Source organism: Clavibacter sp. VKM Ac-2873 (assembly GCF_015351075.1).
Lineage (GTDB): Bacteria > Actinomycetota > Actinomycetes > Actinomycetales > Microbacteriaceae > Clavibacter.
Genome location: NZ_JADKRS010000001.1, coordinates 1,420,648 through 1,474,634 on the forward strand (window position 1 = coordinate 1,420,648; position 53,987 = coordinate 1,474,634).

Annotated in this window: 61 protein-coding genes and 1 tRNA gene (2 of these 62 only partly in view); 27 read left to right on the forward strand and 35 right to left on the reverse strand. The window is 74.3% G+C overall.

Annotation, left to right across the window (positions count from 1 at the left end; genetic code table 11):
• Both hemG and hemE read right to left on the reverse strand, forming a co-directional pair.
• Positions 1 to 123, reverse strand: the 5' end (the start) of a protein-coding gene (gene hemG, locus ITJ44_RS06585; RefSeq protein WP_194633907.1) for a protoporphyrinogen oxidase. The gene continues 1,317 nt to the left of window position 1, outside the view; 123 of the gene's 1,440 nt are visible here — the first part of the coding sequence; the start codon lies at positions 121 to 123; the stop codon falls past the left edge of the window.
• A complete protein-coding gene (hemE, locus tag ITJ44_RS06590; protein ID WP_194633908.1) occupies positions 116 to 1,243 on the reverse strand; it encodes a uroporphyrinogen decarboxylase in 1,128 nt (375 codons plus the stop codon). Before hemE ends, hemG begins: the two co-directional genes overlap by 8 nt.
• Before the next feature lie 104 nt (positions 1,244 to 1,347).
• Between hemE and ITJ44_RS06595 the strand changes: the two genes are divergently transcribed.
• Genes ITJ44_RS06595 through ITJ44_RS06610 form a run of 4 tightly spaced genes read left to right on the forward strand, consistent with a single transcriptional unit; the run spans position 1,348 to position 4,473 of the window.
• On the forward strand, positions 1,348 to 2,667 hold the full coding sequence (locus ITJ44_RS06595) for a glutamyl-tRNA reductase (protein WP_194633909.1): 1,320 nt from the start codon (positions 1,348 to 1,350) through the stop codon (positions 2,665 to 2,667).
• Complete coding sequence (locus ITJ44_RS06600) at positions 2,664 to 3,302, forward strand: GNAT family N-acetyltransferase (RefSeq protein ID WP_370551630.1); 639 nt, start codon at positions 2,664 to 2,666, stop codon at positions 3,300 to 3,302. Before ITJ44_RS06595 ends, ITJ44_RS06600 begins: the two co-directional genes overlap by 4 nt.
• Before the next feature lie 13 nt (positions 3,303 to 3,315).
• Complete coding sequence (locus tag ITJ44_RS06605; protein ID WP_194633910.1) at positions 3,316 to 3,921, forward strand: GNAT family N-acetyltransferase; 606 nt, start codon at positions 3,316 to 3,318, stop codon at positions 3,919 to 3,921.
• Between the two features lie 9 nt (positions 3,922 to 3,930).
• On the forward strand, positions 3,931 to 4,473 hold the full coding sequence (locus tag ITJ44_RS06610; RefSeq protein ID WP_194633911.1) for an NUDIX domain-containing protein: 543 nt from the start codon (positions 3,931 to 3,933) through the stop codon (positions 4,471 to 4,473).
• On the opposite strand, the gene ITJ44_RS06615 is transcribed toward ITJ44_RS06610, so the two are convergent.
• A complete protein-coding gene (locus ITJ44_RS06615; protein WP_194633912.1) occupies positions 4,463 to 4,759 on the reverse strand; it encodes a hypothetical protein in 297 nt (98 codons plus the stop codon). The genes ITJ44_RS06610 and ITJ44_RS06615 overlap by 11 nt on opposite strands.
• A gap of 132 nt (positions 4,760 to 4,891) precedes the next feature.
• Here ITJ44_RS06615 and ITJ44_RS06620 point away from each other — a divergent pair, with 132 nt between their 5' ends.
• Complete coding sequence (locus ITJ44_RS06620) at positions 4,892 to 5,065, forward strand: CsbD family protein (RefSeq protein ID WP_011931801.1); 174 nt, start codon at positions 4,892 to 4,894, stop codon at positions 5,063 to 5,065.
• 92 nt (positions 5,066 to 5,157) lie between these two features.
• Here ITJ44_RS06620 and ITJ44_RS06625 read toward each other — a convergent pair whose 3' ends face one another.
• Both ITJ44_RS06625 and ITJ44_RS06630 read right to left on the reverse strand, forming a co-directional pair.
• The gene (locus tag ITJ44_RS06625; protein WP_194633913.1) at positions 5,158 to 6,354 is read right to left on the reverse strand and encodes an AMP-binding protein; all 1,197 of its coding nucleotides are present in this window, start codon (positions 6,352 to 6,354) and stop codon (positions 5,158 to 5,160) included.
• A gap of 19 nt (positions 6,355 to 6,373) precedes the next feature.
• On the reverse strand, positions 6,374 to 7,285 hold the full coding sequence (locus ITJ44_RS06630) for a 1,4-dihydroxy-2-naphthoyl-CoA synthase (RefSeq protein WP_194633914.1): 912 nt from the start codon (positions 7,283 to 7,285) through the stop codon (positions 6,374 to 6,376).
• Positions 7,286 to 7,339: 54 nt separating this feature from the next.
• Here ITJ44_RS06630 and ITJ44_RS06635 point away from each other — a divergent pair, with 54 nt between their 5' ends.
• Positions 7,340 to 8,323 carry an o-succinylbenzoate synthase gene (locus ITJ44_RS06635; RefSeq protein WP_194633915.1) on the forward strand — a complete coding sequence of 328 codons (984 nt, stop codon included), beginning with the start codon at positions 7,340 to 7,342 and terminating at the stop codon, positions 8,321 to 8,323.
• 31 nt (positions 8,324 to 8,354) lie between these two features.
• On the opposite strand, the gene ccsB is transcribed toward ITJ44_RS06635, so the two are convergent.
• The 5 genes from ccsB to ITJ44_RS06660 are packed head-to-tail and all read right to left on the reverse strand — an operon-like array spanning position 8,355 to position 13,015.
• Positions 8,355 to 9,386, reverse strand: a complete 1,032-nt coding sequence (ccsB, locus tag ITJ44_RS06640; protein WP_370551631.1) for a c-type cytochrome biogenesis protein CcsB — start codon at positions 9,384 to 9,386, stop codon at positions 8,355 to 8,357.
• Positions 9,383 to 11,038, reverse strand: a complete 1,656-nt coding sequence (locus ITJ44_RS06645; protein WP_194633916.1) for a cytochrome c biogenesis protein ResB — start codon at positions 11,036 to 11,038, stop codon at positions 9,383 to 9,385. The genes ccsB and ITJ44_RS06645 overlap by 4 nt, the downstream gene beginning before the upstream one ends.
• Entirely contained in the window at positions 11,022 to 11,762 is a 741-nt protein-coding gene (locus ITJ44_RS06650) for a cytochrome c biogenesis protein CcdA (protein WP_194633917.1), read from the reverse strand. The genes ITJ44_RS06645 and ITJ44_RS06650 overlap by 17 nt, the downstream gene beginning before the upstream one ends.
• Positions 11,763 to 12,371: a TlpA disulfide reductase family protein gene (locus ITJ44_RS06655; protein WP_194633918.1), complete on the reverse strand. Its 609-nt coding sequence runs from the start codon at positions 12,369 to 12,371 to the stop codon at positions 11,763 to 11,765.
• Positions 12,371 to 13,015, reverse strand: a complete 645-nt coding sequence (locus tag ITJ44_RS06660) for a histidine phosphatase family protein (RefSeq protein ID WP_194633919.1) — start codon at positions 13,013 to 13,015, stop codon at positions 12,371 to 12,373. The genes ITJ44_RS06655 and ITJ44_RS06660 overlap by 1 nt, the downstream gene beginning before the upstream one ends.
• Positions 13,016 to 13,331: 316 nt before the next feature.
• Here ITJ44_RS06660 and ITJ44_RS06665 point away from each other — a divergent pair, with 316 nt between their 5' ends.
• From ITJ44_RS06665 to ITJ44_RS06680, 4 genes are all read left to right on the forward strand, one after another.
• The gene (locus tag ITJ44_RS06665; protein WP_194633920.1) at positions 13,332 to 14,375 is read left to right on the forward strand and encodes a sigma-70 family RNA polymerase sigma factor; all 1,044 of its coding nucleotides are present in this window, start codon (positions 13,332 to 13,334) and stop codon (positions 14,373 to 14,375) included.
• Between the two features lie 231 nt (positions 14,376 to 14,606).
• Positions 14,607 to 14,819: a hypothetical protein gene (locus ITJ44_RS06670; RefSeq protein ID WP_194633921.1), complete on the forward strand. Its 213-nt coding sequence runs from the start codon at positions 14,607 to 14,609 to the stop codon at positions 14,817 to 14,819.
• A gap of 114 nt (positions 14,820 to 14,933) precedes the next feature.
• A complete protein-coding gene (locus ITJ44_RS06675; RefSeq protein ID WP_194633922.1) occupies positions 14,934 to 17,423 on the forward strand; it encodes an excinuclease ABC subunit UvrA in 2,490 nt (829 codons plus the stop codon).
• Positions 17,424 to 17,543: 120 nt separating this feature from the next.
• A complete protein-coding gene (locus ITJ44_RS06680; RefSeq protein ID WP_194633923.1) occupies positions 17,544 to 18,386 on the forward strand; it encodes a DUF2510 domain-containing protein in 843 nt (280 codons plus the stop codon).
• 52 nt (positions 18,387 to 18,438) lie between these two features.
• Here ITJ44_RS06680 and ITJ44_RS06685 read toward each other — a convergent pair whose 3' ends face one another.
• Genes ITJ44_RS06685 through ITJ44_RS06695 form a run of 3 tightly spaced genes read right to left on the reverse strand, consistent with a single transcriptional unit; the run spans position 18,439 to position 20,782 of the window.
• Positions 18,439 to 19,356, reverse strand: coding sequence for a biotin-dependent carboxyltransferase family protein (locus tag ITJ44_RS06685; RefSeq protein WP_194633924.1), 918 nt, complete (start codon positions 19,354 to 19,356; stop codon positions 18,439 to 18,441).
• On the reverse strand, positions 19,353 to 19,973 hold the full coding sequence (locus ITJ44_RS06690; RefSeq protein WP_194633925.1) for an allophanate hydrolase subunit 1: 621 nt from the start codon (positions 19,971 to 19,973) through the stop codon (positions 19,353 to 19,355). The genes ITJ44_RS06685 and ITJ44_RS06690 overlap by 4 nt, the downstream gene beginning before the upstream one ends.
• Positions 19,970 to 20,782, reverse strand: a complete 813-nt coding sequence (locus ITJ44_RS06695; protein WP_194633926.1) for a LamB/YcsF family protein — start codon at positions 20,780 to 20,782, stop codon at positions 19,970 to 19,972. Before ITJ44_RS06695 ends, ITJ44_RS06690 begins: the two co-directional genes overlap by 4 nt.
• Positions 20,783 to 20,907: 125 nt before the next feature.
• Here ITJ44_RS06695 and aspS point away from each other — a divergent pair, with 125 nt between their 5' ends.
• From aspS to ITJ44_RS06715, 4 genes are all read left to right on the forward strand, one after another.
• A complete protein-coding gene (aspS, locus tag ITJ44_RS06700; protein ID WP_194633927.1) occupies positions 20,908 to 22,218 on the forward strand; it encodes an aspartate--tRNA(Asn) ligase in 1,311 nt (436 codons plus the stop codon).
• Positions 22,219 to 22,540: 322 nt separating this feature from the next.
• On the forward strand, positions 22,541 to 22,873 hold the full coding sequence (locus tag ITJ44_RS06705) for an ATP-dependent DNA ligase (RefSeq protein WP_194633928.1): 333 nt from the start codon (positions 22,541 to 22,543) through the stop codon (positions 22,871 to 22,873).
• Positions 22,874 to 22,946: 73 nt separating this feature from the next.
• Positions 22,947 to 23,162 carry a hypothetical protein gene (locus tag ITJ44_RS06710; protein WP_194633929.1) on the forward strand — a complete coding sequence of 72 codons (216 nt, stop codon included), beginning with the start codon at positions 22,947 to 22,949 and terminating at the stop codon, positions 23,160 to 23,162.
• Positions 23,163 to 23,242: 80 nt separating this feature from the next.
• On the forward strand, positions 23,243 to 23,890 hold the full coding sequence (locus ITJ44_RS06715; protein WP_194633930.1) for a DUF6518 family protein: 648 nt from the start codon (positions 23,243 to 23,245) through the stop codon (positions 23,888 to 23,890).
• Here ITJ44_RS06715 and ITJ44_RS06720 read toward each other — a convergent pair.
• The 8 genes from ITJ44_RS06720 to ITJ44_RS06755 form a co-directional block, all read right to left on the reverse strand.
• Positions 23,887 to 25,413, reverse strand: coding sequence for a hypothetical protein (locus tag ITJ44_RS06720; protein ID WP_194633931.1), 1,527 nt, complete (start codon positions 25,411 to 25,413; stop codon positions 23,887 to 23,889). The genes ITJ44_RS06715 and ITJ44_RS06720 overlap by 4 nt on opposite strands.
• A complete protein-coding gene (locus ITJ44_RS06725) occupies positions 25,410 to 26,051 on the reverse strand; it encodes an ATP-binding cassette domain-containing protein (protein ID WP_194633932.1) in 642 nt (213 codons plus the stop codon). The genes ITJ44_RS06720 and ITJ44_RS06725 overlap by 4 nt, the downstream gene beginning before the upstream one ends.
• A gap of 44 nt (positions 26,052 to 26,095) precedes the next feature.
• Positions 26,096 to 27,301 carry a GDSL-type esterase/lipase family protein gene (locus ITJ44_RS06730; RefSeq protein WP_194633933.1) on the reverse strand — a complete coding sequence of 402 codons (1,206 nt, stop codon included), beginning with the start codon at positions 27,299 to 27,301 and terminating at the stop codon, positions 26,096 to 26,098.
• Positions 27,298 to 28,128, reverse strand: a complete 831-nt coding sequence (locus tag ITJ44_RS06735) for an alpha/beta hydrolase family protein (protein WP_370551632.1) — start codon at positions 28,126 to 28,128, stop codon at positions 27,298 to 27,300. Before ITJ44_RS06735 ends, ITJ44_RS06730 begins: the two co-directional genes overlap by 4 nt.
• Positions 28,125 to 29,438 (reverse strand): MFS transporter, encoded by a 1,314-nt coding sequence (locus tag ITJ44_RS06740; RefSeq protein WP_194633934.1) that lies wholly within the window; start codon positions 29,436 to 29,438, stop codon positions 28,125 to 28,127. The genes ITJ44_RS06735 and ITJ44_RS06740 overlap by 4 nt, the downstream gene beginning before the upstream one ends.
• Before the next feature lie 110 nt (positions 29,439 to 29,548).
• Positions 29,549 to 30,580 (reverse strand): LacI family DNA-binding transcriptional regulator, encoded by a 1,032-nt coding sequence (locus ITJ44_RS06745; RefSeq protein WP_194633935.1) that lies wholly within the window; start codon positions 30,578 to 30,580, stop codon positions 29,549 to 29,551.
• A gap of 67 nt (positions 30,581 to 30,647) precedes the next feature.
• Positions 30,648 to 30,950 (reverse strand): Dabb family protein, encoded by a 303-nt coding sequence (locus ITJ44_RS06750; protein WP_194633936.1) that lies wholly within the window; start codon positions 30,948 to 30,950, stop codon positions 30,648 to 30,650.
• Positions 30,951 to 30,997: 47 nt separating this feature from the next.
• The gene (locus tag ITJ44_RS06755) at positions 30,998 to 31,261 is read right to left on the reverse strand and encodes a glutaredoxin family protein (RefSeq protein ID WP_194633937.1); all 264 of its coding nucleotides are present in this window, start codon (positions 31,259 to 31,261) and stop codon (positions 30,998 to 31,000) included.
• Between the two features lie 77 nt (positions 31,262 to 31,338).
• On the opposite strand from ITJ44_RS06755, the gene ITJ44_RS06760 reads away from it, so the two are divergent.
• Positions 31,339 to 32,091 carry an HAD family phosphatase gene (locus tag ITJ44_RS06760; RefSeq protein WP_194633938.1) on the forward strand — a complete coding sequence of 251 codons (753 nt, stop codon included), beginning with the start codon at positions 31,339 to 31,341 and terminating at the stop codon, positions 32,089 to 32,091.
• Positions 32,092 to 32,225: 134 nt separating this feature from the next.
• Here ITJ44_RS06760 and ITJ44_RS06765 read toward each other — a convergent pair whose 3' ends face one another.
• From ITJ44_RS06765 to ITJ44_RS06775, 3 genes are all read right to left on the reverse strand, one after another.
• Positions 32,226 to 32,324, reverse strand: a complete 99-nt coding sequence (locus ITJ44_RS06765; protein ID WP_003792170.1) for a 30S ribosomal protein bS22 — start codon at positions 32,322 to 32,324, stop codon at positions 32,226 to 32,228.
• 72 nt (positions 32,325 to 32,396) lie between these two features.
• Positions 32,397 to 32,636: a helix-turn-helix domain-containing protein gene (locus tag ITJ44_RS06770; protein WP_194633939.1), complete on the reverse strand. Its 240-nt coding sequence runs from the start codon at positions 32,634 to 32,636 to the stop codon at positions 32,397 to 32,399.
• 122 nt (positions 32,637 to 32,758) lie between these two features.
• Positions 32,759 to 33,304 (reverse strand): helix-turn-helix transcriptional regulator, encoded by a 546-nt coding sequence (locus tag ITJ44_RS06775; protein WP_194633940.1) that lies wholly within the window; start codon positions 33,302 to 33,304, stop codon positions 32,759 to 32,761.
• A 77-nt stretch (positions 33,305 to 33,381) separates the two neighbouring features.
• Here ITJ44_RS06775 and ITJ44_RS06780 point away from each other — a divergent pair, with 77 nt between their 5' ends.
• Together ITJ44_RS06780 and ITJ44_RS06785 are read left to right on the forward strand one after the other, a co-directional pair.
• Positions 33,382 to 34,806 (forward strand): TrkH family potassium uptake protein, encoded by a 1,425-nt coding sequence (locus tag ITJ44_RS06780; RefSeq protein ID WP_194633941.1) that lies wholly within the window; start codon positions 33,382 to 33,384, stop codon positions 34,804 to 34,806.
• A gap of 61 nt (positions 34,807 to 34,867) precedes the next feature.
• Positions 34,868 to 35,536, forward strand: coding sequence for a TrkA family potassium uptake protein (locus ITJ44_RS06785; RefSeq protein ID WP_043671599.1), 669 nt, complete (start codon positions 34,868 to 34,870; stop codon positions 35,534 to 35,536).
• A 28-nt stretch (positions 35,537 to 35,564) separates the two neighbouring features.
• On the opposite strand, the gene proC is transcribed toward ITJ44_RS06785, so the two are convergent.
• Positions 35,565 to 36,449, reverse strand: a complete 885-nt coding sequence (gene proC, locus ITJ44_RS06790) for a pyrroline-5-carboxylate reductase (RefSeq protein WP_194633942.1) — start codon at positions 36,447 to 36,449, stop codon at positions 35,565 to 35,567.
• A gap of 132 nt (positions 36,450 to 36,581) precedes the next feature.
• Between proC and ITJ44_RS06795 the strand changes: the two genes are divergently transcribed.
• Positions 36,582 to 37,499, forward strand: a complete 918-nt coding sequence (locus ITJ44_RS06795) for a cation diffusion facilitator family transporter (protein WP_194633943.1) — start codon at positions 36,582 to 36,584, stop codon at positions 37,497 to 37,499.
• A 36-nt stretch (positions 37,500 to 37,535) separates the two neighbouring features.
• Here ITJ44_RS06795 and tadA read toward each other — a convergent pair whose 3' ends face one another.
• Complete coding sequence (gene tadA, locus ITJ44_RS06800) at positions 37,536 to 37,976, reverse strand: tRNA adenosine(34) deaminase TadA (RefSeq protein ID WP_194634108.1); 441 nt, start codon at positions 37,974 to 37,976, stop codon at positions 37,536 to 37,538.
• Positions 37,977 to 38,044: 68 nt separating this feature from the next.
• On the opposite strand from tadA, the gene upp reads away from it, so the two are divergent.
• From upp to ITJ44_RS06815, 3 genes are all read left to right on the forward strand, one after another.
• On the forward strand, positions 38,045 to 38,683 hold the full coding sequence (upp, locus tag ITJ44_RS06805) for a uracil phosphoribosyltransferase (protein ID WP_041464689.1): 639 nt from the start codon (positions 38,045 to 38,047) through the stop codon (positions 38,681 to 38,683).
• A gap of 394 nt (positions 38,684 to 39,077) precedes the next feature.
• The gene (locus ITJ44_RS06810; protein ID WP_194633944.1) at positions 39,078 to 39,860 is read left to right on the forward strand and encodes a winged helix-turn-helix domain-containing protein; all 783 of its coding nucleotides are present in this window, start codon (positions 39,078 to 39,080) and stop codon (positions 39,858 to 39,860) included.
• Positions 39,861 to 40,156: 296 nt separating this feature from the next.
• Positions 40,157 to 40,624, forward strand: a complete 468-nt coding sequence (locus ITJ44_RS06815) for a MarR family winged helix-turn-helix transcriptional regulator (protein WP_194634110.1) — start codon at positions 40,157 to 40,159, stop codon at positions 40,622 to 40,624.
• Here ITJ44_RS06815 and ITJ44_RS06820 read toward each other — a convergent pair.
• Complete coding sequence (locus tag ITJ44_RS06820) at positions 40,621 to 42,006, reverse strand: glycosyltransferase family A protein (RefSeq protein ID WP_194633945.1); 1,386 nt, start codon at positions 42,004 to 42,006, stop codon at positions 40,621 to 40,623. The genes ITJ44_RS06815 and ITJ44_RS06820 overlap by 4 nt on opposite strands.
• Before the next feature lie 146 nt (positions 42,007 to 42,152).
• On the opposite strand from ITJ44_RS06820, the gene ITJ44_RS06825 reads away from it, so the two are divergent.
• On the forward strand, positions 42,153 to 43,679 hold the full coding sequence (locus tag ITJ44_RS06825) for a deoxyribodipyrimidine photo-lyase (protein WP_194633946.1): 1,527 nt from the start codon (positions 42,153 to 42,155) through the stop codon (positions 43,677 to 43,679).
• Between the two features lie 21 nt (positions 43,680 to 43,700).
• On the opposite strand, the gene ITJ44_RS06830 is transcribed toward ITJ44_RS06825, so the two are convergent.
• On the reverse strand, positions 43,701 to 44,786 hold the full coding sequence (locus ITJ44_RS06830) for a YihY/virulence factor BrkB family protein (RefSeq protein ID WP_194633947.1): 1,086 nt from the start codon (positions 44,784 to 44,786) through the stop codon (positions 43,701 to 43,703).
• A 265-nt stretch (positions 44,787 to 45,051) separates the two neighbouring features.
• Between ITJ44_RS06830 and panD the strand changes: the two genes are divergently transcribed.
• The gene (gene panD, locus ITJ44_RS06835; protein WP_194633948.1) at positions 45,052 to 45,477 is read left to right on the forward strand and encodes an aspartate 1-decarboxylase; all 426 of its coding nucleotides are present in this window, start codon (positions 45,052 to 45,054) and stop codon (positions 45,475 to 45,477) included.
• 301 nt (positions 45,478 to 45,778) lie between these two features.
• Here the strand turns inward: panD and ITJ44_RS06840 are convergent, their stop codons facing one another.
• The 4 genes from ITJ44_RS06840 to ITJ44_RS06855 all read right to left on the reverse strand — a co-directional run bounded on the left by ITJ44_RS06840 (position 45,779) and on the right by ITJ44_RS06855 (position 49,244).
• Positions 45,779 to 46,546 carry a 1-acyl-sn-glycerol-3-phosphate acyltransferase gene (locus ITJ44_RS06840; protein WP_194633949.1) on the reverse strand — a complete coding sequence of 256 codons (768 nt, stop codon included), beginning with the start codon at positions 46,544 to 46,546 and terminating at the stop codon, positions 45,779 to 45,781.
• Positions 46,547 to 46,628: 82 nt separating this feature from the next.
• On the reverse strand, positions 46,629 to 47,663 hold the full coding sequence (locus tag ITJ44_RS06845) for an aldo/keto reductase (RefSeq protein ID WP_194633950.1): 1,035 nt from the start codon (positions 47,661 to 47,663) through the stop codon (positions 46,629 to 46,631).
• Between the two features lie 17 nt (positions 47,664 to 47,680).
• A complete protein-coding gene (locus tag ITJ44_RS06850) occupies positions 47,681 to 48,211 on the reverse strand; it encodes a hydophilic protein (RefSeq protein WP_370551633.1) in 531 nt (176 codons plus the stop codon).
• Positions 48,212 to 48,335: 124 nt separating this feature from the next.
• Positions 48,336 to 49,244, reverse strand: a complete 909-nt coding sequence (locus tag ITJ44_RS06855; protein WP_194633952.1) for a metal-dependent hydrolase — start codon at positions 49,242 to 49,244, stop codon at positions 48,336 to 48,338.
• Positions 49,245 to 49,369: 125 nt separating this feature from the next.
• Between ITJ44_RS06855 and ITJ44_RS06860 the strand changes: the two genes are divergently transcribed.
• The 3 genes from ITJ44_RS06860 to ITJ44_RS15850 are packed head-to-tail and all read left to right on the forward strand — an operon-like array spanning position 49,370 to position 51,143.
• Positions 49,370 to 49,786 (forward strand): PadR family transcriptional regulator, encoded by a 417-nt coding sequence (locus tag ITJ44_RS06860; protein WP_194633953.1) that lies wholly within the window; start codon positions 49,370 to 49,372, stop codon positions 49,784 to 49,786.
• The gene (locus ITJ44_RS06865) at positions 49,783 to 50,868 is read left to right on the forward strand and encodes a hypothetical protein (protein WP_194633954.1); all 1,086 of its coding nucleotides are present in this window, start codon (positions 49,783 to 49,785) and stop codon (positions 50,866 to 50,868) included. Before ITJ44_RS06860 ends, ITJ44_RS06865 begins: the two co-directional genes overlap by 4 nt.
• Positions 50,865 to 51,143 (forward strand): LuxR C-terminal-related transcriptional regulator, encoded by a 279-nt coding sequence (locus tag ITJ44_RS15850; protein WP_370551634.1) that lies wholly within the window; start codon positions 50,865 to 50,867, stop codon positions 51,141 to 51,143. The genes ITJ44_RS06865 and ITJ44_RS15850 overlap by 4 nt, the downstream gene beginning before the upstream one ends.
• 101 nt (positions 51,144 to 51,244) lie before the next feature.
• On the opposite strand, the gene ITJ44_RS06875 is transcribed toward ITJ44_RS15850, so the two are convergent.
• A tRNA-Arg gene (locus ITJ44_RS06875) sits at positions 51,245 to 51,317 on the reverse strand.
• A gap of 190 nt (positions 51,318 to 51,507) precedes the next feature.
• Between ITJ44_RS06875 and ITJ44_RS06880 the strand changes: the two genes are divergently transcribed.
• Complete coding sequence (locus tag ITJ44_RS06880; protein ID WP_194633955.1) at positions 51,508 to 52,842, forward strand: alpha-amylase family protein; 1,335 nt, start codon at positions 51,508 to 51,510, stop codon at positions 52,840 to 52,842.
• A gap of 46 nt (positions 52,843 to 52,888) precedes the next feature.
• On the opposite strand, the gene ITJ44_RS06885 is transcribed toward ITJ44_RS06880, so the two are convergent.
• Both ITJ44_RS06885 and ITJ44_RS06890 read right to left on the reverse strand, forming a co-directional pair.
• Entirely contained in the window at positions 52,889 to 53,251 is a 363-nt protein-coding gene (locus ITJ44_RS06885) for a hypothetical protein (RefSeq protein ID WP_194633956.1), read from the reverse strand.
• A 91-nt stretch (positions 53,252 to 53,342) separates the two neighbouring features.
• Positions 53,343 to 53,987, reverse strand: the 3' portion of a protein-coding gene (locus tag ITJ44_RS06890; RefSeq protein ID WP_194634114.1) for a Gfo/Idh/MocA family protein. 432 nt of this gene lie beyond the right edge of the window; the window shows 645 of its 1,077 coding nt (coding positions 433-1,077); its start codon lies beyond the right edge, outside the window — the gene reads right to left on this strand; the stop codon is at positions 53,343 to 53,345.

Consider the following 53,987-nt stretch of genomic DNA (forward strand, 5'->3'; position numbering starts at 1 on the left):
GATCACCCGCTTGCCGGCGAGGGCGCACGCGCGGGCGGCGATGAGGCCGCCCACGCCGCCGCCGATCACGACGACGTCGGTCGGGTCGACCTCGCCGGCGGCCTGCCGCGGGTCGCTAGCCACGGACGAGGTCCACGATGCGCGTGAGGACGGTCGGGTCGGTCTCGGGCGGCACGCCGTGGCCGAGGTTGAGCACGTGGGCCGGCGCCGCCTTCCCGCGCTCGAGCACGTCGCGGACGTGGGCCTCGAGGATCGGCCACGGGGCCGCGAGGAGCGCCGGGTCGATGTTGCCCTGGACCGGCACCGATCCGCCGAGCCGGCGCGACGCCTCGTCGAGCGGGATGCGCCAGTCGACGCCCACCGCGTCGACGCCCACGTCGTGCATGGCGCCGAGCAGCTCGCCCGTGCCGACGCCGAAGTGGACGAGCGGCACCGTGCGGCCGTCCGCCGCGGTGATCGTGCGCACGTGGTCGAGCGCGAGCGCGGACGCGGGGGCGACGCGCTGGGTGTAGTCGGCGAGCGAGAGGCCGCCGGCCCACGAGTCGAAGAGCTGGGCGGCGGAGGCGCCGGCCATGACCTGCGCGTGCAGGAAGACGCCCGTGATCTCGGCGCACCAGCGCATGAGGGCGTCCCACGCGTCGGGATCCGCGTGCATGAGGCCGCGCGCCGCGATGTGGTCCTTGCTCGGCCCGCCCTCGACGAGGTAGGCGGCGAGCGTGAACGGCGCGCCCGCGAAGCCGATGAGCGGGGTGTCGCCGAGCTCGGCGACCGTGCGCGCGACCGCCTGGCGGATGGGCTCGAGCGCGGCCGGATCCAGCGACGGCAGCGCGGCCACGTCGGCCGCGGTCCGCACGGGCTTCTCGAGCACCGGGCCTCGGCCCGCGACGATGTCGACGCCGACGCCCGCGAGCTTCAGCGGGATGACGATGTCGCTGAAGAAGATGCCCGCGTCCACGTGGTGGCGGCGGACGGGCTGCAGCGTGATCTCGCTGGCCATCTCCGGGTCGAGGCACGCGTCGAGCATGCGCGTGCCCACGCGCAGCTCGCGGTACTCGGGCAGCGAGCGGCCGGCCTGGCGCATGAACCAGACGGGGGCCCGTCCTCCGCGATGGCCGCGGTACGCCTCGACGAGCAGCGACGACGCGGTGCGCGTGTTGAGCGGGTGCTCCGCGGGGAGCGGGACGACGGCGGACGAGGGCGCGGAGGAAGACGAGGAGCTGGGCGTGATCACGGAGGAGATCATCGCATCCCCCGCCTGCGCGGTCGCCGGGCTGGGGACGCCCGCCCGACCTAGCCAGGGTGCCCTCACCGACCCGGAGCACCCGGCCGGGAGGTTTACCATGGAGCGTGCTCATATGTCTGACGGCGAGTCATCACAACGCCAGCTTCGAGGTCCTCGAGAAGCTGTCCGTGGCCGCACCCTCCGTCGCCGGCACCCTCATGGCGCAGAACGACTTCATCGCGGGGGCCGTCGTCCTCGCCACCTGCAACCGCTTCGAGGCCTACCTCGACGTCGAGGAGCCCCTCACCGCGGCCCGCGCGCTCGCCGTCGAGGCCACGGTCGACGTGGTCAGCGGCGCCAGCGGCATCGCCCGGGACGACGTCCGCTGCAGCGTCGACGTCATGTGCGGCGATGCGGTCGCCGAGCACCTGTTCGCCGTTTCCTCCGGGCTCGAGTCCGTCGTCGTCGGCGAGGGCGAGATCGCGGGCCAGGTGCGCCGCGCGCTCGAGGGCGCGCGCACCGGCGGCACCACGAGCACCGGCCTCGAGCGCCTCTTCCAGACCGCCTCCAACACGTCGCGCGGCGTCAAGACCCGCACGGGCCTGCAGAGCGCCGGTCGGTCCATGGTCCGGCTCGCGCTCGACCTCGCCGAGAGCCGCATCGCCGACTGGTCGGCCACCCGGGTCCTCCTCGTCGGCACGGGCGCGTACGCGGGGGCGAGCCTCGCCGCCCTCCGCGACCGCGGCGTCGTCGACGTGCACGTCTACTCCCCCTCGGGCCGCGCGCGGAAGTTCGCGGGCCCGCACGGGATCCCCGCCGTCGAGGGCCCCGACCTCTTGAAGGCGCTCGCCGCGTCCGACATGGTCGTCACCTGCAGCACCGCACCCACCGCCGTGCTCGCCGCGCACCACATGCAAGGCGCGGCCGCGGTGTCGGGCGACGGCCGCCGCCGCCTCGTCATCGACCTCGGGCTCCCCCGCAACGTGGATCCGGACGTCGTCACCGTCGAGGGCGTCGAGCTGCTCGACCTCGAGACCATCAGCCTGCACGCGCCGCTGCGCGACCTCACCGCCACGGACGACGCCCGCGAGATCGTCAGCACGGCCGCCGCCGAGTTCCGCGCCGCGAGCGCCGAGGACGAGGTGGCCCCCGCCGTCGTCGCCCTCCGCACCCACATCTTCGACGTGCTCGAGGGCGAGCTGGAGCGGGTCCGCAAGCGCGGCGACTCCTCCGAGGCCACCGAGAAGGCGCTCCGGCACCTCGTCAGCGTCCTCGTCCACCAGCCCTCCGTCCGCGCCCGCGAGCTCGCGCGCCAGGGCGAGGGCGCTCGCGTGGTCGACGCCGTGCAGGCGCTGTTCGGCCTCGACGTGGAGCTGCCCGCCGCGGTGTCCTCCCCGGTCGCCGTCGCGCTGCCCCGCTCGGCCGAGGCGGGCCAGGCGTCGTGAGGCCCCGCATCCTCCGCGGCCCGCGCCTCGACGCGCCGCTCAGGATGACGGAGCCCGTGCGCACCGAGCGCCTGGTGATCCGGCCGTACACGGCAGACGACCTCGACGACTACGCCGACATCCAGCGCCGGCCCGACGTGGTCGAGTACATGTTCTGGCCCCTCCGCGACCGCGAGGCGTCGAAGCGCCACCTCGCGGCCCGGCGCCGGAAGACGCGGCTCGAGCAGTCGAACGACTTCCTCGGCCTCGCGGTCGAGCTGCCGGGCGAGCCGAGCCTGAACCCGCGCGCGGGATCCGGCCGCGTCGTCGGCGACGTGTCCCTCCTCCTCCGCAACGCGGCCTCGCGCCAGCTCGAGATCGGCTGGGTCATGAACCCGGACTTCGCCGGCCGCGGCTACGCCACCGAGGCCAGCCGCGCGATGCTCGACATCGCGTTCCAGCGCGCGGGCGCCCACCGCGTCCTCGCGCAGCTCGACGCCCGCAACACCTCGTCCGCGCGCATGGCCGAGCGCCTCGGCATGCGCCGCGAGGGGCGCTTCCGCGAGGAGCACCTCGTGAAGGGCGAGTGGGTCGACAGCCTCTACTACGCCGTGCTGGCCGACGAGTGGGCGGCGACCCCGCCCGCGACGACCTGACCCGCGGATCCCGATGGACGGCGACCTGCCCGCGCTCGACCCGGTCGAGGTGCGTGGTCCCGTCCGCACCGCACGGCTCGCCCTGCGGCCGTTCGCACCCGACGACGTGGTCGCGATCGAGGCGTACGCGGCGTCCCCCGGAGCACGGCCGCACCTCGCCGGATCCGCGGCCGACCCCGCCCGCATGCTCGCCGATCGCCTCGCCTGGACCCGGCTGGCCGACGTCGGCGACCGCCTCGCCCTCGCGATCGAGCTGCCCGCGCAGGGCCAGCGGTGGTCGCGCGTGGTCGGCGAGGTGCACCTGCTGCTGCGCGATCCGGGCGCACGGCAGGCCGAGCTCGGCGTGGTCCTGCACGAGGACGCGCGGGGCGCCGGCCTCGCGGCGGAGGCGGCCGACCGGATCCTCGAGCTCGCGTTCGCCGAGGCGGGCGTGCACCGCGTCGCGTGCCGGGTGGATGCCGCGGACACGGCGGCGCTCGGGCTGGCCGAGCGCCTCGGCATGCGGCGGGAGGCCCTCCTGGTGCACGATCGATGGGCCCGCGGGGCGTGGGCCGATACCGTGGTCGTCGCGCTGCTCGACGTGGAGTGGGCGGCTCGGAAGAGCCTCGACGGACTGTAGGAGGACCGCGTGACCTCGACCCCCGACCCCGCGGCGCCACCCGCCGTCCCGGTCCTCGACGACGATGACGACGACCTCGACGAGCTGGACGAGCTCGACGCCGATGGCCCCGGGGACGCCGCCCGTCGCCGCGGCCCCGACGAGCGCCCGCTCCGCGTCGCCGCGCTCGCCCTCATCCGCGACCGCCGCGTGCTGATGGTCCGCGTCGAGGGGCACGACGTGCTCTACCTCCCGGGCGGCAAGATCGAGCCCGGCGAGGGCACGCGGCAGGCGCTCGTGCGGGAGGCCGCCGAGGAGGTCGGGCTCGACATCGACCCCGCCACGATCGAGGACCTCTTCACCGTGCTGGCCGACGCGCACGGCGTGCACGCGGGCCGCCTCGTGAGCATGACCGTCTACCGCGCGGAACCCCGCGAGGGGACGCGGCAGGAGCCCGTCGCGTCGGGCGAGGTGGCCGAGGTGGAGCTCGTCGGATCCGCGGACGCCGACCGCTGCCCGCCGGCGGGCCAGGCGGCGCTGGAGCGCCTCGTGGCGCTCCGGCTCATCGACTGACGGCGTCGTCCCCGGGCATCGCGGCGTCGGCGTCCCCGCGGGATGCCGCCGCGAGCTCCGCCGTCCGCGTCGCGCGCACCTTGCGGCGCTGGTCGACGAACGCGAGCGCGGCCACCAGGGTGGCGACGCCGCCCGCCACGAGCGTCCACGTGACCTCGCCCACGCCGTCCGCCTCGACGGCGGCCACGAGGATCGCGACGGTGAAGGCGGCGATGACGACCCCGACGGCGAGGATCAGCCAGGAGAGGAGCCCCTTCGCGCGGGCGTCGGGGGTGCGGGTGGCCATGCGCCCATCCTCCCACGGGCGGCGCGGGATCCTCCGGGCGGCGACGGGCCGTCCGTCCGGCGGGAGGGGTGACGGGGGCGGCGGGCGGGCGTAGCGTCGGAGACGTCCCATCCACCGAACGAAGGAGCCCATATGAGTGCGGATGACAAGGCCCAGAACACCGGCGAGAAGCTCGCGGGGAAGGCCGAGGAGGCCTTCGGGAAGCTGACCGGCGACGACAGCAAGGTCGCCGAGGGCGAAGCGAAGCAGGCCGGGGCGAGCGCCAAGCAGGCCGGCGAGAACGTGAAGGACGTCTTCAGGAAGTAGGACTTCCTCGAGGGACGTCCGTCCCGAGAGGCGAGGGGCCGGGTGCCGGGCATCCGGCCCCTCGTCATGCCCGGGGCGGGAGGCGCGGCGGCTCAGGCGGCCGGATCCGCATCGGCCAGCGCCCGCAGCGCCCGGCGGTCGGGCTTGCCGGACGCCAGCGTCGGCAGGGCGTCGATGCCGCGGACGACGGCGGATCCCGCGACCCGGCCGAGGCGCGCGGCGAGCTCGCGCCGCACGCGCTCGGCGAGCTCGGGATCCACGCGGCCGGGCGCGAACACCACCGGCCGCTGCCCCCAGCCCGCGTGCTCGCCCGGCACCGCGACGGCCTCGCCGAGGCGCGGCTCCCACGCGGCGAGCGCGCGCACGGCCTCCTCCACCGCGGCCAGCCGCAGCTTCTCGCCCCCGGAGATCACGACGTCGTCGAGCCGCCCGGTGATGCGCAGTACGCCGTCCACGAGCTCGCCGCCGTCGCCCGTGCGGTACCAGCGGCGGCCGTCGTGCGCGCCGAACGCCGCGTCGGTCGCGCCCGGGTCGCCGAGGTAGCCCTCCGCGAGCATCGGCCCGGCGAGCTCGACCTGCCCGTCGACGATCGCGACGTCGGCGGTCGCGACGGGCACGCCGTCGTAGACGCAGCCGCCCGCGGTCTCGCTGGATCCGTAGGTGCGGACCACGCGCCACCCCAGCTCGGCCGCGCGGTCGACCAGGTGCGGCGGCGTCGCCTGGCCGCCCACGAGGATCGCGTCGAGACGGCGGACGGCGTCGCGGACGCGGCGCCCGTCGCCGCCTGCGTCACCGCCCTCCGCGCCCTCCGCGGCCTCCACCAGCCGGTGCAGCTGCGTCGGCACGAGCGACGTGTAGCGGGCCACGCGAGCGTCCATCGACGCCGCGAGCTCCGCGAACGCACGCGGGTCGAAGCTGCCGGCCGCGAGCACCGCCGGCGCCGTGCCCGCCGCGATCGAGCGCACGAGCACCTGGAGGCCGGCGATGTAGTGGGTGGGGAGCGCGAGGATCCACTGCCCCGGTGCCCCGAGGGCGGCCTGCGACGCGGCGGCGCTCGCCAGCAGCGCGTCCGACGAGAGCGCCACGCGCTTGGGCCGGGATGTGGTGCCGGACGTCTCGACGACGAGCGCGACGCGGCGCTCGACCTCGTCGGGCGCGGGCGGATCCCCGGCGGCCACGGGCGCGTCCACCGGCCGCGCGAGCAGCGCCGGGCCGTCGCCCGCGAGCGCCGCGCGGAGGAGCGGCAGCGCCTCGGCGCCGGACGCGGTCAGCCGCGCGAGCCGCCTCACGGCGCCAGGCCCGCCCGGATCAGAACTGCCACGGGAACGGCGACCAGTCGGGCGCGCGCTTCTCGAGGAAGGAGTCGCGGCCCTCGACGGCCTCGTCGGTGCCGTAGGCGAGGCGCGTGGCCTCCCCCGCGAACACCTGCTGGCCGACCATGCCGTCGTCGACCGCGTTGAACGCGAACTTGAGCATGCGGATCGCGGTGGGCGACTTCCCGAGGATCGTCTCGGCCCACCCGAGCGCGGTGGCCTCGAGCTCGGCGTGGGGCACGACGCGGTTCACGGCGCCCATCTCGTACATGCGCTGGGCGCTGTGCTCCTCGGCGAGGAAGAACACCTCGCGCGCGGACTTCTGGCCGACCTGGCGGGCGAAGTACGCGGATCCGTACCCGCCGTCGAACGAGCCGACGTCGGCGTCGGTCTGCTTGAAGCGCCCGTGCTCGGCCGAGGCGATCGTGAGGTCGCACACGACGTGCAGCGAGTGCCCGCCGCCGGCCGCCCAGCCGGGGACGACCGCGATGACGACCTTCGGCATGAAGCGGATGAGGCGCTGCACCTCGAGGATGTGCAGGCGTCCGGCGCGGGCCGGGTCGACGCCCTCGGCCGTCTCGCCCTCGCCGTACTTGTAGCCGTCACGGCCGCGGATCCGCTGGTCGCCGCCGCTGCAGAACGCCCAGCCGCCGTCCTTCGGGCTCGGGCCGTTGCCGGTGAGGAGCACGACGCCGATGCGCGGATCCTGGCGCGCGTCGTCGAGCGCCTGGTACAGCTCGTCGACCGTGCGCGGCCGGAAGGCGTTGCGCACCTCCGGCCGGTCGAACGCGATGCGCGCGATGCGGCCCGTGAGGTCGTGGTGGTAGGTGATGTCGCTGAAGGCCTCCGCGAGGGGGACGTCGCGCCAGCGGGTGGGATCGTGGATGTCGGAGACCTGCTTCACCATGCGTCCAGCCTAGGCGGCGCACCCGCGGGCGCCCGCGGGTGCGAGGCTGGATCCATGCTCCCCGCCCTGGACGACCTCCTCGCCACCGCCCGCGTCGTCGCCCTCCCGCTCCGCACGCGCTTCCGCGGCCTCGACGTGCGCGAGGCGGTGCTGATCGAGGGCCCGCTCGGCTGGACGGAGTTCTCGCCGTTCGTCGAGTACGACGACGCCGAGTCCGCCGCCTGGCTCGCGGCCGCGATCGACTTCGGCTGGACGGAGCCACCCGCTCCCCTGCGCGACCACGTGCTCGTGAACGCGACGATCCCGGCCGTCGAGGCCGCCCGCGTCGCCGAGGTGCTGGCCCGGTTCCCCGGGTGCCGCACCGCGAAGGTCAAGGTCGCCGAGCGCGGCACGACGCTCGCGGACGACGTGGCGCGCGTCGCCGAGGTGCGCCGCCTCCTCGGGCCGGAAGGGCGGGTGCGCGTCGACGCCAACGCCGCGTGGAACGTCGACGAGGCCGAGCACGCGATCCACGCCCTCGCCGAGCACGACCTGGAGTACGTGGAGCAGCCGTGCGCGTCGGTGGAGGAGCTCGCCGAGCTGCGCGGGCGGATCCGCCACCTGGGCGTGCCCGTCGCCGCCGACGAGAGCGTGCGCAAGGCCGAGGACCCGCTGCGGGTCGCTCGTGCCGGCGCCGCGGACCTGCTGGTGGTCAAGGCGCAGCCGCTCGGCGGGATCCACCGCGCGCTGCGGATCACGGAGGAGGCGGGCCTCCCCGTGGTGGTCTCCAGCGCGCTCGACACGAGCGTCGGGATCGCCATGGCCGCGCACCTCGCCGCGGCGATCCCCGACCTGCCGCATGACTGCGGCCTCGGCACGGTCTCGCTCTTCGTCGAGGACGTCGTGGCGGAGCCGCTCGTGCCGGTGGACGGCAGGATCCCCGTGCGCCGCGTGTCGCCCGACACCCGGCTGCTCGAGGATCACGTCGCCGGGGCGGAGCGCCGCGACTGGTGGCTCGACCGGATCCGCCGCACGCACGCCGTGCTCGCCCGCGGCTGACGCGGGCGCCGGCCGGGCCGAGCCCGGAGGCCTACAGACCGCTGTAGGTGTGCAGCCCCTTGAAGAACACGTTCACGATGCCGAAGTTGAACATGACGGCGGAGAACCCGATGACGGCCAGCCACGCGGAGCGCGACCCGCGCCAGCCGCGCGTGGCCCGCGCGTGGATGTACCCGGCGTAGAGCACCCAGATGATGAAGGTCCAGACCTCCTTGGTGTCCCACCCCCAGTACCGGCCCCACGCCCGCTCCGCCCAGACGGCGCCGGCCATGAGCGTGAAGGTCCAGAAGATGAAGCCCACGATGTTGAGGCGGTAGGCCATCGACTCGAGCGTGACCGAGTCGGGCAGGGTCGCGAGGAAGCGCATCTTGGCGGCCTGCGCGTCCGCGGCGAGGGACTCCCGCCGGAACTGCAGCAGCTGCACGCCCGAGAGCGCGAAGGCCAGGGCGAAGAAGCCCGTGCCGAGCGCCGCGACGAAGACGTGGATCACGAGCCAGTACGACTGCAGCGACGGCGGCAGCGGCGCCACCTCTACGCGGTACTGCACCACGGCGATGCCCAGCAGGATGAGGATGAGCCCGGTGACGAAGGTGCCCAGGAAGCGCAGGTCGCGGCGCGTGAGCACGATGAGGTACACGCTGAGGATGAGGAGCGTGCCCGTCATCGCGAACTCGTACATGTTCGCCCACGGGACCCGCGAGGCCGCGATGCCGCGGAGCACGGTGGCGACGGCGTGCGCGACGAAGCCGACGCTGAGCAGGACCATGGCGACGTTGAGGCTCAGGGAGCGGCCGGCGGCCACGGGCGCGTCCGGCCCGGTGGCGTTGCGATCGCCGTCTCCGCTCGACGCGGCCGGCTCGCGCTCCAGCGTGGCCGTGCCGCCCCGACGCGCGGAGGTGGCCCCGACGGCGGAGGGCTGGCGGGCCGCGGCGGTGGCAGCGTCCGCCACGAGCGCGGAGCGCCGCGCGAGGTCGAGGGCGAACGCGATGAACGCGGCCGCGTAGAGCCCCATCGCGACGAGGAGCGCGATGAGGGAGACGTCGTCGAGCATGGCCGTGTTCACGAGTGGAGCCTAACTTCTGCATCTGACACCGCGGGAGGCCGGAGGCCGGCCGCGTGCGTGGAGGCCAGGGCCGCGACGGCGGCCTCCAGCGTGGGGTCCTCGCCGCGGGCCAGGCCCGCGTACTCGAGGGTGGTGGATCCGTCGGCCTGCGGCACCGCCTTGACCCACACGCGCCGGCGCGGCACGAAGAGGGACGTGAGCAGGCCGCCGAGCACGAGGACCGCGAACAGCAGCACCCAGCGCTGCGTCGGGTCGTGGTGCACGTCGAACGAGACGAAGCGCGGCACGGCGTCGAGGCTCACGGTGCCGAGCCCGTCGGGCAGGTCGGCGGTCTGGCCCGGGGAGAGGCGGACGCCCTGGACCCCGGTCTGCCCGCCCGTGAGCTGCGTGAGGTCGTTGACGTCGAGCGTGTAGACCGATGTCGGCACGCCCTGGTCGATGCCGAGGTCGCCGGTGTAGACGTTCAGGGTCAGGACCGGGTTGTCGAGGTCGGGATACGACGACGTGAACGGGGTCCGGGAGTCGTCGAGCGTGGGATAGAAGAAGCCGATCATGCCCACCTGCTCGCTCAGGCCGTCCGGCACCTTTACGACGCCGAGCGACTTGAGCTTCGCGTCCTGCGGGAGGAACGGCACGTCGGCGCTGTAGACGCTGTTGCCCTGGGGATCCCGCACCGTCACGTGCGGCGCGTAGCCGTTGCCGAGGAGGTACATGTCGGTGCCGCCGATCGCGAGGGGGTCGTTGACCTTCACCTCGCGGTCCTGCGGCTGGCCGCCCGGCACGTCCGCCGTCACGTCGGCCGTGAAGTCGAGCGGCTGGCCGATGGCGTTCGGGTTCTGCTGCTCGTACTGCACGTGCAGCGCGTTCAGCTTGACGCGGTACGGGGTGAGCGACGAGTCGTCGAAGAACCGGCCCGGGTTGAACGAGTCGAACGTCGACAGCGTGTTGACGAACGACTGGCCCTCCACGAGCACCTTCTGCCCGGAGTAGCCGAAGCCGCCGCCGATGCCGACCGTGATGAGGATCCCGACGAGCGCGGAGTGGAAGACGAGGTTGCCGGTCTCGCGCAGGTAGCCGCGCTCCGCCGAGACGGAGAGCACGCCGCCCGCGGCCGACGCGTCGTCGACGAGCACCGTGCGGTACCGCTGGCGCTTGAGCAGCGCGCGGGCCTGGCGGATCGCGTCGACCGGATCCGCCGTGGTGGTGCGCGTCGTGTACCCGGCGAGGCGCGAGAGCCGCGCGGGCGTCTTGGGCGGCGCCTGGCGGAGCGCGTCGAAGTGGTGCTTGGCGCGCGGCACGACGCAGCCGATGAGGCTGATGAACAGCAGCAGGTAGATGGAGGAGAACCAGACCGAGCTGTAGGTGTCGAACACCTGGAGCTTGTCGAGGATCGGGTACAGGTCGGGGTTGTCCGTGCGGAACTGCGTGACGCCGTTCGGGTCGGAGGTGCGCTGCGGCACGAGGGATCCGGGGATCGCCGCGAACGCGAGCAGCAGCAGCAGGAACAGCGCCGTGCGCATGCTCGTGAGCTGCCGCCAGAACCAGCGCAGCGTGCCGACGAAGCCGAGCTTGGGCTGGACGATGGCGCCGTCGGCGGACGACGGGCGCGGCGCCTGCCGCGGGGAGTCGACGTGATCAGATGGCCGGGACATACGTGGCGATCACCCCCTGGAGCTGGAGCATCCACGCCGACCAGAGGCCCGAGACCATGAGCACGCCGGTGATGACCAGCAGCGCTCCCCCGACGAGGTTGACGGTGCGGATGTGGCGGCGGAGGAACCCGACGGTGCGCGTCATCCAGCCGAGGCCGAGGGCCACGAGGAGGAACGGCACGCCGAGCCCGACGCAGTAGGCGACCCCGAGCAGCACGCCGCGGCCCGCGTCGGCCGAGGTGAGGCTCATGGAGATGACGACGGCGAGGGTCGGGCCGATGCAGGGCGCCCAGCCGATGCCGAAGACGACGCCGAGCAGCGGCGCCCCCGCGAGCCCGGTCGCCGGGCGCCAGGAGCTCTTCACCTGCCGCTGGAGGAAGCCGAGCCGGCCGGTGAAGACGAGCCCCATCACGATGAGGACGACGCCGAGGATCCGCGTGATGACGTCCTGCCAGCGCAGGAGCCAGAACCCGGCCGTGGCGGAGACGAGCGTCGTGACGATGAAGACGGCGGAGAAGCCGAGCACGAAGAGCGCCGTGCCGATGAGCAGGCGGCGACGCGTCGCGGATCCGCCCCTCGCCTCGGCCATGCCGCCGATGTACCCGAGGTAGCCGGGCACGAGCGGCAGCACGCAGGGCGACGCGAACGAGACCAGGCCCGCGAGCAGCGCGAGCGGCACCGCGACGAGGAGCTGGCCGGAGAGGACGCTCTGGATCTGGTCCACCTACCCCGCCGCCTCGGCGACGGTGTCCTTCACCAGCGTGCGGAGCACCCCGGGGTCGATCTGCCCGAGCACGCGCGAGGCCACCCGACCCTGGCGGTCGAGCACGAGCGTCGCGGGCACGGCGTTCGGCGCGATGGTGCCGGCGAACGCGAGCTGCATGGAGGTGTCCTCGACGTCGAGGACGGACGGGTAGGTGATGCCGTACGTCTTGTCGAACGAGTCGACGTTCGGCCGCTGGTCGCGGGTGTTCACGCCGAGGAACTTGACGCCGTCGGCCGCGTGCTCCTCGCTCGCGGCCTGCAGGTCCTTCGCCTCGAGGCGGCAGGGCGGGCACTCGGCGTACCAGAAGTTGAGGACCGTGACGGATCCGCGGTAGTCGGCCGCGGTGATCTCCGTGCCGTCCGACAGGGTGCCGGAGAAGTCGACGGGAGCCGCGCGGTCGGCGAGCGCGATCTCGGTGAACGTGCCGTCGCCGGCGATGTACCGCTTGTTGTCGCCGGCCTTGAACTCGGCGGCGAGCGGATCCTCGGCGCAGCCCGAGAGGGCGATGACGGCCAGCACGCCGGATGCGGCGGCGGCGAGGACGCTGCGACGGGGGACGCCCGGCATCACACCGCCCCCTGGTCGACGGCGTCGGCGGCGAGCCCGGCCGCCGCGTCGATGTAGCCCGTCTCGACGAACCGGTCGCCGACGCGCTCCACCGTCGTGATGCTCGACAGGGCGCAGCGCCGCTGGCGGGGATCGTGGAAGAGGCGCTCGCCCGCGAGGGAGAGGTGGACCATCCAGATGGGCAGCTGGTGGCTGACGATGACGACGTCGCCGTCGGGCACGGAGCGGTACGCCGCCTTGACGGCCTCCGCCATGCGCGCGGCGATGGAGCGGTACGACTCGCCCCAGCTGGGCTTCACCGGGTCGACGACCAGCGGCCAGAGGCGCGGCGAGCGCGCGATGCGCGCGGGCGAGGGGAAGCGGGATCCCTCGAAGCGGTTGGTGGGCTCGATGACGCGCTCGTCGGTGGCGACCTCGAGGGCGAAGCGCTCGGCCCAGGGGGCGGCGGACTCCTGCGCGCGCTGCAGGGGCGAGGCGATGACGCGGTTGACGGGAGCGCCCGACTCCTCGAGCGTGCGCGCCGCGGCGTCCGCCATGCGATGGCCGAGCTCGGAGAGGCCGTACCCCGGGATCCGTCCGTAGAGGATCCCGTGCGGGTTGTGCACCTCGCCATGACGGACGAGATGGATTCGTGAGGCGACCACCCGTCAAGTGTAGGTGTCGTGCGGATGTACAACCGCCGAGGATCCGGCGCAACCCCCTGCGCTAATCGTTCGTCCGCAATACGATCGGGTGCACCGGTGGGGGCCGGCCTCTCGGGACCGGTGCCGACCGGATGTTACGTGCGTATACGAACGTTTGGGCCCCAAAGGAATCGCGCGCTAAGTTAGGTGCTCGAGGTCGTGACCCGGCCTCCCGGCGAGAGCCCCGTAGATCACGGGACCTCGCAGAGACCCCCGTCGAACGGACGCGGGCCCGCATGACGATGCCGTCCGCGACGGCACGGAAGGAACGGGCACCATGACGATGACACCGACCCGGCCCACGGCCGCAGACACCACCTCCGACGCCGCCCTCGACCAGGTCGAGTCCGTCGGTCCGGTCGATCCGTACGCGGACTCCGACCTCCCCGAGCCCTCGCTCGTCACGCCGGGCGCGAGCACGGACGCCGTCAAGGACTACCTCCGCCAGATCGGCCGCGTGCCCCTGCTCACCGCCGAGCAGGAGGTCACCGTCGCCCGCCGCATCGAGGTGGGCGTGCTGTCGAAGGAGGTGCTCGACACCCGCACCGACCTCACCCCGTCCGAGCGCCGCGAGTACCAGACCCTCGCCCAGGACGGGATGCGCGCCAAGCAGCACCTCGTCAACGCGAACCTGCGCCTCGTCGTCAGCATCGCCAAGCGCTACACGGGCCGCGGCCTGCCGTTCCTGGACCTCATCCAGGAGGGCAACATGGGCCTCGTGCGGGCCGTCGAGAAGTTCGACTACCAGGCGGGCTTCAAGTTCTCGACCTACGCGTCGTGGTGGATCAAGCAGTCGATCACCCGCGGCATGGCCGACACGAGCCGCACCATCCGGATCCCCGTGCACACGGTCGAGCACATCAACCGGATCAACGCCGTGCAGCGCGAGCTGGCGGTGGAGCTCGGCCGGGACCCCTCCATGGAGGAGATCGCGCGCGAGTCGGACACGCCCGTCACCAAGGTGCGCTACCTGCTCGACCGCGCGCAGGAGCCCATGTCGCTCCAGGTCCTCGTGGGCGGCAGCGGCGGCGACGGCGACACCGAGATGGCCGACCTCATCGAGGACGCCGACGTCACGCAGCCCATCGACGTGGTGACGCAGCAGCTCATGGCGGCGCACGTCACGCGCCTCATCGACGGGCTCGCGGACCGCGACGCCGAGGTCGTGCGGATGCGCTTCGGCCTCGCGGGCCTCGAGCCGCGCTCGCTCGCCTTCGTCAGCCAGCAGCTCGGGGTGACGCGCGAGCGCGTGCGCCAGATCGAGAAGAAGGTGCTCGCGAAGCTCCGCATCCCGGAGCTCGAGACGTACATCCGCGGCTGATCCGCCGCAGCACGACCGAGGGCCGTCCGCATCGCGCGGGCGGCCCTCCGTCGTGGACGCCCGGCCGGATGCCCGGCGGCGACCGCGAAGCTCCGGATCCGCCCGGAAGAACGCCCACTAGTCGTTAGTGCGCATACATTCGGAGTCCACCCACCAGGGCATCGCGGCGCGCATCCCCGTCGCCGATGACACAGCGCAGGCTCGACGACGAGCCGCGGAGAAGGAGGACAGATGGCTCTCACGCAGACGTCACCCGGTCAGACCGACATGCCCGGCATCAGCTGGTCCCCCGTCGCGGCGGGCCTCTGGGTCGCCCGGCGCGGCGACGAGTTCGCCGGCATGAGCGAGGAGCGGTGGGGCGAGGGCTTCCACGTCACCGACCGGCTCGGCCGCGACGTCGGCGACTTCCCGACGCTCCCGGAGGCGCGCGGCGCGCTCGGCTGATCCGTCCGGCCGGGGCGGAGGGTCGAGCCCGCCCGCCCCGGCACCCGCTAGCACCTCCGAGCGGCGACCGCACCGACCCGACGGCCGCGTGCGAGCGGGCCTAGGGTCGAGCAGGTGCCTTCCTCCTCGATCCACCCGCCCGCATCCGCACCCGACGACCGCGCCGACGGCTTCGTCCGGGTGCGCGGGGCGTCCGAGAACACGCTCCGTGACGTGGACGTCGACATCCCCCGGGACCGGATCGTCGCCTTCACGGGCGTCTCGGGATCCGGCAAGTCGTCGCTCGCGTTCGGGACCGTCTACGCGGAGGCGCAACGCCGGTTCTTCGAGTCGGTCGCGCCGTACGCGCGCCGGCTGATCCGCCAGGAGCAGACCCCGCACGTCGAGAGCATCACCGGCCTCCCGCCCGCGGTGGCCCTCCAGCAGCGCCGCGGAGCGCCGAGCACGCGCTCGACCGTCGGCACCGTGACCACGCTCTCCAACTCGCTGCGGATGCTGATGTCGCGCGCCGGGACGTATCCCGCGGGCCAGGGGCGGCTCGACTCCGACGCCTTCTCCCCCAACACCGCAGCGGGCGCGTGCCCGGTGTGCCACGGCCTCGGGGTCGCGCACACCGTGACCGAGGACTCCCTCGTGCCGGATCCGTCGCTCTCGATCCGCGACGGCGCCGTCGCCGCGTGGCCGGGCGCCTGGCAGGGCAAGAACCTGCGCGACATCGTCATCGCGCTCGGGTACGACGTGGACGTGCCGTGGCGGGAGCTGCCGCGGGAGGCGAGGGACTGGATCCTCTTCACCGAGGAGCAGCCGGTGGTGCAGATCACGCCGCAGCGCGACCGGGTGGCGAAGCCCTACAACGGGCGGTTCTGGAGCGCGCGCTCCTACGTGCTGCACACGCTCGCCGACTCCGCGAGCCCGCGCCTGCGCGAGGCGGCGCTCGCGCACATGGTCTCGGGGACGTGCGAGCGGTGCGGCGGCAGCGGGCTCACGCCCGAGGCGCTGGCCGTGACCTTCGCGGGCCGCAGCATCCAGGCGCTCAACGCGCTGACGCTCGCCGACCTCGCGACGGCCATCGCGCCGACGGACGGCATGGGCGACGTGGCCGTGACCATCACGACCGACCTCGTCGCGCGCCTCGCCGTGCTGGTGGACCTCGGGCTCGGCTACCTCAGCCTCGGTCGCGTCACCACCACGCTCTCCCCCGGCGAGATGCAGCGGCTGCGGCTCGCGACGCAGCTGCGGTCCGGTCTCTTCGGCGTCGTGTACGTGCTCGACGAGCCGTCGGCGGGGCTGCACCCGGCCGACGCCGAGCCGCTGCTCGAGGTGCTCGAGCAGCTGCGCGACTCCGGGAACTCGGTGTTCGTGGTCGAGCACGACATGGACGTCGTGCGGCGGGCCGACTGGATCGTGGACGTGGGGCCCGGCGCGGGGCAGGCGGGCGGATCCGTGGTCTACAGCGGTCCCGTCGATGGGCTCCGCGAGGTGGAGGCGTCGGCGACCCGGCCCCACCTCTTCCCCGACCTCGCCCCGCCGCGGGCGGACCGCACGCCGCGCACGCCGTCCGGGAGCATCCGGGCGACGGGCGTGACGCTGCACAACCTCGTGGACCTCGACGTGGAGATCCCGCTCGGCGTGATGGTGGCGGTGACGGGCGTCTCGGGATCCGGCAAGTCGACGCTCGTGAGCCGCGTGCTGCCCGACCTGCTGCGGGCCTCGCTCGCGCCCGACCGCGTGGTCGTCGAGGAGGCGGACGCGGCGGACGGCGACGACGACGCGTCGGGACCCGCGCGGATCGCCCGGGTCGAGGGGGCCGACGCCGTCGACCGGCTCGTGTCGGTGGACCAGCGCCCGATCGGCCGCACGCCGCGCTCGACGCTCGCCACCTACACGGGGCTGTTCGACGCGGTCCGGCGCACCTACGCCGCCACGGACGAGGCGCGCGCCCGCGGCTACGGCGCCGGGCGGTTCTCCTTCAACGTCGCCGGCGGGCGCTGCGAGACGTGCCAGGGCGAGGGATCCGTGACCGTCGAGCTCCTCTTCCTCCCGGGCTCCTACGGGCCCTGCCCCACATGCCACGGCGCCCGCTACGAACCCGGGACGCTCGAGATCGAGTACCGCGGCCGGTCCATCGCGGACGTGCTCGCGATGACGGTCGACGAGGCGCACGGCTTCCTCGCCGACGTGCCCCTCGCCGCGCGCGCCCTCGCGACCCTGCGCGACGTCGGGCTCGGGTACCTGCGGCTCGGCCAGCCCGCGACCGAGCTCTCGGGAGGCGAGGCGCAGCGGATCAAGCTGGCCACCGAGCTGCAGCGGGCGCCGCGCGGCCACACCCTCTACCTGCTCGACGAGCCGACGACGGGCCTGCACCCGGCCGACGTCGTGCTCCTCCTCCGCCAGCTGCAGGGGCTCGTGGACGCGGGCAACACGGTGGTCGTGGTGGAGCACGAGATGGACGTCGTGGCGGACGCCGACCGCGTCATCGACCTCGGGCCCTCCGGCGGCGACCAGGGCGGGCGGATCGTCGCGCAGGGCACCCCGCGGGAGGTCGCCGACACGGCCGGGAGCCGCACGGCGCCGTACCTGGCCCGGCGGCTCGACGCCTCATGAGAGCGGTCGCGCGGGACGGCCCGGGCCCAGCGCGACGTGGGTAGTCTGACGTCTTGACGTCCGCGCCCCGGCGCGTCCGACGCGTCCGCCTCACTCCCGCACCACCCCTAGGAGCACCTCGTGACTGACTCGACCGGAACACCCTCCACGCCCGCGGGCTGGTACGCGGATCCCGCGGGATCCGACCGCCTCCGCTGGTGGGACGGCACGCGCTGGACCGACCACCTGGCGGACGCGCCGGCGGCGGCCGCAGCCTCGGCCGGTCCGGCCTCGGCGGAGCTCGCCGCCGCTCCCGCGTCCGGCCACGTCGCCCCGGAGGCGCCGGCAGCACCCGCCGCCGCGCCGCCCGCGTACGGGCAGCAGGCTCCCGGCCAGGCGCACCCGCAGCAGCCCTCCGCCCAGCAGCCCTACGCCCAGCAGCCGTACGCGCAGGCCGGGTACACGCCGCAGCAGTACGCCGCGCCCACCCCTCCCCCGCAGGTGCCGGCGGCGACGCCGCCGTTCACCTGGGCGATCTGGGTGCTCGCCGCGCTGCCGGTCATCTCGCTCATCTCGATCCTGGGCCTCGACCTCCGGCAGACCATGACCCCCATGCAGTACGGCCGTGGCGCCGTGTCGCCCGACCTCGGTCTCAGCGTCGGCTACGTCGTGGCGCAGCTCGTGAGCTTCCTCGTGTGGGGCGGATCCGTCGCGCTCGCGTACGTCGACTGGCGCGACCTCACGCGTCGCGGCATCGCGCGCCCCTTCCACTGGGCGTGGGCGTTCATCCCCGTCGTCGGCGGCGTCTACCTGATCGGGCGTTCCATCATCGTCCGCCGGCGCATCGAGGGTGCGCCCGCGAACGCGCTGTCACCGATCTGGCTCTGGGTCGGGCTCAACGTGATCGTCGCCTTCATCTCCATCGTCAAGTTCGTGGAGGCCTTCACCTCGACGATGCAGATGTACGGCACCGGCCGCTACTGATCCCCGAGGCGCCCCTGCGCCGCACCTCCCGCGCCCCGGTCGGGGCGTCCGCTCACACGAAGCGGACGCGCTGGCCGGGGCGCAGCTGCGCGGCGAGGCGCACGTCGTCGCGGGCGACCACGCCGATCACCGGGTAGCCGCCCGTCATCGGGTGGTCGGCGAGGAACAGGATCGGGCGGCCGGAGGGCGGCACCTGGAGCGCCCCCGTGACGACGCCCTCGCTGGGCAGCTCGCCGGGGATCCGCCGCGCGAGCGGCTCGCCGTCGAGGCGCACTCCCACGCGGTCGGCCTCGGCGGTCACCTCCCACGCGCGGTCGAGGAGCGCGGCCCAGGATCCATCGACGAACCAGTCGAGGCGCGGTCCGGGCGACGCGCGGAGGACCACATCGCCGTCGGCGGGCGCGGACACGGCGAGCGCGTCGATCGGGGGCACCGGGCGGGCGGGCGCGGATCCGACGGGCAGCACGTCGCCGACCGCGACGGGCGCAGGGCCGACACCCGACAGCAGGTCTGTGGCGCGCGAGCCGAGGACGGGCGCGACGTCGACGCCGCCGCGCACCGCCACGTACCACCGGACGCCCGCGACGGCCGTGCCGATCTCGAGGGCGTCGCCGGCGTCGAGCAGCACGGCCGCCGCGTACGGCGCCGGACGCGACGCCCGACCCGTCGTGCGCACGAGCGGCCCGACCGCGCCGGTCACCGCGACCCACACCGCGGAGGTCGCCCGCAGCACCGCGCCCCCGAGCACGATCTCGAGGCCCGCCGCGCCGGGGTCGTTGCCGACGAGGAGGTTGGCGTCGGCGAGGGCGCGCGGATCCAGGGCGCCGGACGGCGAGACGCCGATGCCGCCGTGGCCGGGCCGGCCGGCGTCCTGCACGAGCATGAGCGGGCCGGTCCGCTCGACCACGAGGCCGGCCGCGGCGGCGGGCGTCGCGCGTCGGCCGCGTCGTCCGGCCACGGCGTCGCTCACGCCGTCACCTCGCGGAAGCGCACGGCGGATCCGGGCTGCAGGAGCGCCGCCGGCTCGCGCCCCGGATCCCACAGCACGGCCCGCGTGGTGCCGATGAGCTGCCAGCCGCCCGGCGAGGCGCGCGGGTAGATCCCGCTGAACTCGCCCGCGAGCGCGACGGCGCCCGCCGGGACGCGCGGCCGGGGCGACGCACGTCGCGGCACCTCGAGGCCGGGCACGCCGGCGAGGTAGCCGAAGCCGGGCGCGAAGCCGCCGAACGCGACCGTCCAGACGCCGGACGTGTGGCGCTCCACCACCTCGCGGACCCCGATGCCGAGGAGCGCGGCCACGTCCGCGAGGTCCTCGCCGTCGTAGACCACGTCGATCTCGACGGGCGCGCCGCCGCGCGCGCCGGCCTCCTCGGCGGGCGTCGCGGCGAGCGCCCAGGAGCGGGCGGCGGCGAGCGGCAGCACGTGCGGATCCACCGTGACGAGGATGCTGCGCGCGCCCGGCACGATGTCGACGACGCCGCGCGGCCGCGTCGCGTCGAGCACCGGCTGCAGGCGCAGGACCTCGTCCAGGGAGTCGAGGTCGAGCATCACGGCGGCGTCGCCGCACGGCAGGAGCCGGAGGGTCACAGGGCGCGCCGGTCGCGGGCGGGGAGGACGCGGTGGTCCGACGAGGGAGCCGCATCCGGCACCGGCCGGATCTCCACGCCCGCCGCCTCGAGCGCGTCGCGCACCACGCGGGCCAGGACCACGGCGCCGGGGGTGTCGCTGTGCAGGCACAGGGAGTCGGGGTCGAGCCGCACGACGGATCCGTCGATCGCGACGACCGTCCCCTCCGTCGCCATGCGCACCGAGCGGGCCGCGACCTCGGCCGGGTCGTGGATCACCGCGCCGTCCTGCCGGCGCGACACCAGCGCGCCCTCGGGCGTGTACGCGCGGTCGGTGAACGCCTCGACGCGCGTCGGCAGCCCGGCGGCGGCGGCCAGCCGGAGGATCTCGGAGCCGGGCAGCCCCAGCACCGGCAGCGTCGGATCCAGCGCCACGACCGCGTCCACCACGGCCTGCGCCTGCACCGGATCGTGCGCGATGCGGTTGTAGAGGGCGCCGTGCGGCTTGATGTAGGAGACGCGGGCGCCGACCGTGCGGGCCATGCCGCTGATCGCCGCGAGCTGGTAGAGCACGTCGCCCGTGAGCTCGGCGGGCGATGCGTCGAGGTCGCGGCGGCCGAAGCCCTGCAGGTCGCGGTAGGCCACGTGCGCGCCGACGGCCACGCCGTTGACGGCCGCGCGCTCGAGCGCGTGCAGCATCACGAGCGGATCCCCCGCGTGGAACCCGCACGCGACGTTGGCGCTCGAGACGACGTCGAGCATCGCGTCGTCGTCGCCGAGGGTCCAGCGGCCGAAGGACTCGGCCAGGTCGCTGTTGAGGTCGATCTGCATGGCGTCTCCCTGCGGTGGTCGCGCCGCGACGGGCGCCGGCGACCGCCCGTCGCGGGGCCGTGCCACCAGGCTAGGCGGCCCGCGGGGCGACCGGCTCGACGGCGGCGCGGATAGACTCGACGACCGTGACTACCCGCACCCTCATCAAGAACCTGGCCGCCCTCGACGACGGGGACGTGGCCGTCTCCGGCTGGGTCGAGACCGTCCGGGATCAGAAGAAGATCCAGTTCGTGATCCTCCGCGACGAGTCCGGCGCGGTGCAGCTCACCTACAAGCGCCAGGGCGACGAGGACGCGACCGCCGACACCATCTCCGGGCTCGCCGCGGGTACCTTCCTCACCGCCACGGGTACGCTCAAGCACGACGAGCGCGTGAAGCTCGGCGGGCTGGAGATCGGCCTGTCCGGCATCGAGGTCGCGGCCGCCGCCATCCCCGAGACGCCCATCGCGGCCGACTCCTCCATCGACAAGCGCCTCGACTGGCGCTTCATCGACCTGCGCGCCCCCCGCAACGCGCTGATCTTCCGCGTGCAGACCACGCTGGTCCACGCGCTGCGCACCTACTGGGTCGAGCACGACTTCATCGAGGTCTTCTCCCCCAAGCTCATGGCGACGCCCTCCGAGTCGAACGCCGAGCTGTTCAAGGTCGACTACTTCGACGGCGTCGCGTACCTCGCGCAGAGCCCGCAGTTCTTCAAGCAGATGGCGCAGTCCGCGGGCTTCGGCAAGATGTTCGAGGTCGGCCCGGCGTTCCGCGCCGACCCCTCGTTCACCTCGCGCCACGCGACCGAGTTCACCTCGGTGGACGCCGAGATCAGCTGGATCGAGAGCCACGAGGACGTCGCCCGCCTCCAGGAGGAGCTCATCGTCGCCGCGCTCACCGCGGTGAAGGAGAAGCACGGCGACGAGATCCGCGAGCTGTTCGACGTGGAGGTGACCGTGCCGAGCATCCCGTTCCCGCGGATCCCGCTGCTCGAGGCCAAGGACATCGTCGCGGAGCGCGGCCACGTGATCGACCGCGCCGACGACGACCTCGACCCCGAGGGCGAGCGCCAGATCGCGGCGCACGTGATGGAGGAGTTCGGCCACGAGTTCGTGTTCCTCACCGACTACCCGTCGACGATCCGGCCGTTCTACCACATGCGCAACGCCGAGGACCCGACGATCACGAACAGCTACGACCTCATCTGGAACGGCGTCGAGATCACCACGGGCGCGCAGCGCGAGCACCGCGTCGAGGTGCTCGAGGCGCAGGCCCGCGAGAAGGGCCTCGACCCCGAGGAGCTCGGCTCGTACCTCGACTTCTTCCGCTACGGCGTGCCCCCGCACGGCGGCTTCGGCATGGGCCTCAACCGCGTGCTGATGCTGCTGCTGCACCAGTCGAACCTGCGCGAGGTCACCTACCTCTTCCGCGGACCGAACCGGCTCGCGCCGTAGGTCCCGCTCCATCCGTACGGCCCGATCCCCGCGCAGGGGGTCGGGCCGTCGTGCGTCCACGAGGCCGAGGTCGCGACCGCCGGCCGCGCCCCGCGCGAGGTGGCGCGCGCCGTGCTCGCGGTGCTCGACGCGGCCGCCCGCCCGTGATCCGCGGGGCGACCGGATCGCCTCCCGCCCGGCCAACTATTCCTCTGTTGCCGTAATATCTGACGCACCACTCGATGCCCTCACCCGCGGGTCGCCGAGCCGTCGACGCTGCGGGATCCACAGGATCCGTGCGCTCGACGGGGACCTGAGGACGGGACATGGAGGAGGGCAGGGCATGGGCCAGCTGATCTTCGACAGCACCACCCGCACCACCATCGACGACCGCGCGCTCGCGCACCTGCAGATCGTGATGCTCAACAAGCTGCGCCGCCGGGAGAGCTTCGCGTTCTCGTGGAAGTACCCGGCTTCCGAGGGCGACGGGCGGAGCACCGTGTGGGTCGCCCCCGAGCTGCCGCTGCACTTCCGGTTCTCGGGCAGCAGACCGCCCGCCATCAACCCCGCCTGGATCGATCTGCTCATGGACAGCGCGAACACCGGATCCGGCCTGCACCTGGTCCCGGAGCCGCCCGCCGGCACCGCCGCGCACGCCGAGCAGCCCGCCGACTGACGCGCCTCGTCGGGACGCCGCGCGCGCCCGGCTCCTCCGGACCGCACCCGCACCCGCACACCCAAGGACTCACATGGCCCTCACCAACCTCCCCTACGACGACGACGCGATCCTCGCCGCCACCGAGTCCGCCACCGTCCTCGCGCGGGAGGTGCGCGACGTGCAGGTCGACTTCGCGAGCACGAGCGTCTCCGACGGCGGCGTCGCGCGCGTGACGGCGACGATCACGTGGACCGTGCCGGCGGACGAGGCCGTGCGGATCCTCGACGGGGCCCGCCCGCACGGCTGACGCGATCTGCATCCGCGCGCGTAGGCGGATGCGCCGCGCGGAGGACGACCCGACGCCCGGCCGCGGGAGAGGGTGAGGCCATGACCCGACCCGACGCGTCTCCCGACCGCACCGCCGCCACCCGCCCGGCCCGCGACGTCCGACAGCCCGCGCCGCGGTCCGCGCGTGCGGACCTGCTGGCCGGCCTCCGCGCCACCGCGGTCGTCCTCGTGTTCAGCCTCCTCGTGGGCGGCCTCACCAGCCCGGCGCAGGGCGTCCTCCCGTCGTGGATGGGCTCGCTCGCCAACTCGGCGGGCGGCTGGAGCATGCTCGCCTTCGTCGCGGTGTGGCTCTCCCGCGCGCGCCCGCTCCTCGGCGCCGTGCTCGGCGCGGTCTCCTTCGTCGCGATGGTGGAGGCGTACGGCGTCGTGAGCCTCTGGCGCGGGATCTTCTTCTCGGACCCCCTCTCCTCCATGTGGATCCCGATCGGGCTGGTCGCCGGCCCCGTCCTGGGCGTCGCGGCGGCGCTCGTCCGGCACGCGTCGCGCCGGTGGGCGATCGCGGGCGTCGCGGTGCTCAGCGCCGTCCTCCTCGCGGAGGGGGTCTACGGGCTCACGGTGATCGCGGAGAGCACCAGCCCGGTCTACTGGACCCTCGAGATCGTCCTCGCGGTCGGCTTCCTCGCCGCGGTGACGCTGCGCGGACGGCACCGGGTCTCCGCCGCGCCGGGCTCGACGGTCGGCCGCTAGCCGCGCGTCGCGGCGATCCGCCCGCGCGCCCGCCACGCCACCGCGACACCCAGCGGCACGACGAGCGCGGCCCCGAGCGGCCCGACCGCTCCGACCGCGGACACGACGGCGAGCGCGGATCCGCCGGCCAGCAGCAGCGCGTCGGCCTGCCACGCGGCGATCACGAGCGCGGACGCGTCGCCCGCCGGCGTCACCACGGGCGCCATGACGGAGAGCGGCAGCGGGCCCCTCGCCGCGTCGAACGCGCGGATCGCGACGAGCAGCAGCGCGACGGCCGGCGCGACGACGAGCGCCACGACGCCCGCGCCGCCGGCCACGGCGATCCCCGCCCCCGCGACCGCGCACACGACCCCGGCCGCCGCGGGCAGCACGGCATGGAGGAGCAGCAGCCGCCCGGTCGGGATCCCGTACAGCGGCGGCGCCGAGGAGACGTCGACGACGTGCCGGAAGCCGTCGGCCCCGACGCCGAGCGCGAGGAACCCGACGACGGCCGCGGCGAGCGCGGGGATCACCCGGCCCGCGCCGGCGCCGTCGAGCGCCACCGCGATGAGCGCGCCCGACGCCGCGACCCCGAGGCACCCCGACGCCGCGCGGACGGGCGTCCGGAGCGCGCCGACGACGTCGCGCCGCGCGATGAGGGCCGCCGTCGACCGGCCGCGCACGGCTCCCCAGCCGCGCCCGATCCGCGGCACGGGTCGGAACCCGCCCGCCGCCATCGCAAGGTCGCCCGTGGTCGCCAGGGTCGTGGCCGTCTGCCAGCGCCGCGCCTGCGCGAGCAGGTCGGATCCGCGGAGCCCGCCGAGGAGCGCGGGCGCCGCCACGAGCGCGGCGAGGGCCAGCGCGGCGAGCGCGCCGAGCGCCGTCGCGACGCCGGAGGAGGGCGGCCACGCGCCGGTGCCGGGGAAGAGCGCGCGGACGGCGCTCCCGGGCACGACCGACGTCGGCACGAGCACCGCGAGCACGGTGGATCCGAGCAGCACGGCTCCCCCGACGGCACGGCCGCCCGGGCCCAGCCGCTGGCCCGCGAGCCAGCAGCCCGCGAGGATCACGCCGAGCAGCGCGCCGCCCGCGGTCCACGCGGCGACCGGTCCCGGATCCGCGTCGCCCGCGACGAGCAGCGCGAGCCCGGGCAGCAACGCCACGAGCCCGGAGAGCGCGGCGAGCCCGAGCGCGGATCGGACGGCCGGGCGCGCGAGGACGGCCGCGCGCGGCAGGCCGCTGCCCGCGAGCGTCGCGGTGAGGAACGGGGACAGGAGCGCCGGGCCGCGCGCGCCGCCGGCCACGAGGAGCGCCGGGGCGGCGAGGCCCGCGACCGCCGCCGCCCAGGCGGGCCCGTGCGCGCGGAGCGCCGCCGCCGCGGCCGGCTCCGCGAGCTCCAGCACGATGGCCCGCAGCACGGGGATCCCGACGATCAGCACCGTGAGCACGCCCGCGTACACGGTGTACGCGAGGTCCATCGGCGTGGCCCCGCCGCGCTCGAGCCGGAGCGAGCGGACCGTGCGGAGGGCGCGCCTCGTGCTCACGCGGCGTCGCCGACGAGCGCGATCGACCGCTGCGCCACGGCGTCGCGGAGCGTCGGGCTGTGCGTCGCGAGCACGACCGTGCGGCCGGCGTCGAGCTCGGCGCGGAGGATCCCGATCACCAGCTGCAGCCGGTCGGGGTCGAGCCGCTGCTCGGGCTCGTCGAGGAGCAGCACGTCGTAGGGCCGCACGGTGGCCATCGCGAGCGCCGCCAGCTGCGACTGGCCGCTGGACAGCTCGTGCGGGAAGCGCCGGGCGAGGGGCGCGAGCCGCCACCGCTCGAGGTGCGCGGCCGCCCGGTCGCGGGCCTCCGGCGCGTCCATGCCCCAGGTCGCGGCGATCACGGCGAGGTGCTCGCCGAGGGTGAGGTCGCGCGCCACGGGCGGGTGCCCGATCGATCCGGACACCGCGCGCCGGAACGCCGGGTCGCGTTCGTCGACCGGTCGGCCGCCGACCCGCGCGGATCCCGTGCTCGGCCGGGTGAGCCCGGCGACCACCCGCAGCAGGGTCGTCTTCCCGGCGCCGTTGGGCCCGGTGACCGCGACGGCCTCGCCCACCGCGACCGAGAGGTCCGTCGGCAGGAGGAGCGGGATCCCGTCGACGACCACCGACACCCGCTCGACCTCGACCGCTCCGCCCATCCCGCCATCCTGTCGCATGGGCGGTGCGCGGGGCGGCCTGCGGCTCAGCGCGCGACGGCGCCCAGCCCCGCCCGCGGCACCAGCCCGCCGTCCGCGAAGACGCGCGCCACCCAGCGCCGACCCATCTCCGCGTAGAGCTCCGCATCCGGATGCAGCCCGTCCGGCAGCGCGTGCCGCGCCACGTCGTCGGGCCCGTAGAGCTCGAGGCCGTCGAGGTGCGCGATCCGCTCGCCCGCGTCCTGCCGCACCCGCGCGACGTGCGCCACGTGCCGGCGCGACTCCGCCAGCGTCAGCGCTCCGCGCGGCACGTCAGCGGGGTCGCCCGCCGCGAAGCAGCGCACGGATCCGTCGTCGCGGAACTCGACGCCGGGCGGCCCCGGCACGTCCTCGCTGCCCGGCCAGAGGATCGACGACGCGAGCACGATCGGCGTGTCCGGGTGGCCGCGCCGCACCCGGTCGAGGAAGCCGTGCAGCGCGGGCACGAAGGTGCGCTGGTCCATCGACCGGGCGCCCACGATGTTGATGCCGACGCTCAGCGAGATCACGTCGGCCGGCTCCGCCGCGATGGCGTCCGCGACGAAGGGGTCGAGCATGCACTGGCCGCCGAAGCCCAGGCCCACGAGGTCGAGGCCCGCCTGCCGGGCGGCGACCACGGGCCACGCGCCCGTGGGGTCGGGCGCCTCCACGCAGTGGCTGATGGAGCTGCCGTGGTGGATCCAGCGCGGCAGCCCGAGCGGATCCGCGGCCCGGACGGGCGCGTCGGCGGCGATGCCGACGAGGTCCACGAGCATCCCCTGCGGCAACCACACGGTCACGGTCGACGGGCCGCGCCCGAGCCCGCCGAGCACGACCACGGACCCGTCCCCGCCGCCCACCGCCGTCTCCTCGACGGCGTCGCCCGACGACGAGACCCGGCGCACGACGTCCACGGGCGAGGCGACCGCCGACAGGTCCGCGCCGTCGACCTCCGCGACGAACGTGTTGCGCGGCCCCGGGAGCTCGTCGAAGTGGATCCGCGTGCAGCGCACCCGCAGCCGCACCTCGTCGGCCTCGGTCGTGAACCGGATCCGCACCCCCGCCGCCGTCGACACCTGCGCCCGCAGCAGCTCGCCCGCCGGTGGGAACTCGCGCCATGCGGACTCGGGCAGCCGGATCGGCCGCACGCCGCCCGGCACCTGCGCGAGCCCGAGGTGGCCGTGGACGCGGACGGATCCCCCGTCCAGCTCGACGACCGTGCCGCCCGCGCTCACACCTGCCCGCCCGCCGCGTGCGCGCGCACGAAGGCGACGGTCCGCTCGATGACCTCGTCGCGCTGCGGGAGCTGCGCCCAGCCGTGGTCCGCGCCGTCGACCACCACGAGCTCCGCCCGGTCGCCGAGCGCCTCGGGCTCCAGGTACCGCCTGGCGTACTCGACGGGCACGAAGTCCTCCGTCCCGTGCAGGAGCAGCGCGGGGCCGCGGTAGCCGGACGCCCGCGCGTACGGGTCGAAGCCGAGCGCGTCGTCGCGCATGGCGGCTCCCATGCGCATCCCGGCGAAGTCGAACCAGCCGTCCGCGTCGAGGGAGGCGAGCGAGCGGCCCTGGATCGTGCCCGCCCGGATGTCGTCGACGAAGACGGCGGCCGTCGACCACATCGCGAGCGACCGGATCCGCGCCCCCGCCGCGGTCTCTTCCGCCGCGACGACCGACGACACGACCGCGCCGAGGCTCATGCCCACGAGGTGCACGTCGTCCGGATCCGCCTCCGGCAGCGCCCGCACGGCCTCGAGCACGCGCCGCGCGTCGGCCACGTCGCCCGTCACCGTGGTGTCGAGGAACTCGCCGTCGCTCTCGCCGTGCCCCGCGCGGTCGTAGGCGACCACGCCGATCCCCGAGGCCGCGAGCCGCCGCGCGAGGGCGACGAACACGCCGGTCGTCTCCACGCGCGAGCCGCCGAAGCCGTGCATCAGCACCGCGGTGGGCCGCGGCCCCGCGCCCTCCGGCAGGTGCTGCGAGCCCCGGAACGTCAGCCCGCGCACGCGGGTCTCGAACGGGCGGATCCGCATGACGCCCGCGCCGCTCACGCCGCCGCCGCTCACGCCACCGCCTCGACGGTCCGCACCGACGCGGTCGCGGGCACCTGCTCGTCCTCCACGTCGAACGCCGTGCCGCGAGCGCGGCGGAACCCGATCCAGCCGACCAGGAAGCCCGCCGCCGCGAGCACGGACACCCCGACGTAGACGCCCTGCGGGTTCAGCGCGAGGAGCGCCGGCGTCACGGCGTTGAGCCCGGCCGTCGCGAAGCGCGCCACCCCGTACACGGTGCCCTGCGCGGTCGACCGGAGCAGGGTCGGGAACGACTCCTGCGTCCAGACCTTCATGATCGTCTCGAAGCAGAACGCGCCCGCGAAGGTCGACAGCACCACCGACACCACGAGCGTCGGCAGGCTGAACCCCAGGACGACCGGGATGAGGTTCGACGCCACCACGACCACGGATCCGACCACGAAGTACGGCATGCGGAACCGCGTGTCCGCGACCGACATGAACCACAGCGCCCCGAGGACGGCGGCCGGCATCGCGAGGATCGTCCACGACTGGTACTCGTCGACCGGGATGCCGGCGACGCTCACGGCGACGTACGTGCCGAAGCTCCCCGCCACGCTGATGGCGAGCGAGGCGAGCGTGTAGTACACGAGCAGGGTCACGAAGGGGCGGCGGTAGGCGGGGCGGCCGAGGTCGCGGATCCGCCCGCGCTGCGCCCGCACCGTGCGCGCGCCGTCCGCCCGCTCCGCCCGGGCGACGAGCCACGACGCCGACTCCGGGATGGTCGCGCGCATCAGCAGCACGAGGAGCCCGACGACGCCGAACGCGCCGAACATCACGTGGCCGCCGGTGGGACCCGCCTGGCCGAAGGCGATCCCGATGACGACGGCGAGGAGGATGCCGAAGCCGCCGAGCAGGTTCGAGAACACGAGGATCTTGCCGCGGTTCCGGTCCGTGGCCGCCTCCGAGATGGTGGCGAGCGCCACCGGCAGGTCCGCGCCGACGCCGAGGCCGATGAGCGCGATCCCGGGCAGCAGCGCCGCGGACGAGACGCCGAGGAACGGCGTGGCGGATCCGATGACGATCAGCGTCATCGTGACGAGGAAGACGCGGCGCCGGCCGAACCGGTCGCCCGCCCACCCGCCGAGGAGCGAGCCGGCCGCGACTCCCGCGGTGAGCACGGCGGTGAGGTAGCCGACCTCGGGACCCGACAGACCGGGCCCTCCCGAGGGCGGCGCGAGGAAGAGCACGAGCGCGATGCCCACGCCCGTCGTGGCGGCGGCGTCGACGAACGTCGCCATGCCGCACACGAAGCCCACCCACCAGGCGTTCGGGGCCGTGCGGGCCCCATCGACAGCAGTCATCCCATACTCCTTCGTATGCGTGAGAGATCGCGACCCGGTCGGGTACCGGACGCGCGGACAGGATGCTACAACGATCTAGCGCTTCGTGTCCGTGCGTCTCCCGAGAAGCCTCAACGCACCGGGCCGATCGACCCGCCCGCGATCAGCGCCATCGGCACGCGGTGCACAGCCGGCTCCGCGGCGCGGTCGAAGAGCAGCTCGACGGCGAGGCGTCCGAGCTCGAGCTGGGGCAGCGCGACGGAGGCGAGCGGCGGATCCAGCGCGCGGCTGATCGCGCTGCCGTCGAACGCGACCACGGACACGTCCTCCGGCACCCGGAGCCCCGCGCGGTGCAGCGCCTGGTAGGCCCCCGCGGCGATGGGGTCGTTCGCGCAGACCAGGGCGCTCGGGCGCGCTCCCGTCGACAGCAGCCGGGCGACGGCGTCGCGCCCGTCGTCGATGTCCCAGTCGTGCGCCACCTCCTGCACGCCGGCGAGCACCGCCCCCGCGTCGGCGAGCGCGCGTCGGACGCCCGCCAGCCGCTCCGCGAGCGCGACCGGCGCCCATCCGCGCCAGGGCGATCCGCCGGTCACGCCGGCGGGGAAGCTGCCGACGAACCAGATCCGGTCGAGGTGCCCGTGGTCGAGGAGCGCCCGGGCGGCGTCGGATCCCGCGGCCTCCTCGTCCGGCACCACGGCCTGGGCGACGCCGGTGTCCGGCACGCAGTTGAGCAGCACGTGCGGCACCTGGTCGAGCAGCGCGGGCGTCCGCACGACGCGCGTGAACATCGACGCGTAGAGCACGCCGTCGATGGTCCGGCCGAGCAGGCTCTCGAGCAGCTGCTCCTCCTGCCGGTCGTCGCCCTGCGTGTCCACGGTGAAGAGGATCGTGTCGCGCTCCCGCAGCGCGTCGAGCGCGCCGCGCACCATCGAGTTCGCGTGCGACGTGCTGCTGACGAAGTCCGAGACGAGCGCCACGGTGCCCGAGCGGCCGGTGCGCAGCGTCCGGGCGGTCATGTTCGGGCGGTAGCCGAGCTCCGCGGCCGCGTGCTGGATCCGCGCGATCGTCTCCGTCGAGAGCCGCTGGTCGGTCCGCCCGGTGAGCGCGAAGGACACCGCGGAGCGCGAGACGCCGGCGCGCTCCGCGACCTGCGCGAGCGTCACGCGCCGTCGGGGAGCGGGCCCGGGCGCCGGTGCCGTGCGGCCGCCCGCGCCCTCGTCGCCGCTGACGTCAGACCTCGAAGTCGACCGATGCCGCGGAGGCCACCAGGCTGCGCACGAGGGCGGCGACGCGCTGGTGCTCGGGGTGCGCGTCGTACGCGTCGAGCCCGGCCCGGTCGTCGAAGTCGGCGATGAGCACGACGTCGTGGCTGCGCGCGGATCCGACGACGTCGCGCCCCAGCTGGAACGAGCGGATGCCGGGCACGAGGCCGGGCAGCGTCCCGAGCGCCTCCGTGACGCGGGCGGCGTCGCGCTCGAGGGCGGCGGGATCGCGGTCGGCGAGCTTCCAGGAGACGACGTGGCGGAGGGTCATGCTCCGACCCTATCCGCGGGCGGGGTGCCGGGTCGGCGCGCGTCGGGTCAGCGCGCGTCGAGCGCCCGCCGCAGCCGGTCGGCGTCGATGCGCCAGTAGTTGTGCACGCGCCCGTCGATGAGGAGCACGGGGATCTCCTCCGAGTACCGGTCGGCGAGCGCCCGGTCGTCGAGGATGCTGCGCTCCTCGAGCGTCACCTCCGCGGCACGCGTCGCGTCGAGGCCCCCGAGCACCTGCGTCACCACCTCGCGCGCGTCGTCGCAGAGATGGCAGCCGGGCTTGCCGACGAGGGTGAGGACCGTTGCGCTCATCCGCCCAGCGTAGGCGAGCGCATCCGGCCCCATGCCCGGCGCCCCGGCCCAGGAGCGTCGCCTACGCTGACCCGATCATGGTCGAGCAGGCGGGCACCCCGATCCTCGCGTTCTTCGACGTGGACAACACCCTGATCCACGGCGCGAGCGTGTTCCACCTCGTGCGCGGGCTCCGCGCGGCCGGCCTCCTCACGGTGCGCGACATGGTGGGCGCGGGCTGGAAGCACGCGCGCTTCAAGGCGCGCGGCGAGAACGACCGGCACCTCGCGTCGGCCCGCGCCCGCGGCCTCGAGGTCGTCACCGGCGTCACGGTCGCCGACATGGCCGCGCTCGCGGACGACATCTACGAGCGGCACACCGCGCCGATGGTCTGGCCGGAGACGCTCGGCCTCGCGCAGGAGCACCTCGCGAAGGGCCACCAGGTCTGGCTGGTCACGGCGTCCCCGTCGTTCCTCGCCGACGTGATCGCCCGACGCCTCGGCCTCACGGGCGCGCTGGGCAGCGCGCTCGAGGTGCGCGACGGCGCGTACACGGGCCGCCTCGAGGGCGAGTTCCTGCACGGCGCGCACAAGGCCGCCGCCGCCAGGGGGCTCCTCGCGCGGACGGGCGCCGACGCCGCCGAGTGCTGGGCGTACTCCGACTCGCGCCACGACATCCCGCTGCTCTCGCTCGTCGGGCACCCGGTGGCCGTCAACCCGGACCAGGCCCTCGCGGCCCACGCGCGCGGGTCCGGCTGGCCGTCCATGCGGCTCCGACGCCAGAGCATCCGCGACGCGCGTCGGCGCGTGCGCCGCGAGGCCGCGCAGGCGGACGGATCCGCCGGGCGCTGAACCGCCAGGCGCTGACCCGCCGGGCTGCCGATCGCCGCCCGCTGGGCGACCCCGCACGCACGAAGAGGACGCCGCCCCGTCACCGGGTCGGCGTCCTCTCCTTCACGTGCTGCGTCCTCGTGGACGCGTCCGCGCTACTTCTTGTTGCGACGCTGGTGGCGCGTCTTGCGAAGCAGCTTGCGGTGCTTCTTCTTCGCCATGCGCTTGCGACGCTTCTTGATCACTGAACCCATAGGGGCACCTCATCTGTTGCCGGACGGAACACGCGGGCTCTGGTGACCCGCGGAAAATAGCCTCAGAGGAGTCTAGCCGACATCCGACATGCCGGAGTGACGCGCGGCCTCCCCGGGCTGGCCGGGCAGGGCGTTCGACGGGTCGATCGCGGCGAGCACGGCGGACTCGGGCACGCGGAACGAACGGCCGAAGCGGATGGCGGGCAGGTCGCCCGAGTGCACGAGGCGGTAGACGGTCATCTTGGAGACGCGCATCATCTCGGCCACCTCGGCCACCGTGAGGAATCGGACGTCGGACAGGTCACGCGACATGGGCGGATCGACTCCTCGTTCTGCGTGACCGGCTCACGGACCTCATGGCCCCCGCGATGCGGGCGCTGGTGCGCGATTCTAGGGGTCCGGATGGACGCGTGTCCATCGTGTCACATCCTGCCTCACGCGTCCCGCCCGTTCCCCGCCTTCCGTGCGCGCAGCCGGCCGAGCCCCGCCTGCCCCGCGGAGCCCGCGACGCGCGTCGCGTCGTGCACGGCGGCGGCCGCCTGGTACCGGGTGTCGGCCCAGATTCGGCCGAGGGACGCGGCGAACGGGTAGCCGGCCGGATCGCCGTCGTCCTCGCCGTCGGGATCCGCGGACAGCCCGCCGCCGAGCAGCCCCGTGTCCGGATCCGCGTGCGCGTCGTCGAGGCCGGGGTCGCGGCCCTCGCCGACGAAGGGCGCCACCCACGCGTCCAGCGCCTCCAGCGGCGCGGGCTCCAGCCGGTAGTAGCGGTGCTGCCCCTCCTCGCGCACGGAGACGAGCCCGATGTCGCGCAGCACGCGCAGGTGCTTGGAGACGGTCGGCTGGCTGATCGCGAGTGTCTGCACGAGCTCCGAGACGCTGATCTCCCCCGTCGGAGCCTCGGGCACCGCGCGTCGGTCGAGCAGCACGCGGAGGAGGTCGCGGCGGGTGGGATCCCCCACGACGTCGAAGATGTCAGCCATCCCCGAAGGCTATTCCGTCGCGCGCTCGCAGTACCATGACGAACCGGGCCGACAGGCCTCCGAGCGGACAGGGGACCATGCGCGGCAGGCCGGATCACGGGCGTCCCCTCCTCGGGCGCATCCGGGACTTCCTCGACTACTTCGCGCACTCCACGCCGGCCCGCTTCGCGATCCTCATCTTCGCGGCGCTCGTCCTCACGCTCACGACGATCCTCATGCTCCCCGGCATGACGTCCGCCGGCGGCACCGCGCCCTTCGCCGACGCGCTCTTCACGGCCGTGTCCGCCATCTGCGTCACGGGCCTCGCCACCGTCGACATGGCGACGTACTGGACCCCGCTCGGGCACGCCTTCATCGCGCTCGGCGTGCAGATCGGCGGCATCGGCGTGCTCACGCTCGCGTCGATCATGGGGCTCATCGTGTCCCGCCGGCTCGGGCTCAAGGCCAGGCTCATGGCGGCGAGCGACAGCAACCCGCTGAGGATCCACCACGGACCCGTCGCCGAGGGCCAGGCCGTGAAGCTCGGCGAGATCGGCACGCTGCTGCTCACGGTCGCGATCAGCGCGCTCGTGATCGAGCTGTCCATCGCGGTGCTGCTGTTCCCGCGCATCCTGCTGGAGGGGATCCCCGTCGGCCAGGCCGCGCTCGACTCCTTCTACTACTCGCTCATGGCCTTCACCAACACGGGCTTCATCTTCAGCGAGGCCGGGTTCGAGCTGTACCACCAGGACTACTGGTTCCTCAGCCTGCTCATGGTCGGCGTCTTCCTCGGCAGCATCGGCTTCCCCGTCATCTACGCCGTCTACCGCGGCTGGCGGAAGCCGCGGCGCTTCTCCGTGCACGTGAAGCTCACGCTGTGGACGTCGCTCATCCTCATCGTGCTGGGCACGCTGGCCTACGTCGTGCTCGAGTGGGACAACGAGAAGACGTTCGCGCGCATGGATCCCGTCCAGCACGGCTTCCAGGCGCTGTTCCTCTCGGTCATGACGCGCTCCGGCGGCTTCTCGACGCTCGACATGGGCGACTTCGGGAACGCGAGCCTGCTGGTCACGGACATGCTCATGTTCATCGGCGGCGGATCCGCGTCCACGGCCGGCGGCATCAAGGTCACCACCCTCGCGATCCTGTTCCTCGCGGCGTTCGCCGAGGCCCGCGGCAGCGAGTCCATGGAGGTGTTCGAGCGCCGCATCCCGAGCGACGTGCTCCGCCTCGCGGTGAGCATCGTGCTGTGGGGCGCGACGACGGTGGCCCTCAGCAGCATCGTGCTGCTCCAGATCTCCGGCGAGCGCCTCGACTACGTGCTCTTCGACGCCATCAGCGCGTTCGCCACCTCGGGACTCAGCACGGGCTTCACGGCCGAGGCCACGGATCCCGCGAAGTACGTGCTCGCGGCCACCATGTTCCTGGGGCGCGTCGGCACCGTGACCCTCGCGGCGGCGCTCGCCGCGAGCACCCGCCGGCAGCTCTTCCAGCGCTCCGAGGAGCGGCCCATCGTCGGCTGAGCCGGCGACGCGCACCGACCCACCCGTCCCATCCCGCACCGACCGGATCAGAGAGGCCCCCATGGGCGAACGCATCCCCCACAACGCCCCCGTGCTCGTCATCGGGCTCGGCCGCTTCGGCGCCGCGACCGCCGGGCAGCTCGCGCGGCTCGACCGCGAGGTGCTCGCGATCGACGCGAGCGAGGGCCTCGTGCAGAAGTGGTCCGACCGGGTCACGCACGCCGTGCAGGCCGACGCGCGCAACATCGAGGCGCTGCAGCAGCTGGGCGCCAAGGACTTCTCGATCGCGGTCGTCGCGGTCGGCTCGTCCATCGAGGCGAGCGTGCTCATCACCGCGAACCTGGTGGACCTCAAGATCCCGCAGATCTGGGCCAAGGCGATCAGCCAGTCGCACGGCAAGATCCTCGAGCGCATCGGCGCCAACCACGTCATCTACCCGGAGGCGGAGGCGGGCGAGCGCGTTGCCCACCTGGTGTCCGGCCGGATGCTCGACTTCATCGAGTTCGACGACGACTTCGTGCTCGCGAAGATGTACCCGCCGAAGCCGATCCGCGGCATGGCGCTCGCGGAGTCGTCGGTGCGCCGGCGCTACCGGATCACGGTGGTCGGCGTGAAGACGCCCGGGAAGCCGTTCACCTACGCGACCGCGGAGACCGTCGTCTCCAACCACGACCTCATCATCGTGTCGGGCACCTCGGCCGACATCGAGCGGTTCGCCTCGCTGTCCTGATCGGGTGGGGCGCGGCGGGCGCTGCGCGTCAGCCGGCCGCGAGCTCGCGGGCCCGGGCGAGCGCGGCGTCGGTCGCCCGGTCGAACAGGCCGGACAGGTCCGCTGCCTGCAGCACCTCGACGGCTCGCTCGGTCGTGCCCTTCGGGCTCGTGACCCGACGGCGGAGCTCGGCGGGCTCGTCGTCCGACGCCGCGAGCAGCTCGACGGCGCCGCGGAAGGTCCCCTGCACGAGCACGCGCGCCTCGTCCGGGCTGAAGCCCTTCGCCTCGGCCGTGCGGGTCAGCTCCTCGATGAGCAGGAAGACGTAGGCGGGGCCGGATCCGGAGATCGTGCTGAGCGCGTCGATGCGCTCCTCGGGCACCTCCACCACGTCGCCGACCGTCGCGAACACCGCATGGGCGAGCGCCAGGTCGTCGAGGCTCGAGCGCGTGCCCGCGGCGAGCCCCGTGACGCCGCGGCCGACGAGCGACGGCGTGTTCGGCATCGAGCGCAGCACGGCAACGTGCTCCGGCAGCAGGGACTCGAAGGTGGCGATCGTCACGCCGGCCGCGACGCTGACCACGAGCGCGCCGGGATCCAGGTCGCCCGCGATCTCGCGCAGCAGGTCGGGGACCATGTGCGGCTTCACGCCCACGACCACGACGCGCGCCCCGCGCACCGCGCGCCGGTTCGCGTCGGGGTCGTCCTCGACGCTCGACGCGGCGACGCCGTCCCGCTCGTCGAGCGCCGCGGCGCTGGCGGCCGAACGGGTGGTCACGCGCACGTCGCCGTCGACCTCGACGCCCGGCTGCAGCAGCCCGCCGAGGATGGCGCCGTTCATGGATCCCGTGCCGAGCATGGCGAGCGACGGGAGGCGCACGACCTCGGCGGGAGCGGCGGGAGCGGACGGGTCGGGGCGGGAGGCGTCGGGCATGCCCCGATCCTAGGGACCGGGCGTCGCCCGATCGGGGCGGTCGGCGACGCCGGGCGCGTGGCTAGGCTGAACCGACCGGGGCACGCGCGCCCGGGCGGCCCGAGCCGCCTCGCCGGTCGAGGAGGTCCCGCCTTGAGCGAATCCCACGGCAGCAAGGCGATCTTCGCCGCCCTCGCCGCCAACGTCGGCATCGCGATCACGAAGTTCGTCGCCGCCTTCTTCTCGGGCTCGTCCTCGATGCTCGCGGAGGGCGTGCACTCGCTCGCCGACTCGGGCAACCAGATCCTGCTGCTCATCGGCGGCAAGCGCGCCAAGCGCATCGCGGACGAGGAGCACCCCTTCGGCTACGGCCGCGTGCGCTACGTCTACGCGTTCATCGTCTCGATCATCCTGTTCTCGGTCGGCGGCGTGTACTCGCTGTACGAGGGCATCCACAAGATCGAGCACCCGGAACCGCTCGACGTGCCGTGGCTGCCGATCGTCGTGCTGCTCATCGCCATCGGCCTGGAGTCGTTCTCGCTGCGCACGGCCGTCAAGGAGTCGAACCCGCTGCGCGGCACGCAGACGTGGGTGCAGTTCGTGCGTCGCGCCAAGAGCCCCGAGCTCCCCGTGCTGCTGCTCGAGGACACGGCCGCGCTGTCCGGCCTGGTGTTCGCGCTCCTCGGCGTGACGGCGTCGATCCTCACCGGCGACGGGATCTACGACGGCATCGGCACCCTGCTCATCGGCGTGCTGCTGGTGGCCGTCGCCGTGGTCCTCGGGGTCGAGATGAGCAGCCTGCTCGTCGGCGAGGGCGCCTCGAAGCCCGACCTCGCGGCCATCCGCGCCGCCATCACCGCGGGCCACGAGGCCGAGTCGATCATCCACATGAAGACGCTCTACCTCGGCCCGGACGAGCTGCTCGTCGCCGCGAAGATCGCGATGCCCGCCACGACGTCGCTGGGTGACGTCGCGGCCGGGATCGACGCGATCGAGCGCCGGGTGCGCGAGGCCGTCCCCGTGGCCCGCGTGATCTACCTCGAGCCCGACGTGCGGGTCGCGACGCGCTGAGCCGCGCCCGCTCCCCCGCCACGCGGCGCCGGGCGGTCAGTCCCCCGCGCGCCGCGCCGCGAAGAACGCGTCGAGCACGGCGGCGCACTCGGACGCCCGCACGCCCGCGAACACCTCCGCGCGGTGCGGCAGCCGCCGGTCGCGCAGCACGTCGTAGAGGGATCCGGCGGCGCCGGCCTTCTCGTCCCACGCGCCGAACACCACGCGCGGCACCCGGGCCGCGAGGATCGCGCCGGCGCACATGACGCACGGCTCGAGCGTGACCACGAGGGTCGTCCCGACGAGGTGCCGGTCGCCGGTGGTCGCCGCGGCCTCCCGCAGCGCCTCCACCTCGGCGTGCGCCGTCGGGTCCTGACGCGCCTCGCGGAGGTTGCGCCCGCGCCCGATGACGACGCCCGCCGCGTCCACGACGACCGCGCCCACGGGGACGTCGCCGGTGGCCGCGCAGGCCCGGGCCTCGTCGAGCGCCACGGCCATCCAGCGATCGACGTCGCCGGGCACGTGGAGGTCCAATCGCGTTCCCCCTTGCTGATTGAATGGAGCCTATGCGAGTCCACGTAGCCGACCACCCGCTCATCACGCACAAGCTGACGGCGCTGCGGGACCGCACCACCCCCTCCCCCGTGTTCCGCAGCCTGGCCGACGAGCTCGTCACCCTGCTCGCCTACGAGGCCACGCGCGACGTCCGCGTCGAGACCATCACGGTGCAGACCCCGGTCGCGCCCGCCGAGGGCCTCACGCTGAGCGACCCGAAGCCGCTCGTGGTCCCCATCCTCCGCGCGGGCCTCGGCATGCTCGACGGCCTCATGCGCCTCATGCCCAGCGCCGAGGTCGGCTTCCTCGGCATGGTGCGCAACGAGGAGACGCTGCAGCCGGACATCTACGCCGAGCGCCTGCCCACCGACCTCTCCAACCGGCAGTGCTTCGTCGTCGACCCGATGCTCGCGACGGGCGGATCCCTCATCGCCGCCATCGAGTACCTCTTCGACCGCGGGGCCGTCGACGTCACGTGCATCTGCCTCATCGCCGCGCCCGAGGGGCTCAAGGCGGTCGAGGAGGCCACCGCCGGCCGCGAGGTCACCATCGTGCTGGGCGCCCTCGACGAGAAGCTCGACGAGGTGGGCTACATCATCCCGGGCCTCGGCGACGCGGGCGACCGCCTGTACGGCACCGCCGCCCACTGACCCGCGTCCCCGCTCCGCCCGGCGCCCGCTCCCCTCGGGGACGGGCGCCGCTGTGCGTGCACGCACGATTCCTGCGCGTCCCGCACGATTCCAGCCCCTCCTGTTGACACGGGCGCACGGATCCGTGCAAGCTCTCCCCATGACTCTGAACGCGCACGTCCTGACCTCCTCCGAGGCCTCGGGAGTCGCCGGCATGATGATGCCCGGCCGTGTCGCGATGTCCTGTCGAATGTCGGCCTGACCCGCCGCCTTCGCCTGAGCGGTCCCGCGACGCGTCCGTCGCCGACCCTCCCCGCCGCATCCGGCGCATCCGCCCCCTGAGGCGTCTCGCACTCCCCTGAGGTCCCGCGCACTCCAGCTGCGCCGCACCCGCATCATCACAAGGACTCCCGCCATGTCTCTCGCGACCATCGACCCCGCCCGCACCCCCCTCCGATCCGCCCCCACCGCGCCCGTGCTCCGAGCGGCGGCGCCGCTCCGCCGCCCCCAGCCCGTCCCCGCACATCCGACGCCCTCCGCCGCGACCGCTCCGGCGTCCGCTCCCACCCGCCCCGCCCGCCTCCGCGCGGTGCCCGAGGGCACCGAGGCGCGGGGCTTCGCCATCTACGTCGGACTCGACGAGCTCAAGGCGGCCACGGCCGGCACCGACCTCGGCACCGTCGTCGCCGCGCTCAAGCGCCTGGCCGCGGAGCTCGCCCCCGGCGTCGAGACCCACGCCGCCGTCGCCCTCGCGCCGGAGGGCGCGGGCGGCCGCGACATCGACGTGGTCCGCCTCGCCCTGCAGGATCCGGCCGCCGTCGCCCAGCACCGCGAGCAGCCCGAGGACGAGGACCGCGTCGCCGGCGGCGTGACGGTCGACCTCTCGCGGAAGCGCGTCGTCCTCGATGGCGAGACCGCCCCGCTCACCTACAAGGAGTTCGAGCTCCTGCAGTACCTGGTGCTCCGCGAGGGACGCACCATCGAGCGATCCGAGATCATCGCCTCCCTGTGGTCCGCCGCCGACGGGGATGACGTGCCGAACGAGCGCACCATCGACGTCCACGTCCGCCGCCTGCGCTCCAAGCTCGGCCGCTACGAGGAGATCGTCCGCACGGTGCGCGGCGCGGGCTACCGTTTCGACCGCCACGCGGACGTCGCCGTCCACCACGCCAGCACGCAGTCGCCCGACCTGTTCTGAGGCGCCCGCGGGCCCTCAGCCGGCCCTTGCGGAGCTGTAGGCGATCTCCCAGCTCGTCGGGGCGCTTCCGGGTAGCGGGGCGTTACGGGATCGTTATACAGTCTTCTCGTCCCCATCGTTTGCTGTGGCGGTGGAGACGGAATGTGATTGCAGGACACTCCTGGTGCAAGGGAGAGGGCCGGCCCCATGCCTCTGGGGTCGGCCCTCAGTCATGTCCGGCCCGGATCCGACGCGGCGGCCTCCCGCGTCGCGCTCAGTAGACTCGGCCCCACGACGTGCGCCCGATCCCCATCGCGATGCGCACCGGACGAGGAGGCCTGGTGGGCGAGACAGCGGACGCCGTACGGGCCTGGGAGTCGCTCTTCCGCGCGCAGGTCAGCGTCATGCGCCGCCTCACCGCCGAGTTCCCCAGCCGCGAGCTCTCGTTCAACGAGTACGACGTGCTGTTCAACATCTCGCGGCAGCCCGAGGGGCGCCTGCGCCTGCGCGACCTGAACCAGCACGTGCTGCTCACCCAGCCCAGCGTGAGCCGCCTCATCGACCGCCTCGTGGCGCGGGGCCTGGTCGTCAAGTGCGGCGACGAGAGCGACGGGAGGGCCACCATCGTGCGTCTCACCGACGCCGGCGACGCGGCCTTCCGCGCGGTCGCGCGCGTGCACATGGAATCCATCGCCTCGACCGTGGGCGGCGCCCTCACGCAGGACGAGCTGAACACGCTGCGCGAGCTCACCGACAAGCTGCGCGGGAGCGTCGCCGAGGCCTAGGCCGCGGATCCGCCCGAGGCACCCGGACGGGCGAACGGTCCGCCGTGGGCGACGAGCAGGCGCAGCAGCGCCATGACGAGGTCCGCGGCGGTCACGACGCATGCCGCCCAGCCGACCGTCGCCGTGAGCATGGCCGACGCGGGACCACCGACCTCGGCCGCGGCGAGGACGACGCCGACGACCAGGGCCACGACGGCGACGGCGACCGCATCCACCAGGGAGAAGGGCGGCACCGCCTCGGCCGGGGCCGGCCCGCGGCGGCGACCGCGGTGCGCCAGCCTGTGCAGGCCGTCGCGGATCCGGGAGACGCCGTAGGCCGCCTCGGCGGCCTCCAGGGGGAGGAACGTCGCGCCGAAGACGACGTCGGCGGCGCTGCGCTCGCGGATCCGCCGGAGGGTGCGGATGTGCAGCGGCAGCCGCGCCACGACGGGGACGGCCCACCACCACGCGGGCTCCAGCATCCCCTGGATCCCGGCGGCAGCCAGGTAGAGCGCCACGAGCGCGTAGGCCGCGAACCGGAGGACGGGCCCGACGCCGATCCGCAGGGACGCCAGCCGCGCGCGACGCCGGTCACCGACGTCGGCGGACGACCCGCCGCGCGCCAGCCGGGCGACATGGGCGCCCCACCGGTCGCGTCGCTCGCGCATCGTCCCCCAGGTGACGGAGGTGTCGACACGGGCGCGCGCGCCGGGGACGAGGACGGAGCGGTCGTCCCCGGCGAGGAGGTCCGTGAGGATCCCCTCCGACGTCCCGGCCGACGACGAACCGGGGTCGTGCTCGGGGAGCCGGAGGAGCGACGCAGGCGCGAGCGGCACCGGCCCGGTGAGGCCGAGGTCGGTGCCGGTCTCGACGGCGCCCATGGCCCAGTGGCGCTGCAGGAGCCGGAGCGCGCCCGCGAGGGGGCCGTGGGATCCGCTCGGCCGCGGGTCGAGGGAGGCGGACACCGAACCGGCGCCGGGATCGCGGTCGAGGGCGGCGGTGAGGAGCTCGAGCACGTCGGGCTGCAGCTCGGCGTCCGGCGAGACGAGCAGCACGCGTCCCGCATCGCCGACCAGCCGGAGGGCGAAGCCGTAGGCGGATCGGAGGGAGCCCTCCCGCGGCCCTCGGTCGATGACCGTGACCGTCGTGCGGGCGGGATCCGCGCCGGGCAGGGCGCGCTCATGGCGTCCGTTGAAGGTCCGCGCCACGGCGAAGGTGTCATCGCGGCTGCCGGCGACCACGACGACCACGCGCTGCGGCGGGAGGGTCTGCCCGAGGATGGACGTGAGGGTGGCCGCGATCGTGGATCCGGCGTCGCCCGCCACGACGACCGCCGACACGGCGTCGCGTGCGGGGGTCCCGGGGCGCTCAGGCGGGGGCAGGGGCGTGCTTCGGTTGTCCATGGGCCTCTCGACGACGGCGGGTCTCGGGTGGGCGGTCGGACCCGGACGGACGCGCACTGCCATGTGCGATATTACGTGCCGCCGAGCCCCACGCGCGAAGCGGACCCGGGCCGGTCGGCCGCGAGGCCCCGTCCTAGGCTCGATGCATGAGCGACGACGACGCCCCCGACCGCGGATCCGCCGATCGGGACGGCGCCGACGCGGCGCACGGCCCGAGCATCGTGTGGCTCCGCGACGACCTCCGCGTGGCCGACAACCCCGCGCTGCACGCGGCCGTCGAGCGCGGCGAGCCGATCGTGGTGCTGTACGTGCTCGACGAGGAGAGCGAGGGGATCCGTCCGCTCGGCGGCGCCGCCCGCTGGTGGCTGCACATGAGCCTGTCGCGCCTCGCGGAGTCGCTCCGGGACCTCGGCTCCCCGCTCGTGCTGCGACGCGGGGCGGCCTCGGAGGTCCTCGACGACGTCGTCGAGGAGGTCGGCGCCGGCGCGGTGCTGTGGAACCGGCGCTACGGCGGCGCGGAGATCGCGGTCGACACCGCCATCAAGAAGGACCTCGGCGATCGCGGCCTCGATGTCCGCAGCTTCCAGGGTTCGCTGCTCGTCGAGCCATGGACGGTGACGAACAAGCAGGGCGAGCCGTTCCGCGTCTACACGCCCTTCTGGAAGACCGCGCAGGAGCGCGAGGAGCCGCGGAAGCCCCTGCCCGCGCCGCACGAGCTGGACGCGCCGCGGACGGCGCCCCGCTCGGACGACCTCGACGGCTGGGAGCTGCTGCCCACGAAGCCGGACTGGGCCGCCGGCCTCCGCGCGGCCTGCGATCCGGGCGAGGCAGCTGGGCTCCAGCGCCTCGAGGACTTCGTGCACCACGAGCTCGAGGACTACGCCGCCCAGCGGGACGAGCCGGCGGCGATGACGACCTCGCGGCTCTCGGCGCACCTGCGCTGGGGCGAGGTGAGCCCGTTCCAGGTGTGGCACCGGATCCAGCGCACGCGCGGCAAGAAGCTCGGCGGCGACGAGGTCAACGCCACCAAGTTCCTCTCGGAGCTCGGCTGGCGGGAGTTCAGCTACCACCTGCTGTACCACCAGCCGGATCTCGCGACCCGGAACTTCGTGCCGCGCTTCGACGCGTTCCCGTGGGAGGAGCCGACCGACGAGACGCTCGGCGCGTGGCAGCGGGGCGAGACGGGCGTGCCGCTGGTCGACGCCGGCATGCGCGCGCTCTGGAAGGACGGCCACCTGCACAACCGCGTGCGGATGGTGGTGGCGTCGTTCCTCATCAAGAACCTGCTGATCGACTGGCGCCATGGCGAGCAGTGGTTCTGGGACACGCTCGTCGACGCGGACGCGGCGAACAACGCCGCCAGCTGGCAGTGGGTCGCGGGATCCGGCGCCGACGCCGCCCCGTACTTCCGCGTGTTCAACCCGGTGCTGCAGGGGCAGAAGTTCGACCCGTCCGGCGAGTACATCCGCTCCTACGTGCCCGAGCTCGCGCACGCGCCCCGGGACGTCGTGCACGAGCCGTGGAAGGCGATGGGCGACCTCGTCGCGAGCGCGGAGGACCACGCGGACGCCGAGGCCGACGGCGGGCTCGCGGCCTACCCCACGCCGATCGTCGACCTGAAGGAGTCCCGGCAGCGGGCACTCGCGGCGTACGACGAGATCAAGGACCGGTGACGCGCGGGCCCGCGGGACGGATCAGTCGTCGTCTCCCGCGGCGCCCCGGCCGAGACGCCCGGCGCGGTCGTGCCGCTCGCGGATCGCCCGGCCGCGCTTCACGTCCTCGCGCTCGGCGGCGGCCTTCTTGTCGCTGACGACGGTCGAGCGCGGCGGCAGCTGCAGCGTCTCCTCGGCGGCGATGCCGGCCTGGAGCTGGCGCCCGCGCTCGAGCTCCGCGTCGAACTCCGCCCCGAACAGGAGCGCGAGGTTCGCGATCCAGAGCCACAGCAGGAACACGACGACGCCCGCGAGCGCGCCGTAGTTCTTCGCGTAGCTCGCGAACTGCGTGACGTAGAACGCGAATCCGACGCTCGCGACGACGAGGACGACGAGCGCGATGGCGGCGCCCACGCTGAGCCAGCGGAACCTCGGCTGCTTCGCGTTGGGGGTCGCGTAGTAGAGGATCGCGATGAGCAGCACGATCGCGAGGGCGAGCACCGGCCACTTGGCGATGGACCACACGATCTGCACGGTCGGGCCGACGCCGAGCGCGGCGCCGATCGCCTCGGTGACCGGGCCGGAGATGGCGACGATGAGCGCGCACACGAGCAGGATCACGATCCCGATGACGGTCACGGCGAGCTGCGTGGGCTTGAGCGTGAGGAACGGGCGCCCCTCGGGGACCTCGTAGATGCGGTTCATCGCCCGGCTGAAGGCGCCGACGTAGCCGGAGGCCGACCAGATGGCGAGCACGATGCCGGAGACGAGGGCGAAGCCGGCGGCGGGCGACTCGACGAAGCCCTGGATGACGGGGGCGAGCAGCGTGACCGCATCCGGGGCGATGGGCGCGAGGACCTCCGTCACCGCGTCCACCGTCTCCTGCCCCTGCCCGAACACGCCGAGCAGCGAGATGATCGCGATGAGCGCGGGGAACAGCGACAGCACCGCGTAGTAGGTGAGCGACGCCGCGATGTCGGTGCACTGGTCGGATGCGAACTCGCGCAGGGTCTTCCGGAGGACGTACTGCCAGGAGGGCTTCTCGATGTCCGTCGGGGAGTCGGGCTTGCGCGCGTCGTCCTCGTCCGGCCGGCCATCGATGGTGCCGGCCGTGTCGCGTCGTGCCACTGGTGCCTCCGTGGGTGTGGTCGGGTCGGGTCCCCTCCCCAGCGTGGCCTCCGGTCGGCGGCGCGCCTAGCCCGGGCGGCACGGCCACGGCCCTGTCCGCCGTCCTCGCGCCCGTCTCGTACACTCGCCGAGGGCCCCGCGCGGCCGCGGATCCGGCGCCCGCCGGAACATCCGCCCGTCCGCGCGCGTTGCCCACGTGATCGCCTCGTCGATCACCGTGCTCCGCCCAGGCAGGCAGGCACGCCGCCCGAGCAGAGGAGCACGCATGCTGCGCACCATGATGACCGCGAAGATCCACCGCGCCACGGTGACGCACGCCGACCTGCACTACGTGGGCTCCGTGACGGTCGACCGCGACCTGCTCGACGCCGCCGACATCCTCGTGGGCGAGCGCGTCAGCATCGTCGACGTGACCAACGGCGCCCGTCTCGACACGTACACGATCGCGGGCGAGCGCGGCAGCGGCGTGCTCGGGATCAACGGCGCGGCAGCGCACCTCGTGGACGTCGGCGACGTGGTGATCCTCATCGCGTACGGCCAGATGACCACGGAGGAGGCGCGGGCGTTCGAGCCCCGCGTGGTGCACGTGGACGCGGGCAACCGGATCCGCGCCGTGGACGCCGATCCCACCGCTCCCCCGGCGCCCGGCCTCGAGCGCTCGCCGCTGGCCGAACCGGTCCGATCCGCCTGACCGGTCCGACCGGGCGGCTCCGCGGGACCCGTCGAGAGGGTCCGCAACTGTACTGGGTCCCCCAAACGACGGACACAGGCGCTCTCCCCCAAAACGGGGTACATTACGGCCTGCGCCGGGGGATCACCAGGATGCGCGGCTACCGTTGAGGCATCCGGTACGGCTCTTCGGGTGAGCGGTACCGCACCAGCCGGTGCGTCTGCGGGTAACAGACGTTCACGTGCGCAGTCCGGCCCGGGCCTCGAAGGCCCGGGCCGGTCTCATTCCCCCCGCGGGTCCCCTCGGGTCGGCGCCTCACGACTCAGCGCCCCTGCGCGCGACGGCGCTCGTCGCGTTCCGCGTCGGCCGCCGCGGCCTCCTCGGGCGTCGGCGCGGTGCCGCCCCGGTGCCGCGGTTGCCACCACGCGCCGCGGCCGTCCACCGGGTACGCGGACTGGAGGTCGTCGACCAGTCGCTGCAGCCCGTCGCGCAGGGCGTCGGTCACCTCGCGCGGATCCGCGTCGGGAGCCACGGGGATCCGCTCCCCCGCGCGCAGGTGCACGGGCACGCCGACGCGGTCGCGCATCCGGATGCGGCGGTTCTTGGTGAGCAGCCGATGCCCGCCCCACACGGCGACGGGCACGATCGGCACGCCGGCGTCGGAAGCCAGGCGCGCGGCGCCGGTCTTGAGCTCCCGCACGCGGAAGGACGCGCTCACGCCCGCCTCCGGGAAGACGCCCACGAGCTCGCCCGCCCGGAGGGCCGCGACGGCGTCCGCGTAGGCGGCGGCACCCGCGGTCATGTCGACCTCGATGTGGCGCATGCGGCGCAGCACCCATCCCACGCCGGGCGTGTCGAACGCGCCCTTCTTCGCCATGAAGCGGATCCGGCGGCGATCGTGCAGCCAAGTCGCCCACTCGACGAGCGCGAACTCGAGGTAGCCGAAGTGGGTCATCGCGATGACCGCGCCGCCGGTGGCCGGGATGCGGTCCAGCCCGTCGGCGACCAGCCGGAGACGGAGCGACCCGAAGAGCGCGCGGCCCAGGACGACGGCGGCCCCGTACACGGGCTCGCGGGTGCGGCGGCTCATGGGACGACCCTACGGGCCGGGCCTCCACGCGCACGGGGAGCCGACCGCGGGCGGACTGCCCGGAGCCGGCTCCCGAGTCGGATCAGCGGCGGCGCTTCGCGGGATCCAGCCAGTAGTTCGCGAAGCCCGTGTCGGCCGGGTTCACGTTGAGGCCGGGCGGCACGATCTCGTCGATGCGGTCGAGCGTCGCGGCGTCAAGCTCCAGGGTGGCCGCGTCGAGCTGGGACTCGAGCTGCTCCATGGTGCGCGGGCCGATGATCGCGCTGGTCACCGCCGGGTGGCGGAGCACGAAGGCCAGCGCGAGGTGCACGAGCGGCACGCCCAGCTCGTCGGCGAGGGCGCCCAGCTGGTCGGCGGCCGCGAACTTCGGGTCGGACGGGTCGTAGCGCGACGGGTCGCGGTCGTTGCGGTGCGTCTTCGGGATCTCCTGGCCCGCGCGGTACTTGCCGGAGAGCCAGCCGCCCGCGAGCGGGCTCCAGACGAGCGTGCCCATGCCGTGGCGCTGGGTGGTGGGGAGGAGGTCGGCCTCGATGCCGCGGGTGAGCAGCGAGTACGGCGGCTGCTCGGTGACGAACCGCGCGGTGCCGCGCTCCCGCGCGACCCACTGCGCCTCGACGACCTGGCTCGGCTGGAACGTGGAGGAGCCGATGTAGCGGACCTTGCCCTGCGTGACCAGGTCGGTCAGGGCGCCGAGGGTCTCCTCGATGTCCGTGTGCTCGTCCGGCCGGTGCATCTGGTACAGGTCGATGTAGTCGGTGCCGAGGCGGCGCAGCGAGTCCTCGACGGCCCGCATGATCCAGCGGCGCGAGCCGCCGCGGTGGTTGGCCTCGGGCTTCATGCCGTTGAAGAACTTGGTGGCGAGGACGAGGTCGTCGCGGCGGCCGGACTGCGCGATCGCCTTCCCGACGATCTCCTCCGACTCGCCGTACGCGTAGATGTCGGCGGTGTCGATGAAGGTGATCCCGGCGTCGATGGCGCGGTGGATCACGCGGATGGACTTCTCGTGGTCGGTCTCGCCCCAGGCGCCGAACATCATGGTGCCGAGGCAGAGGCGCGAGACCTCCACGCCGGTGCGGCCGAGGTACGTGGTGGGCTGGTCGGTGGACTGCTCTGTCATGAGCGCCACGCTACGCGCTAGGCGGAGGGGCGGCCGTCCGCGGCATCGGCGGTCGCGACGTCGGACTCGGCGGATGCGGCGGGCTCGACCGGGGCCGGCGCCTCGTCGTCCATGCTCTCGAGCGTGATCTCGGCCTCCGGGGCCTCCTGGCCGTCGGCGTCGAGCGGCACGATGTAGTCGCCGAGGCGACGGCGGGCCGCCTCCTCGCGCTGCACGCGGATCCGCTCGAGCTTCTCCTCGCGCAGGCGCAGGCGCTCGGTGTCGACCTCGACGCGACGCACGGTGACGCCGCGCGTGGGGCCGGCCGCCTTGGCCGGGGTGGTCTTGCGGCTCGGCTCGCGCTTCGCGGCCTCGCTCGCCGGCTTCCGCGACGGGGCGGTGCCCGACTTCGCGGCCGCCGAGGCGGGCTTGGTCGAGACGGCCGGCGGCTTGCCGGATCCCGGGCAGCGCTCGTGGTTGCGGCCGTGGTCGAGGATGTTGCCCGTGGCCATGCCGACGGGGTTCGCCTTGCCGCAGACCGAGCACTTCGTCGCGGGGGTTGCTGCCACGTTCGATACCACTTTCCATCGCCGCGCCGTCGCCGGACCGAGGATGCCGGTCGGCCGGACGGCGCCTGACCACGCTACCCGACGCGGGAGGTGCGGGGATACCGGAGTCCCCCGACCGGGTGGCTCAGGCGGCGACGCAGGTGGTGCGCATCCGCACCACCACGGCGCCGTCGACCTCCTCCGCCTCGAGGTCGACGGAGACGGACGCGAGCTCGTCGAGGCCCGCGAGGTGGGTGCCGCCGCAGGGGATCCGCGCGGTGCCGCCCGGAAGCTCGCACACCCAGGAGCGGCGCGAGGTGAGCAGGTCGCCCTCGCGCTCGATGCGCGCGGCGGCGCCCGAGGTGACCCACCCGGCGAGCGTGGCGTCGACGTGCTCGCGCACCTCGTCGAGTCGATCGACGAGCATCGCGGGGACGAAGCCCTTCTTCCGCAGCGACTTCCCGAGGCGGTAGGTGTCGACGGACGACCACGGTGCGATGCGCGACGTGTCGATGGCGAGCGCGTCGAAGCCGGGGGCGCCGAGCGCATCCGTCGGCACGTCCTTGGTCCACGCGTCGGCGAGCGCGCGGTCGAGGGCGAGGGAGGCCAGGTGGCAGCCCGTGTGGCCGGCGCTCAGCGCGCGGCGGTGCTCGGGATCCACCGCGACCTCGGCGGCGTCGCCCACGCGGACGTCGGCACCGCCCGGCACGACGTGCACGGCGACGAACGACCAGCCCTCCGCGCCCTTCTTCACCGGGACGCCGGAGCCGACGTGCAGCACGGCGCCCTCCGCGGGATCCGTCGACGCCGCGCCGACGACGCAGTCGAGCACCTGGATCCCGGCGCCGCGCACCCGGAGCACCGCGCGGTCGGCGGGCTGGTCGGGCCAGGCCGCGTCGACGGGGTGGCACGCGGTGGCGTCGAGGACGACGGCGCGCGTGCCGTCGGCCAGGTCGTCGACGCGGAGGACGGTGCCCTCGGAGGCGACGGATCCCGCCGGGTAGGTCACGCGCGTGGGCGGCAGGGCGACGGCGCCCGCGGGGGTGGAGGTCATGGCGGCTCCCGACTCGGTGTGCCTCGATCCTCGCACCGCCGACGGCACCGACGCGCCGCCCTGTACGGCACTCCGAGGTACCGCGCACTGCGTGATACTGTGCGACGCATGAGAGAGATCGACTGATGGACACCACGCAGCTACTCAAGGGCGCGCTCGACACCGCGGTGCTCGCCGTGGTGCAGCACGACGACGGGTACGGCTACGACATCGTCCGGCGCCTCCGCGACGCCGGCCTCGGCGACGTGGGCGACGCCTCCGTCTACGGGACGCTCCGCCGTCTCTACGCGGCCGGCGCGCTCTCGAGCTACGTGGTGCCGTCCGAGGGCGGACCGCACCGCAAGTACTACGCGATCAACCCCGAGGGCCGCGAGCTGCTCGCCGGGCAGCGCGCGACCTGGGCCGCGTTCGCCACGGCCATGAGCGGGCTCCTCGGAGAGCCGGCCCCCACGCCGACCCACCGCACCCGGAAGGCCGGCGGCGCCGGCGAGGGCCCCGTGCCCGCACCCGCGAACGTCCGCACGATCGGAGAGAAGCCGTGAACACCGCAGATCCCACCCTCGACACCCGCATCCGGGCCTTCGCCGCCGCCGTGCGCGCCCGGCTCGCGGACCTGGATCCCGAGGACGTCGACGACCTCACGGGCGGCCTCGAGGCCGACCTGCAGGAGGAGGCCGCGGATCACGACGGGACCCTCGAGCTCGGCGATCCCGTGCACTACGCCGACGAGCTGCGCAGCTCCGCGGGGCTGCCGGAGCGGGCGGCAGCGGCGTCGCCCGCGTCGCCGCTGGACCAGCTGCGGGGCGGCGTGCGCGCACGGGCCGATGCGCTGCTCGCGCGGATCCGGGCGAATCGCGAGCTCTCCGCGATCCTCGATCTCCTCATCGCCTGCCGCCCGGTGTGGTGGCTGCTGCGGGCGTGGGCGGGCTACCAGGTGACGCTCGGCGTGCTCGCTGCCTTCCTCGGCATCTTCAGCTGGTTCCTGGTGCTCCCGTACGGAACGGTGCGCTGGCTGCTCCTTCTCGCGCTCCTCGCGGTCAGCGTCCAGTGGGGCCGGGACCGGTGGGTGCCGACGCGCCCGCTGCGGACCCTCCGCACGGCGGTGAGCGTCGTCACCGCGCTGTCGCTGGTCGTGCTGATACCGCTCGCCATCGACCGCTCCGGACAGAGCGCCCGTGTCGAGTACGCGCCCTCGTCGAGCAGTTCCTCCGTGCCACAGGAGCTCACCCTCGACGGCAAGCGCATCAGCAACGTGTTCGCGTACGACGCCGAGGGCAACCTCCTCGACCGCGTGCAGCTCTTCGACCAGGACGGCGAGCCGCTGAGCGTGGTGCCGCCCGCGCTCGCGGAGGCGGACCCCACCACGGGCGAGCCGCTCGAGCCCAGCACCGGAGCGTGGAACGCCTTCCCGCTCTCGCTCCGCGATGCCGGCCGGATGGGGCATCTCAGCGTCGAGGACATGGGATCCGGACGCCCGCCGTTCGCGAAGGCGCTCCCCCTGCCCGCCGTGAAGGGCGGGTCGACCACCTCGACGCCGTCGCCGACCGCGACCCCGGGCGGATCGTCCACGCCGGAGGCGAGCCCCACCCCCGAGCCCACGCCCACCCCGGGGCCGACCCCGTGAGCGCGCTCGTCGACCACGGCCACGCCGCCCCCGGCACCGGCGTCGGCACGGACCCGGGGCTCGCGCGCCTGACCGCCCGCGAGCGGGAGATCCTCGTGCTCGTCGCGCGCGGGCTGTCGAACGCGGAGATCGCCGGCCGGCTGTTCCTCGCGCCGACCACGGTGAAGACCCACGTGAGCCGCACGCTCGACAAGCTCGGCGTGCGCGACCGACTGCACGCGACGATATGGGCTTACGAGAACGGCGTGGTGGAGCCGCTCGCGACTACGCGCTGAGGGGCCGGATCCGCTCCCTGCCCCGGATACGCGAACGGCCCGCCAGTGGCGGGCCGTTCGGCATCCTGTCTCAACCAGAGATGCGCATCCGAGGGATGCTGTGCGCCCGGAGGGATTCGAACCCCCAACCTTCTGATCCGTAGTCAGATGCTCTATCCGTTGAGCTACGGGCGCAGTCGTGCGGCGACGATCCCCGCGAGCGGCGATCAGGCCGGGAGACAGACTACATGCTGCGGGGCCGCCCCGCGAATCCGCGCTGGCGACGGCACGCCGCGGTCCTCCCGCTGTCCGACGGAGCCCGGCCGCCGGTCGCCCCGACCCCCGCTGATTAGGCTGGATCGACCCGAACCGCGAGGAGCGACCCTTGGCATCCTGGACCGACCATGTCGTCTGGTGGCACGTCTACCCGCTCGGCTTCACGGGCGCGCCGCAGACCCGCGACGACCTCGCCGGGCCCGACGGCTCCTCCCCCGCGCACCGCCTCGACCGCATCCGCGCGTGGCTCCCCGACCTCGTCGACCTCGGCGCCAACGGCCTGCTGCTCGGCCCGGTCTTCGACTCGGAGACCCACGGCTACGACACGCGCGACCACCTGCGCCTCGATCCGCGGCTCGGCGACGACGCCGACCTCGACGCCCTCCTCGCCGACGCCTCCGCCCGCGGCATCCGCGTGCTCCTCGACGGCGTCTTCAACCACGTGGGCCGCAGCCACCCGCGCTTCGTGCAGGCGCTGGCCGACGGACCCGGATCCGACGCCGCCTCCTGGTTCCGCTGGGACGACGCCGGCGAGCCCGTCGGATTCGAGGGCCACGGCGCCCTCGTGACGCTCGACCACGACTCCGAGGCAGTGCGCGCGCACATCGCCGACGTGATGATCCACTGGCTCGACCGCGGGATCTCCGGCTGGCGGCTCGACGCCGCCTACGCCGTGCCCGCGTCGTTCTGGGCCGCGGTGCTGCCGCGCGTCCGCGAACGCCACCCCGACGCGTGGTTCGTCGGCGAGATGATCCACGGCGACTACGCGGGCTACGCCTCCGAGTCGACCATCGACTCCATCACCGCGTACGAGCTGTGGAAGTCGATCCGCAACTCCATCGCCGAGGCCAACCTCTTCGAGCTCGACTGGACCCTCACCCGCCACGGCGAGCTGCTGCCGTCGTTCACGCCGCAGACCTTCATCGGCAACCACGACGTGACGCGCATCGCGTCCGCGGTGGATCCGCGTCACCTCGGCCACGCGATCGCCCTCCTGCTCCTCCTGCCCGGGATCCCGTCGATCTACGCGGGCGACGAGCGGGGACTCACCGGCGTGAAGGAGGACCGCGCCGGCGGCGACGACGCCGTGCGCCCCGCCTACCCGGCGTCGCCCGACGAGCTCCCGGACGATGCGCACGCCGCCCGGATCCGCCGCCTGCACCAGGAGCTCGTCGGCCTCCGTCGCCGACACGCCTGGCTGGTCGACGCGCGGATGGAGACGTCCGGCCTCACCAACACCGCGCTCACGATCACGCTGCGGCCGTCGGGGTCGGGGGCCGCCGGGGGCGTCGCACCCGGCTCACCGGACGCGCTGCGCCTCGTGCTCAACCTGGGCGACGAGCCGGTGGAGGTCGTCGGCTCGCGCGGTGCCCGCGAGGCGGGCGAGGTCGCCGACGACGGACGCGTGCCCGGGCACTCCTGGGCGGTGCTGGCCGGCGCGTGATCGCCGCGGCCGGGCCTGCGAGGCGGCGGGCGATGCGTCGCCCGGCTCAGATGGCGCGGTGCGGCCAGCCGTAGACCTCGGCGAGGAGCGCAGCCCGGGCGGCGTGCGCGGCGGCCTCCTCCTGCGCCTCCGCGTCCGGGTCCTCATCCGCCGGTGCGAAGTGCCCGTCCGCGATCTCCGGCTCATCGTCGTCGTCGAACGGCCGGTGCGTGAGCGGCCACTCGACGACGGTGAGCGGAGGCCACACGGAGGGGTCGGTGACGTCCGCCTCCTGCCCCCGCGGTCCGCCGTCCGACTCGCGCGCCTCGGCGCCGAGGAGCTGCTCGTCGGACGCGTCCGACTCCACGGCGCGCAGCCCCTCCCCGTCGCCGTACGGCGCGAAGAGGAACTGCGAGAAGTGGCGGGTCACGGCGTCAGGCTAGTCCGCCGGGGCTCCCAGGAACGGGCGTCGAGCGGGGTTGTGGAAGGCTGCCCACTACCTGTTCGCGGACGACATCCGCTCAGTCCCCGGAGCGCCCCGGTTGCCCCAGCGGCACGGCCTCCGGACGCCCCACGGTGCTGCGGATCTCGCCCGTCGACGCGGGGTCGAGGATCGCGTCCATGACCTCGAGGATGTGGAACGCGAGCTCCCCGGACGCACGGTGCGGGACGCCACGACGTATGGCATCGGCCATCTCGGCGAGGCCGCAGCCGCGGCCCGCGTCGACGAAGCCGGCGCTCGGCGCGACGTCCGCCCACTCGCGGTCGTCGGACGTGGCGACCTGCACGAGACCGGAGAAGTGGTTCGGGTCCGGCACCGAGAGCGTGCCCGCCGTGCCGTACACCTCGATGTTCGGGATCCGCGTCGCCCAGACGTCGAAGCTCATCGTGACCGTGGAGACCGCGCCCGACGCGTGCGTGAGCACGGCGCTCACGTGGGTGTCGACGGTGACGGGGATCTCGTGGGCGTCGGGGTCGGAGGCGGCCGAGCGCACGCGGTCCGAGCGCAGCGAGGCGCCCTGCACGCGGGTGATCGGGCCGAGCAGCGTGACCAGCGCCGTGAGGTAGTACGGCCCCATGTCGAACAGCGGGCCGGCGCCCGGCTGGTAGTAGAAGGCCGGGGCGGGGTGCCACAGCTCGTGGCCGGGAGCGCCCCAGAAGGCGTT

Bases quoted from the DNA above. Each gene is read 5' to 3' on its own strand.
- hemE (WP_194633908.1), bottom strand. From the start codon at position 1,243: ATGATCTCCTCCGTGATCACGCCCAGCTCCTCGTCTTCCTCCGCGCCC.
- ITJ44_RS06605 (WP_194633910.1), top strand. From the start codon at position 3,316: ATGGACGGCGACCTGCCCGCGCTCGACCCGGTCGAGGTGCGTGGTCCC.
- ITJ44_RS06615 (WP_194633912.1), bottom strand. From the start codon at position 4,759: ATGGCCACCCGCACCCCCGACGCCCGCGCGAAGGGGCTCCTCTCCTGG.
- ITJ44_RS06620 (WP_011931801.1), top strand. From the start codon at position 4,892: ATGAGTGCGGATGACAAGGCCCAGAACACCGGCGAGAAGCTCGCGGGG.
- ITJ44_RS06630 (WP_194633914.1), bottom strand. From the start codon at position 7,285: ATGGTGAAGCAGGTCTCCGACATCCACGATCCCACCCGCTGGCGCGAC.
- ITJ44_RS06635 (WP_194633915.1), top strand. From the start codon at position 7,340: ATGCTCCCCGCCCTGGACGACCTCCTCGCCACCGCCCGCGTCGTCGCC.
- ITJ44_RS06645 (WP_194633916.1), bottom strand. From the start codon at position 11,038: ATGTCCCGGCCATCTGATCACGTCGACTCCCCGCGGCAGGCGCCGCGC.
- ITJ44_RS06655 (WP_194633918.1), bottom strand. From the start codon at position 12,371: ATGCCGGGCGTCCCCCGTCGCAGCGTCCTCGCCGCCGCCGCATCCGGC.
- ITJ44_RS06665 (WP_194633920.1), top strand. From the start codon at position 13,332: ATGACGATGACACCGACCCGGCCCACGGCCGCAGACACCACCTCCGAC.
- ITJ44_RS06670 (WP_194633921.1), top strand. From the start codon at position 14,607: ATGGCTCTCACGCAGACGTCACCCGGTCAGACCGACATGCCCGGCATC.
- ITJ44_RS06695 (WP_194633926.1), bottom strand. From the start codon at position 20,782: ATGCAGATCGACCTCAACAGCGACCTGGCCGAGTCCTTCGGCCGCTGG.
- ITJ44_RS06705 (WP_194633928.1), top strand. From the start codon at position 22,541: ATGGGCCAGCTGATCTTCGACAGCACCACCCGCACCACCATCGACGAC.
- ITJ44_RS06710 (WP_194633929.1), top strand. From the start codon at position 22,947: ATGGCCCTCACCAACCTCCCCTACGACGACGACGCGATCCTCGCCGCC.
- ITJ44_RS06715 (WP_194633930.1), top strand. From the start codon at position 23,243: ATGACCCGACCCGACGCGTCTCCCGACCGCACCGCCGCCACCCGCCCG.
- ITJ44_RS06725 (WP_194633932.1), bottom strand. From the start codon at position 26,051: ATGGGCGGAGCGGTCGAGGTCGAGCGGGTGTCGGTGGTCGTCGACGGG.
- ITJ44_RS06740 (WP_194633934.1), bottom strand. From the start codon at position 29,438: ATGACTGCTGTCGATGGGGCCCGCACGGCCCCGAACGCCTGGTGGGTG.
- ITJ44_RS06750 (WP_194633936.1), bottom strand. From the start codon at position 30,950: ATGACCCTCCGCCACGTCGTCTCCTGGAAGCTCGCCGACCGCGATCCC.
- ITJ44_RS06755 (WP_194633937.1), bottom strand. From the start codon at position 31,261: ATGAGCGCAACGGTCCTCACCCTCGTCGGCAAGCCCGGCTGCCATCTC.
- ITJ44_RS06760 (WP_194633938.1), top strand. From the start codon at position 31,339: ATGGTCGAGCAGGCGGGCACCCCGATCCTCGCGTTCTTCGACGTGGAC.
- ITJ44_RS06765 (WP_003792170.1), bottom strand. From the start codon at position 32,324: ATGGGTTCAGTGATCAAGAAGCGTCGCAAGCGCATGGCGAAGAAGAAG.
- ITJ44_RS06770 (WP_194633939.1), bottom strand. From the start codon at position 32,636: ATGTCGCGTGACCTGTCCGACGTCCGATTCCTCACGGTGGCCGAGGTG.
- ITJ44_RS06775 (WP_194633940.1), bottom strand. From the start codon at position 33,304: ATGGCTGACATCTTCGACGTCGTGGGGGATCCCACCCGCCGCGACCTC.
- ITJ44_RS06780 (WP_194633941.1), top strand. From the start codon at position 33,382: ATGCGCGGCAGGCCGGATCACGGGCGTCCCCTCCTCGGGCGCATCCGG.
- ITJ44_RS06785 (WP_043671599.1), top strand. From the start codon at position 34,868: ATGGGCGAACGCATCCCCCACAACGCCCCCGTGCTCGTCATCGGGCTC.
- proC (WP_194633942.1), bottom strand. From the start codon at position 36,449: ATGCCCGACGCCTCCCGCCCCGACCCGTCCGCTCCCGCCGCTCCCGCC.
- tadA (WP_194634108.1), bottom strand. From the start codon at position 37,976: ATGGCCGTGGCGCTCGACGAGGCCCGGGCCTGCGCGGCCACCGGCGAC.
- upp (WP_041464689.1), top strand. From the start codon at position 38,045: ATGCGAGTCCACGTAGCCGACCACCCGCTCATCACGCACAAGCTGACG.
- ITJ44_RS06810 (WP_194633944.1), top strand. From the start codon at position 39,078: ATGTCTCTCGCGACCATCGACCCCGCCCGCACCCCCCTCCGATCCGCC.
- ITJ44_RS06815 (WP_194634110.1), top strand. From the start codon at position 40,157: ATGCGCACCGGACGAGGAGGCCTGGTGGGCGAGACAGCGGACGCCGTA.
- ITJ44_RS06820 (WP_194633945.1), bottom strand. From the start codon at position 42,006: ATGGACAACCGAAGCACGCCCCTGCCCCCGCCTGAGCGCCCCGGGACC.
- ITJ44_RS06825 (WP_194633946.1), top strand. From the start codon at position 42,153: ATGAGCGACGACGACGCCCCCGACCGCGGATCCGCCGATCGGGACGGC.
- panD (WP_194633948.1), top strand. From the start codon at position 45,052: ATGCTGCGCACCATGATGACCGCGAAGATCCACCGCGCCACGGTGACG.
- ITJ44_RS06840 (WP_194633949.1), bottom strand. From the start codon at position 46,546: ATGAGCCGCCGCACCCGCGAGCCCGTGTACGGGGCCGCCGTCGTCCTG.
- ITJ44_RS06845 (WP_194633950.1), bottom strand. From the start codon at position 47,663: ATGACAGAGCAGTCCACCGACCAGCCCACCACGTACCTCGGCCGCACC.
- ITJ44_RS06855 (WP_194633952.1), bottom strand. From the start codon at position 49,244: ATGACCTCCACCCCCGCGGGCGCCGTCGCCCTGCCGCCCACGCGCGTG.
- ITJ44_RS06860 (WP_194633953.1), top strand. From the start codon at position 49,370: ATGGACACCACGCAGCTACTCAAGGGCGCGCTCGACACCGCGGTGCTC.